General features: G+C 35.7%; 64 protein-coding genes and 2 other annotated features (2 of these 66 cut by a window edge). Of the genes, 48 read left to right on the top strand and 16 right to left on the bottom strand.

Annotated features, from left to right (window positions below):
• The 11 genes from KD050_RS01795 to KD050_RS01745 form a co-directional block, all read left to right on the top strand.
• Positions 1-63, top strand: partial view of a dihydrolipoamide acetyltransferase family protein gene (locus KD050_RS01795; protein WP_211894572.1) — the end only. Its footprint begins 1,242 nt before the window's first position; 63 of the gene's 1,305 nt are visible here — the last part of the coding sequence; its start codon lies beyond the left edge, outside the window; its stop codon occupies positions 61-63.
• A gap of 505 nt (positions 64-568) precedes the next feature.
• Positions 569-1,561: an LLM class flavin-dependent oxidoreductase gene (locus KD050_RS01790; RefSeq protein ID WP_211894571.1), complete on the top strand. Its 993-nt coding sequence runs from the start codon at positions 569-571 to the stop codon at positions 1,559-1,561.
• Positions 1,562-1,673: 112 nt separating this feature from the next.
• A complete protein-coding gene (locus tag KD050_RS01785) occupies positions 1,674-2,045 on the top strand; it encodes a YolD-like family protein (RefSeq protein ID WP_211894570.1) in 372 nt (123 codons plus the stop codon).
• A 128-nt stretch (positions 2,046-2,173) separates the two neighbouring features.
• The gene (locus KD050_RS01780) at positions 2,174-2,872 is read left to right on the top strand and encodes an HAD family hydrolase (protein WP_211894569.1); all 699 of its coding nucleotides are present in this window, start codon (positions 2,174-2,176) and stop codon (positions 2,870-2,872) included.
• Complete coding sequence (locus tag KD050_RS01775) at positions 2,854-3,285, top strand: hypothetical protein (protein WP_211894568.1); 432 nt, start codon at positions 2,854-2,856, stop codon at positions 3,283-3,285. Before KD050_RS01780 ends, KD050_RS01775 begins: the two co-directional genes overlap by 19 nt.
• A 182-nt stretch (positions 3,286-3,467) precedes the next feature.
• Positions 3,468-4,091, top strand: coding sequence for a hypothetical protein (locus KD050_RS01770; RefSeq protein ID WP_211894567.1), 624 nt, complete (start codon positions 3,468-3,470; stop codon positions 4,089-4,091).
• Between the two features lie 59 nt (positions 4,092-4,150).
• A complete protein-coding gene (locus tag KD050_RS01765; protein ID WP_211894566.1) occupies positions 4,151-4,588 on the top strand; it encodes an SMI1/KNR4 family protein in 438 nt (145 codons plus the stop codon).
• A 76-nt stretch (positions 4,589-4,664) separates the two neighbouring features.
• Positions 4,665-5,228 (top strand): AAA family ATPase, encoded by a 564-nt coding sequence (locus KD050_RS01760; RefSeq protein WP_211894565.1) that lies wholly within the window; start codon positions 4,665-4,667, stop codon positions 5,226-5,228.
• A gap of 25 nt (positions 5,229-5,253) precedes the next feature.
• Positions 5,254-6,315, top strand: coding sequence for a hypothetical protein (locus KD050_RS01755; RefSeq protein WP_211894564.1), 1,062 nt, complete (start codon positions 5,254-5,256; stop codon positions 6,313-6,315).
• 33 nt (positions 6,316-6,348) lie between these two features.
• On the top strand, positions 6,349-6,903 hold the full coding sequence (locus KD050_RS01750; RefSeq protein ID WP_211894563.1) for a GNAT family N-acetyltransferase: 555 nt from the start codon (positions 6,349-6,351) through the stop codon (positions 6,901-6,903).
• A gap of 47 nt (positions 6,904-6,950) precedes the next feature.
• Positions 6,951-7,448 (top strand): SRPBCC family protein, encoded by a 498-nt coding sequence (locus KD050_RS01745; RefSeq protein ID WP_211894562.1) that lies wholly within the window; start codon positions 6,951-6,953, stop codon positions 7,446-7,448.
• 46 nt (positions 7,449-7,494) lie between these two features.
• Here KD050_RS01745 and KD050_RS01740 read toward each other — a convergent pair whose 3' ends face one another.
• Positions 7,495-8,376, bottom strand: a complete 882-nt coding sequence (locus tag KD050_RS01740) for a LysR family transcriptional regulator (protein WP_211894561.1) — start codon at positions 8,374-8,376, stop codon at positions 7,495-7,497.
• A 103-nt stretch (positions 8,377-8,479) separates the two neighbouring features.
• Here KD050_RS01740 and KD050_RS01735 point away from each other — a divergent pair, with 103 nt between their 5' ends.
• The 5 genes from KD050_RS01735 to KD050_RS01715 all read left to right on the top strand — a co-directional run bounded on the left by KD050_RS01735 (position 8,480) and on the right by KD050_RS01715 (position 13,046).
• Positions 8,480-9,550, top strand: coding sequence for a citrate/2-methylcitrate synthase (locus tag KD050_RS01735; protein ID WP_211894560.1), 1,071 nt, complete (start codon positions 8,480-8,482; stop codon positions 9,548-9,550).
• Between the two features lie 115 nt (positions 9,551-9,665).
• A complete protein-coding gene (locus KD050_RS01730) occupies positions 9,666-9,893 on the top strand; it encodes a hypothetical protein (RefSeq protein WP_211894559.1) in 228 nt (75 codons plus the stop codon).
• A gap of 174 nt (positions 9,894-10,067) precedes the next feature.
• Positions 10,068-11,417 carry an amidohydrolase family protein gene (locus KD050_RS01725; RefSeq protein ID WP_211894558.1) on the top strand — a complete coding sequence of 450 codons (1,350 nt, stop codon included), beginning with the start codon at positions 10,068-10,070 and terminating at the stop codon, positions 11,415-11,417.
• A 14-nt stretch (positions 11,418-11,431) separates the two neighbouring features.
• Positions 11,432-12,292 (top strand): hypothetical protein, encoded by an 861-nt coding sequence (locus tag KD050_RS01720; protein WP_211894557.1) that lies wholly within the window; start codon positions 11,432-11,434, stop codon positions 12,290-12,292.
• The gene (locus tag KD050_RS01715; protein WP_211894556.1) at positions 12,279-13,046 is read left to right on the top strand and encodes a class I SAM-dependent methyltransferase; all 768 of its coding nucleotides are present in this window, start codon (positions 12,279-12,281) and stop codon (positions 13,044-13,046) included. Before KD050_RS01720 ends, KD050_RS01715 begins: the two co-directional genes overlap by 14 nt.
• A gap of 27 nt (positions 13,047-13,073) precedes the next feature.
• Here KD050_RS01715 and KD050_RS21365 read toward each other — a convergent pair whose 3' ends face one another.
• Positions 13,074-13,199, bottom strand: coding sequence for a hypothetical protein (locus tag KD050_RS21365; RefSeq protein ID WP_255553359.1), 126 nt, complete (start codon positions 13,197-13,199; stop codon positions 13,074-13,076).
• Between the two features lie 100 nt (positions 13,200-13,299).
• Positions 13,300-13,559 (top strand) — a binding site (T-box leader).
• Between the two features lie 56 nt (positions 13,560-13,615).
• Here KD050_RS21365 and metG point away from each other — a divergent pair.
• Positions 13,616-15,253: a methionine--tRNA ligase gene (gene metG, locus KD050_RS01710; RefSeq protein WP_211894555.1), complete on the top strand. Its 1,638-nt coding sequence runs from the start codon at positions 13,616-13,618 to the stop codon at positions 15,251-15,253.
• A gap of 273 nt (positions 15,254-15,526) precedes the next feature.
• Here the strand turns inward: metG and KD050_RS01705 are convergent, their stop codons facing one another.
• The 4 genes from KD050_RS01705 to KD050_RS01690 all read right to left on the bottom strand — a co-directional run bounded on the left by KD050_RS01705 (position 15,527) and on the right by KD050_RS01690 (position 19,191).
• Positions 15,527-17,110: a YndJ family protein gene (locus tag KD050_RS01705; RefSeq protein WP_211894554.1), complete on the bottom strand. Its 1,584-nt coding sequence runs from the start codon at positions 17,108-17,110 to the stop codon at positions 15,527-15,529.
• Entirely contained in the window at positions 17,100-17,711 is a 612-nt protein-coding gene (locus KD050_RS01700) for a DUF4166 domain-containing protein (protein WP_211894553.1), read from the bottom strand. The genes KD050_RS01705 and KD050_RS01700 overlap by 11 nt, the downstream gene beginning before the upstream one ends.
• 11 nt (positions 17,712-17,722) lie before the next feature.
• The gene (locus KD050_RS01695; RefSeq protein ID WP_211894552.1) at positions 17,723-18,625 is read right to left on the bottom strand and encodes a DoxX-like family protein; all 903 of its coding nucleotides are present in this window, start codon (positions 18,623-18,625) and stop codon (positions 17,723-17,725) included.
• A gap of 65 nt (positions 18,626-18,690) precedes the next feature.
• Positions 18,691-19,191, bottom strand: coding sequence for a GNAT family N-acetyltransferase (locus tag KD050_RS01690; RefSeq protein WP_211894551.1), 501 nt, complete (start codon positions 19,189-19,191; stop codon positions 18,691-18,693).
• Between the two features lie 75 nt (positions 19,192-19,266).
• Between KD050_RS01690 and KD050_RS01685 the strand changes: the two genes are divergently transcribed.
• The 5 genes from KD050_RS01685 to arsC are packed head-to-tail and all read left to right on the top strand — an operon-like array spanning position 19,267 to position 23,076.
• On the top strand, positions 19,267-19,713 hold the full coding sequence (locus tag KD050_RS01685; protein WP_211894550.1) for a MarR family winged helix-turn-helix transcriptional regulator: 447 nt from the start codon (positions 19,267-19,269) through the stop codon (positions 19,711-19,713).
• A gap of 52 nt (positions 19,714-19,765) precedes the next feature.
• Positions 19,766-21,100, top strand: a complete 1,335-nt coding sequence (locus KD050_RS01680) for an NAD(P)-binding domain-containing protein (protein ID WP_211894549.1) — start codon at positions 19,766-19,768, stop codon at positions 21,098-21,100.
• Between the two features lie 14 nt (positions 21,101-21,114).
• On the top strand, positions 21,115-21,303 hold the full coding sequence (locus tag KD050_RS01675; protein ID WP_211894548.1) for a hypothetical protein: 189 nt from the start codon (positions 21,115-21,117) through the stop codon (positions 21,301-21,303).
• A 38-nt stretch (positions 21,304-21,341) separates the two neighbouring features.
• Positions 21,342-22,637, top strand: a complete 1,296-nt coding sequence (locus KD050_RS01670; protein WP_211894547.1) for an arsenic transporter — start codon at positions 21,342-21,344, stop codon at positions 22,635-22,637.
• Between the two features lie 10 nt (positions 22,638-22,647).
• Entirely contained in the window at positions 22,648-23,076 is a 429-nt protein-coding gene (gene arsC / locus KD050_RS01665) for an arsenate reductase (thioredoxin) (protein ID WP_211894546.1), read from the top strand.
• Positions 23,077-23,122: 46 nt separating this feature from the next.
• Here the strand turns inward: arsC and KD050_RS01660 are convergent, their stop codons facing one another.
• Together KD050_RS01660 and KD050_RS01655 are read right to left on the bottom strand one after the other, a co-directional pair.
• Positions 23,123-23,347 (bottom strand): hypothetical protein, encoded by a 225-nt coding sequence (locus tag KD050_RS01660; protein WP_211894545.1) that lies wholly within the window; start codon positions 23,345-23,347, stop codon positions 23,123-23,125.
• A gap of 206 nt (positions 23,348-23,553) precedes the next feature.
• Positions 23,554-24,381 (bottom strand): SDR family oxidoreductase, encoded by an 828-nt coding sequence (locus tag KD050_RS01655; protein WP_211894544.1) that lies wholly within the window; start codon positions 24,379-24,381, stop codon positions 23,554-23,556.
• Positions 24,382-24,480: 99 nt separating this feature from the next.
• Between KD050_RS01655 and KD050_RS01650 the strand changes: the two genes are divergently transcribed.
• The 5 genes from KD050_RS01650 to KD050_RS01630 all read left to right on the top strand — a co-directional run bounded on the left by KD050_RS01650 (position 24,481) and on the right by KD050_RS01630 (position 28,592).
• Positions 24,481-24,990: a TetR/AcrR family transcriptional regulator gene (locus KD050_RS01650; RefSeq protein WP_211894543.1), complete on the top strand. Its 510-nt coding sequence runs from the start codon at positions 24,481-24,483 to the stop codon at positions 24,988-24,990.
• A gap of 111 nt (positions 24,991-25,101) precedes the next feature.
• Entirely contained in the window at positions 25,102-25,608 is a 507-nt protein-coding gene (locus KD050_RS01645; protein WP_211894542.1) for a GNAT family N-acetyltransferase, read from the top strand.
• A 60-nt stretch (positions 25,609-25,668) separates the two neighbouring features.
• Positions 25,669-25,896, top strand: a complete 228-nt coding sequence (locus tag KD050_RS01640) for a hypothetical protein (protein WP_235753899.1) — start codon at positions 25,669-25,671, stop codon at positions 25,894-25,896.
• Between the two features lie 250 nt (positions 25,897-26,146).
• A complete protein-coding gene (locus KD050_RS01635) occupies positions 26,147-26,392 on the top strand; it encodes a hypothetical protein (RefSeq protein ID WP_211894541.1) in 246 nt (81 codons plus the stop codon).
• A gap of 199 nt (positions 26,393-26,591) precedes the next feature.
• The gene (locus KD050_RS01630) at positions 26,592-28,592 is read left to right on the top strand and encodes an ABC1 kinase family protein (protein ID WP_211894540.1); all 2,001 of its coding nucleotides are present in this window, start codon (positions 26,592-26,594) and stop codon (positions 28,590-28,592) included.
• Positions 28,593-28,660: 68 nt separating this feature from the next.
• Here KD050_RS01630 and KD050_RS01625 read toward each other — a convergent pair whose 3' ends face one another.
• Positions 28,661-29,263 (bottom strand): hypothetical protein, encoded by a 603-nt coding sequence (locus tag KD050_RS01625; protein ID WP_211894539.1) that lies wholly within the window; start codon positions 29,261-29,263, stop codon positions 28,661-28,663.
• A gap of 163 nt (positions 29,264-29,426) precedes the next feature.
• Here KD050_RS01625 and KD050_RS01620 point away from each other — a divergent pair, with 163 nt between their 5' ends.
• Both KD050_RS01620 and KD050_RS01615 read left to right on the top strand, forming a co-directional pair.
• Positions 29,427-29,906: a DinB family protein gene (locus KD050_RS01620; RefSeq protein WP_211894538.1), complete on the top strand. Its 480-nt coding sequence runs from the start codon at positions 29,427-29,429 to the stop codon at positions 29,904-29,906.
• Between the two features lie 184 nt (positions 29,907-30,090).
• Positions 30,091-30,600 (top strand): GNAT family N-acetyltransferase, encoded by a 510-nt coding sequence (locus tag KD050_RS01615; RefSeq protein ID WP_370627157.1) that lies wholly within the window; start codon positions 30,091-30,093, stop codon positions 30,598-30,600.
• 162 nt (positions 30,601-30,762) lie between these two features.
• Here KD050_RS01615 and KD050_RS01610 read toward each other — a convergent pair whose 3' ends face one another.
• Positions 30,763-32,550: a S9 family peptidase gene (locus tag KD050_RS01610; RefSeq protein WP_211894537.1), complete on the bottom strand. Its 1,788-nt coding sequence runs from the start codon at positions 32,548-32,550 to the stop codon at positions 30,763-30,765.
• A gap of 328 nt (positions 32,551-32,878) precedes the next feature.
• Here KD050_RS01610 and KD050_RS21360 point away from each other — a divergent pair, with 328 nt between their 5' ends.
• Positions 32,879-33,001, top strand: coding sequence for a hypothetical protein (locus KD050_RS21360; protein WP_255553358.1), 123 nt, complete (start codon positions 32,879-32,881; stop codon positions 32,999-33,001).
• A gap of 159 nt (positions 33,002-33,160) precedes the next feature.
• Here the strand turns inward: KD050_RS21360 and KD050_RS01605 are convergent, their stop codons facing one another.
• A complete protein-coding gene (locus KD050_RS01605; protein WP_211894536.1) occupies positions 33,161-33,853 on the bottom strand; it encodes a ZIP family metal transporter in 693 nt (230 codons plus the stop codon).
• A gap of 162 nt (positions 33,854-34,015) precedes the next feature.
• On the opposite strand from KD050_RS01605, the gene KD050_RS01600 reads away from it, so the two are divergent.
• The 7 genes from KD050_RS01600 (at position 34,016) to KD050_RS01570 (ending at position 43,107) form a co-directional block, all read left to right on the top strand.
• Positions 34,016-35,380 (top strand): spore germination protein, encoded by a 1,365-nt coding sequence (locus KD050_RS01600; protein ID WP_235753898.1) that lies wholly within the window; start codon positions 34,016-34,018, stop codon positions 35,378-35,380.
• Entirely contained in the window at positions 35,377-36,471 is a 1,095-nt protein-coding gene (locus KD050_RS01595) for a GerAB/ArcD/ProY family transporter (protein WP_211894535.1), read from the top strand. The genes KD050_RS01600 and KD050_RS01595 overlap by 4 nt, the downstream gene beginning before the upstream one ends.
• Positions 36,468-37,589 carry a Ger(x)C family spore germination protein gene (locus tag KD050_RS01590; RefSeq protein ID WP_211894534.1) on the top strand — a complete coding sequence of 374 codons (1,122 nt, stop codon included), beginning with the start codon at positions 36,468-36,470 and terminating at the stop codon, positions 37,587-37,589. Before KD050_RS01595 ends, KD050_RS01590 begins: the two co-directional genes overlap by 4 nt.
• 146 nt (positions 37,590-37,735) lie before the next feature.
• A complete protein-coding gene (locus tag KD050_RS01585; RefSeq protein WP_211894533.1) occupies positions 37,736-39,385 on the top strand; it encodes a methylmalonyl-CoA mutase family protein in 1,650 nt (549 codons plus the stop codon).
• Positions 39,372-41,531 carry a methylmalonyl-CoA mutase gene (gene scpA / locus KD050_RS01580; RefSeq protein WP_211894532.1) on the top strand — a complete coding sequence of 720 codons (2,160 nt, stop codon included), beginning with the start codon at positions 39,372-39,374 and terminating at the stop codon, positions 41,529-41,531. Before KD050_RS01585 ends, scpA begins: the two co-directional genes overlap by 14 nt.
• A complete protein-coding gene (meaB, locus tag KD050_RS01575) occupies positions 41,531-42,625 on the top strand; it encodes a methylmalonyl Co-A mutase-associated GTPase MeaB (protein WP_211894531.1) in 1,095 nt (364 codons plus the stop codon). The genes scpA and meaB overlap by 1 nt, the downstream gene beginning before the upstream one ends.
• 41 nt (positions 42,626-42,666) lie before the next feature.
• Positions 42,667-43,107 carry a BrxA/BrxB family bacilliredoxin gene (locus tag KD050_RS01570; RefSeq protein ID WP_211894530.1) on the top strand — a complete coding sequence of 147 codons (441 nt, stop codon included), beginning with the start codon at positions 42,667-42,669 and terminating at the stop codon, positions 43,105-43,107.
• A gap of 612 nt (positions 43,108-43,719) precedes the next feature.
• Here KD050_RS01570 and prli42 read toward each other — a convergent pair.
• Complete coding sequence (gene prli42, locus KD050_RS01565) at positions 43,720-43,815, bottom strand: stressosome-associated protein Prli42 (protein ID WP_151109618.1); 96 nt, start codon at positions 43,813-43,815, stop codon at positions 43,720-43,722.
• Positions 43,816-44,172: 357 nt separating this feature from the next.
• Here prli42 and mce point away from each other — a divergent pair, with 357 nt between their 5' ends.
• The 5 genes from mce (at position 44,173) to KD050_RS01540 (ending at position 49,383) form a co-directional block, all read left to right on the top strand.
• Entirely contained in the window at positions 44,173-44,583 is a 411-nt protein-coding gene (mce, locus tag KD050_RS01560; protein WP_211894529.1) for a methylmalonyl-CoA epimerase, read from the top strand.
• 4 nt (positions 44,584-44,587) lie between these two features.
• A complete protein-coding gene (locus tag KD050_RS01555) occupies positions 44,588-46,135 on the top strand; it encodes an acyl-CoA carboxylase subunit beta (protein ID WP_211894528.1) in 1,548 nt (515 codons plus the stop codon).
• A 14-nt stretch (positions 46,136-46,149) separates the two neighbouring features.
• Entirely contained in the window at positions 46,150-47,262 is a 1,113-nt protein-coding gene (locus tag KD050_RS01550; protein ID WP_211894527.1) for a M20/M25/M40 family metallo-hydrolase, read from the top strand.
• Between the two features lie 17 nt (positions 47,263-47,279).
• Positions 47,280-47,762, top strand: a complete 483-nt coding sequence (locus KD050_RS01545; protein ID WP_211894526.1) for a chemotaxis protein CheW — start codon at positions 47,280-47,282, stop codon at positions 47,760-47,762.
• Positions 47,763-48,117: 355 nt separating this feature from the next.
• Positions 48,118-49,383 (top strand): DNA polymerase IV, encoded by a 1,266-nt coding sequence (locus tag KD050_RS01540; protein WP_211894525.1) that lies wholly within the window; start codon positions 48,118-48,120, stop codon positions 49,381-49,383.
• Here KD050_RS01540 and KD050_RS01535 read toward each other — a convergent pair.
• On the bottom strand, positions 49,349-50,821 hold the full coding sequence (locus tag KD050_RS01535) for a UDP-N-acetylmuramoyl-L-alanyl-D-glutamate--2,6-diaminopimelate ligase (RefSeq protein ID WP_211894524.1): 1,473 nt from the start codon (positions 50,819-50,821) through the stop codon (positions 49,349-49,351). The two genes, KD050_RS01540 and KD050_RS01535, sit on opposite strands and share 35 nt — an antisense overlap.
• A 461-nt stretch (positions 50,822-51,282) precedes the next feature.
• Between KD050_RS01535 and rnz the strand changes: the two genes are divergently transcribed.
• Positions 51,283-52,227 (top strand): ribonuclease Z, encoded by a 945-nt coding sequence (gene rnz / locus KD050_RS01530; RefSeq protein WP_211894523.1) that lies wholly within the window; start codon positions 51,283-51,285, stop codon positions 52,225-52,227.
• Positions 52,228-52,251: 24 nt separating this feature from the next.
• On the opposite strand, the gene KD050_RS01525 is transcribed toward rnz, so the two are convergent.
• Positions 52,252-52,419: a hypothetical protein gene (locus tag KD050_RS01525; protein ID WP_211894522.1), complete on the bottom strand. Its 168-nt coding sequence runs from the start codon at positions 52,417-52,419 to the stop codon at positions 52,252-52,254.
• Between the two features lie 79 nt (positions 52,420-52,498).
• The gene (gene proC / locus KD050_RS01520; protein ID WP_211894521.1) at positions 52,499-53,311 is read right to left on the bottom strand and encodes a pyrroline-5-carboxylate reductase; all 813 of its coding nucleotides are present in this window, start codon (positions 53,309-53,311) and stop codon (positions 52,499-52,501) included.
• 98 nt (positions 53,312-53,409) lie between these two features.
• Positions 53,410-53,622: a binding site (T-box leader), on the bottom strand.
• Between the two features lie 120 nt (positions 53,623-53,742).
• Between proC and KD050_RS01515 the strand changes: the two genes are divergently transcribed.
• Together KD050_RS01515 and KD050_RS01510 are read left to right on the top strand one after the other, a co-directional pair.
• Positions 53,743-54,687: an MBL fold metallo-hydrolase gene (locus tag KD050_RS01515; RefSeq protein WP_211894520.1), complete on the top strand. Its 945-nt coding sequence runs from the start codon at positions 53,743-53,745 to the stop codon at positions 54,685-54,687.
• Positions 54,674-55,426, top strand: coding sequence for an SDR family NAD(P)-dependent oxidoreductase (locus KD050_RS01510; RefSeq protein WP_211894519.1), 753 nt, complete (start codon positions 54,674-54,676; stop codon positions 55,424-55,426). The genes KD050_RS01515 and KD050_RS01510 overlap by 14 nt, the downstream gene beginning before the upstream one ends.
• A 133-nt stretch (positions 55,427-55,559) precedes the next feature.
• Here KD050_RS01510 and KD050_RS01505 read toward each other — a convergent pair whose 3' ends face one another.
• The gene (locus tag KD050_RS01505; RefSeq protein WP_235753897.1) at positions 55,560-55,724 is read right to left on the bottom strand and encodes an aspartyl-phosphate phosphatase Spo0E family protein; all 165 of its coding nucleotides are present in this window, start codon (positions 55,722-55,724) and stop codon (positions 55,560-55,562) included.
• A gap of 431 nt (positions 55,725-56,155) precedes the next feature.
• Between KD050_RS01505 and KD050_RS01500 the strand changes: the two genes are divergently transcribed.
• The 3 genes from KD050_RS01500 to KD050_RS01490 form a co-directional block, all read left to right on the top strand.
• Positions 56,156-56,812, top strand: coding sequence for an HAD family hydrolase (locus KD050_RS01500; RefSeq protein WP_211896169.1), 657 nt, complete (start codon positions 56,156-56,158; stop codon positions 56,810-56,812).
• A 35-nt stretch (positions 56,813-56,847) separates the two neighbouring features.
• Positions 56,848-57,144 (top strand): antibiotic biosynthesis monooxygenase family protein, encoded by a 297-nt coding sequence (locus KD050_RS01495; protein WP_211894517.1) that lies wholly within the window; start codon positions 56,848-56,850, stop codon positions 57,142-57,144.
• A gap of 197 nt (positions 57,145-57,341) precedes the next feature.
• Positions 57,342-57,671, top strand: the start of a protein-coding gene (locus KD050_RS01490) for an argininosuccinate synthase (RefSeq protein ID WP_211894516.1). Its footprint extends 879 nt past the window's final position; only the first 330 of its 1,209 coding nucleotides appear in the window; it begins with the start codon at positions 57,342-57,344; its stop codon lies off the right edge, out of view.

Raw genomic sequence — 57,671 nt, 5'->3', positions numbered from 1 at the left:
TTCTTAGCGCGTGTGAAAGAAATTCTTGAGAACATAACGAAAGAAAATACATCTGTTTATTAATAAAACACGAAAGAAGGTAGGGCATTCTTGCTCTACCTTCTTTCGTGTTTACTGGTAATACTAAATACATATGTAATAGAGATAAACCTAATTTTTGTCTAAAAGAAGAAGTAGATAACTTCCTGCACAAAGAAAAATTGTCACTTCAGTTAACAAAAACATTGAAAATTCAAGTGAAGTTAGTTTTCCTTCTCTCTTAGTTTTTTTAAAATGTCTATAATAATAGATTGAACATAACAGTAGTAATAGTGCTGATATTTGGAATATATTTTCTAACAGACTAACCAAAAAATCATCTCCTCATGGTGAGAATGAGCTGTTAAGATTTTATGTCCCTACTAAAATAAAAAGAAGTGGAATACTAAAAGTCGCCTTGACAATTCCTATATATACTTAATCTTTTTTTACTATTATCAAGTCCCTTTCGTTTACTTTTTATTTTTTATTAGATAGCATTTGAAAAGAGAAGTATTTAACGAACATTTGTAGAAGGGAAGATATATAGATGAAATTAAGTGTATTAGATCAAGCGCCAATCACAACTGGCAATACAGCAGCAGGAGCATTAAAAAAAGCAGAAGAATTGGCTATTTTAGCAGATGAACTAGGATTTCACCGTATGTGGATGGCCGAGCATCATGGAACCGATGCATTCGCAAGCTCTGCACCAGAAGTAATTGCAGCTCACTTAGCAGCAAAAACGAAAAATTTACGTATCGGCACTGGTGGCGTGATGATGATGCACTATTCACCGCTAAAGCTCGCAGAAGTATTTAAAACACTAAGTGCGTTTTCTCCAGGGCGTATCGACTTCGGTGTAGGACGCGCTCCAGGTGGGGATAATCACGCGATGTACGCCCTTTCAGAAGGTCGACCTCCTATGGTCAATAATATGTATGAAAAATTAGCGATTGCTTTACAACTAATAAACGACGAAATTCCAGAAGAAAGCCTATACAACAGAACGATTGCCACACCTTCCAAAATTGTTTTGCCAGAAGCCTGGTTACTTGGTTCTACTGGTAATAGTGCTGTGCAAGCAGGAAGAATGGGGCTCGGATATTCCTTCGCGCAATTTTTCCAGGGTGGTATGACTCCTGCAATTTTAGAGACGTATCGCAAAAACTTTACACCTTCACCTTTAATGGAGAAGCCGGAGATTAATGTTACTTACTTAGTAACAGTGGCAGAAACAAATGAAGAAGCTGAGTTTGAAGCATTACCGCAGGACATCTCTCGTTTGTCTCTTATGAAAGGGCAAATTCGTCCATTGATGACACCAGAGGAAGCACAAAATTACCCACTGACGGAAATGGACCGAATGATGATTGAAGAAAATCGTAAAATTCATCTAGTCGGTTCTGCTAAAGAAGTGGCTGAGACTTTACAGGAAGAGCAAGATAATTATGGTTTCGATGAAGTAATGATTTGTAGTATTCCGCATTCGCAAGAAAAACGGTTAAACGTCTATCGTTTACTCGCAAAAGAATTGATGTAATTTGTTATTGGGCGCACTTGTCATGGGTGCGCCTTTATTGTAGCCATTTATTCCCTCTTGAAAAAAGAACAAATGTTCGATATGATAAGTGAAAAAGAAAGAACGTGATAACATGGCTAACTTTGAAGAAGATTGGAACCAATTGGATTTATCTCAATTACAGGATCGTGGTTCAAAAAAGTGGGTAGCAATGATGTTGCCTGAACATGTGAAAATGCTTCGTGAGTATAGTGAGGAGATAAAAAAAGAGCCTCGCCCAGATTTAAATGAGTTTGACTATGAAGCTATTCAGGATCAAATTGCACTCGCAATGAAACGAAACGTCGAAATCAAAATAAAACGGTGGAAAGAGGGAGAGTTTATCTATAACCGCGGTACGATACAATGGATTGATTTGAGGAAGCGAACAATCGAACTAGAAGACCCTTTTCGCTCATTCGAACTATATATTGATGAAATAGTAGACGTCACCATATTGGAATAGCAATTACCAACAGCATCATCCCTTCAAAGTGGATGATGTTTTTATGTATGAATTAAAAAAGAAGGATTTTAACAGGAAGATGTGGAAGATTATTCGGAAGACTTAAAGTAAGAGTAGGGTGAATAATAATGATAAAAGCAGTTTTGTTTGATTTGGATGGTACGTTACTGAACAGAGATGAGTCGTTAAAGATTTTCGTTGATAAACAATATGAGAGACTGTTTGATCTTATAGGTCATATTCCAAAAGATGCGTATATAGCAAGGTTCATACAACTAGATAGTCGAGGATACGTTTGGAAGGACAAAGTATATCAGCAATTAGTGGAGGAGTTTGGGTTTACGAAAATTACTTGGGAAAAACTGCTTGAAAATTATTTGAATGAATTTAAGCATTGTTGTGTCCCCTTCGATAATCTCTTAGTAATGCTAGAGGAATTGAAGAACAGAAATATGCTAATCGGAATGATTACAAATGGATACGGCCAATTTCAACTGGATAATATACAGGCTTTAGGGATAGAAGGTTATTTTCAGACCATTTTAATTTCTGAATGGGAGGATGTTAAAAAGCCTGATCCCCAAATATTTTTACGTGCTGCCGACAAACTTGGAGTGCTACCGAGCGAATGCGTTTTTATAGGCGACCATCCAGCGAATGATGTACAAGGTGCTGCAAATGTTGGAATGATAGGCATGTGGAAGAAAGATATTCAATGGACGGATGTTCAGGGTGAATATGTGGTAGATGATTTAATGGAAATTCCAGCTATTATTGATCAGTTAGTGAGAGGAGATATAGAAAATCATTGCATCCAACTGAAATAATCGAATTGATGATTGTGGGAGGAGTTTTACTCGTTATATTATTTGTTTCTTCCCTTTTGAAAGGAAAATGGAGAAAAATAATTCAAGGATTAGCTGTTACCTCTCTAATTGCTTTTGGAATCATTTATGCAGTGCGTCCATCCTGGATTGATTTGCAAATTGAAAACAAAATTGGTTACTTAGATATATATTTGAAAGAACAATATCCAGAGGAGACGTGGGAATTCAGTACAGTGCATCACCGAGTGGATGGTTATAAACATATGAACCCATATTATATTGGCGTAAAATTTGGAACTGAACCAGAAGTGGAATACAAATATTTTGTTCGTAAAAAAGATGATATTATCCAAGCTGGTTATTCAGTCATAAATGAATTGCAAAGTGAGCTATCTCATTTAGAAGAAGAATAATACCATGGATTTTGTTGAAGTCTCACCATTACGTTCAATATATAAATGGAATAATATCTTTAATCATTACTGCTCTTTATATTTTTCGATATTACAGGGGAGAGAACGCTAAACGTGGTTGATTTGAAGGAGAATACTTGTTATTCAAAGCAATAGGTATTTTCAACAAAGGAGATTATAGAGTGCATCAAAGTAAGCATATCAAGTATTTTGAATATGGGTGGGATATGAATGATTATAGAGAGATTTTCAATTTCGCGAGCAAACAACGGAAGCGGGTGAAAATGTTAAGCTATGGTTGTGACTTAGACTATAAATTAATTCATAATCTAATAAAAAAACATTTAGTGTCAAAAGTTGAAACGGAAAATGAAACATCTATGGAAATAAGTTTTGACTCTTATGATGCAAATATTGAGAATCAGGCACTAAGTGATTATTTTTTTAAAGTTTTCTATGTAGATGAAAATAGACTTTTAGAATTTGAAAAGGATCTACACCAACTTACGGGTAAGCATATTCAATGTAACTACAATATACGTGGGCATTTCGAAGTGCAGTTAAATGGTAAACAGTTTTCTACACTTGTTTATAAAACATTGGACTGTTCAGCTATTTATCGTGAGGCAATAGAAGGTCAATACTTATTTTTCATCGATACAGAATCAGAAGATAATATAGAAATTAGACATAAAATGCATTTGTTACCCTCAAATTTACAATCGCTCAATCTACCAGTAAATTTCTCGGAAATACAGAAAGAAGTGTATGTGAAAGATTGGATTCGCAGCATAATAGCTTATTGATATTGGATAATACCTTAGTTGGCAATTTAATAAACGAAGGAAAGAGGATAAATAATAATATGAAGTGGAGAAATTACATAGAGTCGATATCGAAAGAATATCATTTTAAAGCACCAGCAACGAATGCTAAAATAATGCTTATTAAAGAAGAGTTAAACGTTGAACTACCTGGAAAGTTACTAGAATTATTACATGAAACAAATGGAATATTTGATAAGTATGAATGTCCCCTAATCTGGTCTACTGAACAGATAGTGAAAGATAACTTATTTTTTAGAAATTATGATGACTACAAAGATATTTATATGTCATTCGATCATTTACTATTTTTTTCAGATGCAGGTAATGGAGATTTATTCGGTTACAGAGTATTGAATGGGAGAATTCAAGACGATGAAATTTATGCATGGAATCATGAAGATGATAGTAGAACATGGATCTCTTCTTCGATAGAAAGCTTTGTGAAAGGCTGGATTACAGGAGAACTTACTGTTTAATAGAATCATAGCTCTACTTGAAGAGAAAGAGAATTTAGTAATACATCCATTTTCATAAAAGAAGGCGGTAAAGCAAATGAAAGTACAAATAATAGGCGGTTCAGGAACGGGCAAAAGTACCTTAGCAAAATTTATAAGCGAAAAAGAAAATATTATGTGGATTGATACAGACAGATATCTTTGGAAAGATGAATCGTTTAATGAAAATCATCCGATTGAAAAACGAATAGAAATGTATGAGAAAGATATGGAATCCAATGAAGAATATGTTGTTTCAGGATCTGTTTTTTCATGGAATCCTAATGGGTTTAGTAATCGCGATCTATTTGTATTCCTCTATTTAGATGAAGAAATTAGAATGGAGCGTTTAAGAAAAAGGGAAATTAGCCGAGATAATCTAAAAAAAACATGGACTGATGAATATGGAAATACTACTAATGAATTCTTAGAATGGTGTAAAACGTATTTAAAGGAAAAAGATAAAACAATGATAGGAACTTATGCCGCACAATCCTATGAAATGGAATTATCTAAAAGTCCTATATTAAAGCTCGATAGCTCGCAATCTGTGGAAGAACTTTACTTAGCAATAAGAGCATGGTTGAAAGATGACTCGACTTTTATAGATGAAATAACATAACGATTCCAAAAAAGGGGGGAAGGCAATGAGAAAGCTAGTAATAATCCTGCTCGTATTAGCTAGTATATATATAAATCCAACCTCCATTTTTGCAAATGGCACGAGTTATTTTGAAGAGCTAACCACTCCATCTGGACATGTGCTTCCTATGGAGGAAAGCGTCATCAGTATAGAGAGTGAAAAATTATATATAGAAATTGAGCAAGAAGATGATATACCGCCGTATCCAATAATGCTTGCAAATGTTCGTGTTATCTATGAAATGGAAAACAAAACAGAAGAAGATCTTCAAGTACCTATAGCATTCCCGCAACCAGGTAATTCACATGAGTGGAGTGTTGACTTAGATGGAACTGATATACCTTTAACAGGAAATATTCCTTTTAATCAGGAAGAATTAGTAGGGGATAAACCTCATATTGAATGGGTTAATCCAAGAACAGGACAAACATATTCTTTTGGCGGGTACGATGTAATAGGTGACTCGAATAAATTAGGAGCAAAAACCTTTGAGGTAACTTTAAATGCAAAGAGCATACATACGCTAACTATTGAATACGAAGCAACTTTAGGTATAGATGAGAGGGCTAGTCTCCATCCTATTTATCGATTAGATTATCTACTTCATCCAGCATCCTACTGGAGTGATTTTAAAGACTTAGACATAGAAGTCAAGGTGCCAAAAAGAGCGAGTGTGTATGTGAATTTACCATTACAAAAGGAAGGCAATACGTGTGTCGGGGCATTTGAAACACTTCCTGAAGAAAATCTCGTATTATTCATCTCGCCGAGTTCTGGTTTACTGATCAACCTTTTTAATTCGCGACGCGGGGCTCTACTTTCACTTGTTATAATGCTACCAATATATTACGTAATAATACGATTATTGAAGAGAACTTCTCTAAAACATAAAATGAGCATATCATTGATTGTTTTGGCTGTATTTGGCTTGGCTGGTTTGGATATCGTCAGCCATAAAATATTAGGATACCCATTAACGATGGTTCAATATGTTCTCTACATCATGATCTTGTTGATAATGTGGTGGATGTGGTATCGAGTATTTAGAAAGAATGATGGGAAGTAAAAAATACTAATAAAAAAGACTGCAGGTGGAGAATTGGAATTTTCAAAGTTATTTATAGAGACCGAAAGATTCATCATACGTCCCTTTAAAAAAGAGGATTATAGCAATTGGTACGAGCAGTTTGATAATAGATTGCCATCGCAATATAAATATGATGATGGTCGTCCAGCAAATATGCCTAGTTCTACGAAAGACTGGTTTACTGACTGGATTGATGGATTCAATGAGTTAGCCAAAAAAGATGAAATGTATATACTTGGGATATTCCGAAAAGAAGACGGAGTAAACGTAGGGAAAGTAGAACTTATAACTATCTTAAGAATGGATTACCAGTGGGCAATGATGGGATACTCTATTCACAATCAGTTTTGGAAAAAAGGTTATGGTTTAGAAAGTGTATTAGCAGCAACTGAAGCTTTCTTTTCAACTTTTAATTTTCATCGAATTGAATTACATATAAATATGGATAATTATCCCTCGATACGACTCGCTGAAAAAGCTGGATTTATCTTTGAATGCGAAAGAAAAGAGTTTTCACTTGAAAATGATAAGTGGACTGATTTTTTGATTTACTATAAAAATCATTAAATAGAGTATAATATAAACAGCAAATTATGTTGAAAAGGATGAATGAAATGGCTAATACTTCCACTATAACACTGACGATGACAAAGAGTTTTGATGTAACTGCTGATAAAGTATTTGACGCTTGGCTTAATACTGAAATGTTGAAAAAGTGGTTCTTCACGATGGAACATACTAATAAGGTAACAATGAACGAACCTCGTGTCGGCGGTGCTTGGGAAATTGTCGATCACCGAGAAGGAAAAGATTACAGGGCTATCGGTGAGTATTTGGAAGTCAATTCGCCAAATAAATTGGTTTTGACATTCGAAATGCCTCAATTCAGTGATACGGTCGATGAGATTACCGTTGAACTTAAGCCAACTGAGAATGGATGCAACATGACTTTCACACAAGTAATAGTTGTTCCTCATGAAGAAGGATGGACGGAGAAAGATATTGAAAAAGCGCGGGATGAATATAAAACTCAAACAGAACAAGGTTGGGGTTATATGTTTGAAGGATTAAAGCAGTTAGTTGAAACTGGTAAGATTAATTATCCATTCTAATATAAAGACACGGGAGATTATTTCGCTCGTGTCTTTATAATGATTTTCAACCAAAGTAAAACTTCGATATTTGGTCAATGAATAACTTTTCCAAATCTCCTTTCTTTTTCACGATTATGAACGTTGAAACAGTAGGTAATTCGAATAAATCAAAATGGGGTTGCATCACTTTTCCTTCTAATAGCTCGCGCCGAACTATTGAGTGTGGTAAAAAGGATACGCCTAGGTCATCTTGTATAAATCGTTTGGCAATATGGGCCTGTGTTACTTTCATTGTTCTAACTCCATTGATATGCTTATGTAATTTCACGAGAAGATCGTCCCAGAAAATGGGGTGGTGATGGGTAAATAAATAGTTTTTCTGTAAAACACCCTTAATATCAATAGGTGGTCCACTTTCCTCATCATAAACATCTACCGGCATGACGAATAAAATTGGATCCTCATAAAAAGAAATGGATTCTACTCCTTTTCTTTGCGCGTCAAGTGCGGAAATGCCAATATTTACTTCTCCAGAATCTACGAGACCTTCGATAAGATGGGATTCCTCCACACGAATATGTATTTCCAAGTCAGGTTGTAACTTCATAAATGAACGTAAAAAATAAGGAAGAATGGTTTCGGCCATAAGAGGTGAAATCGCAATTGTCCAAGTTCGGCGATACCCTTGTTTAAATGCGTGCATTTTATGAATCGTATTTTCAGTATTGTTCACTAACTTTTGTGCTTCGGGTAGAAAGTATTTTCCTGCTTCAGACAGGGTTACTCGATTATTTTGTCTGTCAAAAAGAGAGGATCCCAAATGTTCCTCTAGTAATCGGATATGAACGGTCACACTTGGTTGAGACATCATTAATTTTTCAGAGGCTTTTCGAAAGTTGAGTGTTTCTGCAGCAGTACAAAATGTTTTTAACCATTGGTATTCCATGTAATCACCTTCCTTGATTAAAAATAGTAATTAATATGATTATATATATTTAATTTTTTTTATCAAGTTCCTCTTATATACTAAAGAAAAGGAGGAGTTTTATATGTTTCAAAAGGGATTAAAAGATGTTGTTGCAGTTCATACAAAAATTGCGTCAGTGGATGGTGACATTGGGGAACTAAGATATAGAGGGGTAAAAGTGGATGAGTTAGTTGCTGCTAGTACATTTGAACAATTGGCGGTCTATATATGGGCTGGCGAAAGAGGCTCTGCAAAAGGCTTTGGGTTGAATCAGCATAGAGAATTGCCTGCGCATATAATCGCGATCATAGATGCACTTCCAACTGAAATCTCTATAATGGATGCGATGAGAACGGCAATTTCTGCATACGCATATACAGAATTCAAAGAAAAATCAATAGAAGAGCAGGCAGTTCTATTAACAACTGCCCTTCCAATGATAGTAGCTAGACATTATCGAAACCAACTAGGACTACCTGTAATTGCTGCAAATAAAGATCTTTCCCATACAGCTAATTATTTATGGATGCTGACTGGAGAAACGCCTACTGATGTACAGGTGGAAGCACTGGAAACATACTTGAAACTTACTATGGAGCATGGTTTGAATGCATCGACCTTTGCTGCTCGTGTAACAATTTCAACGGAATCAGATTTGACGGCCGCCATTACTTCAGCACTTGGGACAATGAAAGGTCCGCTACATGGAGGAGCTCCATCAGGAGTCATTTCTATGTTAAATGAATTTAAAGATCCTTCACAAATTCGTACTATTGTAAAAAATAAAATAGAAAATGGCGACAAGATAATGGGCTTCGGACATCGAATATATAAAACAGAGGATCCTCGTTCTATTATATTGCGAGAGAAGTGTTTGGAGCTTCAAGGAAAAGATGCATGGCTAGATATTGCAACAATCGCAGAAAAAGAAATTATCGAGTTACTGGCGGAGTATAAACCGGGTAGGAAGTTATATACGAATGTTGAATATTATGCAGCAGCAATAATGCGATCCATTAATATGCCTTCAGAATTATTTACCCCGACATTTAGTATTGCAAGAATGGTTGGATGGACAGCTCATGCAATTGAACAGTTTGAAGACAATACAATATTCCGCCCACAATCTATATACGTAGGGGAAATAAAATAATTCTTAAAAGATGCCGTTTTAGTAACAGAAAACAGCATCTTTTTTTTGTGGTAAAGGAAATCTCTATATCATGGCGAATATACATATAGTGATGTAAATGAAAGGGGTCTGAATGTTGAAATATATATTTATAGGAGCAACAACAATACTTTCAGGAATCATGTTATTTGGGATGACATGGATTGCAGCAGCTATATATACTACTAGAGAAGGGGGATATGGGAGGTTTGCAGATGCTTTATCTGCAATAGGATATTTCCCTATATTCATAAGTATTGTATTAGTTATAACTGGAATATGTTATTTTGTAATGGCCTTTAACAAACATTTAGAAGAGGAGTAAGCTGTGCTGAATTACTCAACATGGGTGAAGATTACGTACATAGTTGGCAAGAACCTCAAATTCGTTAGAGGTAGGAAATAGAAATATTTATCCGTAAAAATGTCTGAATAATGAAACCTTTCTCTTATTTTATAAGTAAAGTACTGAAGGTTAAAAAAGGGGAGAAAAAGAGAAGTGGAAAACAATATTTTATTTTTAAAAAATGCTAATGTGATTGATGTTGAAAATGGTCATATAGTTCTGACAAATATCACGATAGTAAATGGCTGTATTACAAAAGTGGAAAGTGAAACAAATCAAGAAACTAAGTCAAACTCCAATGTCACAGTGTTGGATCTTAAAGAAAAATGGGTAATTCCTGGACTTATTGATATGCATGTACATATAAAAGAAGGCTTTGCTCCATTGTTCACCGCTTCTGGTGTGACAACTGTTAGAAATACAGGAGGCAATGTCGATGAATTAAAGGATATAATCCATGCCTCAATAGAAGCACCTACGCCAAGAGTTATTTCAGCTGACCGTATTATTGACGGACCACCTGGTTTATGGGGAGAAACAAGTCCTTGGAATATGAATGCAGACAGTCCGCAAGCCGCTCAAGAGGAAGTAAGAAGACAAATTGAAGCAGGCGCAGATTTCATCAAAGTATACGGGTGGTTGCCAAATGCAACTATGAAGGCGGTTGTTGAAGAAGCCGATAAATACAATAAAGAAGTGAGCTGTGATTTAGTCCATTCTAAAGATGTCACAGCAATAGACGCAGCAATGATGGGCGTAAAGTGGAACGAACATGCATCTGGTATAGCACAGGATATATATCCAGAGTGGACGATGCAAGCTGATGATAAAGTGTGGGAATCTATAAATTGGGAACAACCCGATCGAGAGAAAATAGAACAGGTTTGTAAAGTGCTTATCGAACATAATGTGGTAATATGTCCAACCATGGTGTTATTGGATCAGGCAATGCATCTAGAGAACTATTGGTATCCAGTAAATGATGTAACAAAAAAGCTTGAAGATAACGCTGGATTAGTCAATCAATGGAAATACTTTTTAAGTCAGCCAGCATCTCTAGAAAGCCTAGGCAGACAAGCAACGATGAATAAGGCAATTACTAAATCCTACTTTGACTTAGGAGGACAGGTTGTTGCAGGAACAGACACACCCGCAGGAATATTCACTATACCTGGAATGGCACTACATCGCGAGTTAGAGTTGTTTGTACAAGCTGGAATAACCGAAATAGATGCCATTCGTGCTGCTACTTTAAATGCAGCAAAAGCTTTAAAACGTCCAGACTTAGGGGTTATTAAGGAAGGTGCAATAGCGGATATTGTAATATTAAATGAAAATCCGTTAGAAAATATACAGCATACGCAAGAGATTAATTTGGTGATTAAAGGAGGAACAATATACACTCAAAAAGAACTTTTTGAACAAATTCCCGATGAAGAAACTATTATGAAGAACTTAGAAGCTTTTATGGATAAATATGAGGTAACTATAGTCAATAAATGAGGTGGAAGATGAGCATGAAAATAATAGATACAATCCCTTATTTCTTAACAAATTATGAAGCTACTATCCATTCTTTACGTAAATATTTTGCAGAGTTCCCTGAAATTTTTGAGGAGTATTTCAATAGACATTGTAAGAATACTGAAGAAAGACATCTACAATCAATTGAAAAATATCCTCAGTACTTCGATACAATTAAAAACGTTCACGAAAATATCCAAACAATTATTCCAGAAATTGCAGTAGCATATAAGAACAAATATAATATAGCCTTTCCAGTCGATATAAATTTGATAGTTGGCGGGTTTGGATCCAATGCATATACCTATCGGCAAATCATTCCAAATATTACTTTTGCATTAGAAAAGCTATCACCGAACTCTGATCATCTACGAGTAATAGTTGCTCATGAATTTGGACATCTGTCTCAAAATATTCTATCGGATGATGCAGAGATGGATTGGTCAAAGGCACAATGGACAAATCCTCTCATATCGCTTTACAGAGAAGGAATTGCAACGTACTTATCTCGTCAAATAGCTGTTAATCTTCATCCATCTGTCTATTTTTCTTATAATGATGAAGGTGCTGAATGGCTGGATTTTGCTCAAGCAAATATAATAATGCTCAAACAAGCATTTATGGAGGATTTTAAAGCTTTAACTACAGATGAGTTATATCGAGAGTGGTTTTCCATTAATGGTGGAAATAGATTTGGATATTGTAGATTAGCCTACTTTTTAGGTGATCTTTTTGTTCAAGAAAATAAGGAGAAGCACGGAGAATTGGCTACAATTATTGCATGGAAGGACCAAAATTTTGAAATGGAAATTGCTAAATGGCTTTTCATAAAAGGAGCAGATGAAGATGAATAATAATTTAGAAGAATACAGTGATCCGATTTCATATGATATAGAAAATGATTCTTATACTGGAGAACTGAATTTACTTTCAGAATGGGCTGTCAAGCAAGGAGGACCAATCATAGATTTGGCATGTGGAACTGGAAGAATGACGATTCCTTTAGCACAAAAGGGATTCCATTTAATCGGAGTAGACATACATGCTGGTATGCTTGAACGTGCGAGGAAAAAAGCAAATGATTTAAATGTACAAATTGAATGGTTAGAACAAGATTGCACAGCGCTTCAATTAGAACAAAAAAGTCCGTTTATATTTATGGTTGGGAACTCTTTTCAACATTTTCATACAAATGACCAACAAAATCTTGTTTTAAGGTCCATACATAATCAATTAGAGAAAGATGGAATTTTTATATTTGGGACAAGATTTCCAAATGCGGATGAGTTACTGCAGCCAAGTACAGAAGAATATTGGAAAACATATACGGATACGATGGAAAATAAAAAAGTGGATGTTTATACAATTAGTAATTATGATCCTATAGAACAAGTACAGCATTATACTACAATCAGAAAATACTTGGATGACGGTAATGTAGTAGAGGAAAGAAAAACGAATATTAGCTTAAGATACACATATCCTAAGGAAATGGAGCGGCTACTGTCCGAAAACGGATTAGACATTATGCATGTCTATGAGAATTGGAAAGGATCACAGCTAAGTAAGGATAGTGATGAAATGATTTATGTATGTAGAAAAGGATAAAATGAGCTAAAAAAAGTTTTGAGAAATCTAACCAAATAAAATCGCTATCAAATAAAGTGGAACACCAACAATGAGCAGTCCAGCAATAAAATACGATACATAATACAAAATATCATGAATAGCACCTGCAAGATCATCGATAAAGCTCTTCATATATATGCACCACCTTCGCTTTTTACTATTTTAACATAAAAATCACATTAATTCTTGTATTGTTTAGAATAGTATGTATAATCATATTAACAAATATAAATTAATAGCGATGAAGAGGAAAAGTAAAATGATAATGTTATAAAGAGAGCTTCTGTTGGTGGAAATGAAGTAAACTAGTCATTTGAACATGATCTCTGAGCTTCGTACTGAACGTTTGTAACTAGTAGGATACGACAAGATTTGACACTTGTTATCCATGTCAAAGTATAAAGGCTTTTTGCCATGTACTTTTAGAGTCAGACGATGTGAGTCGTTTGAAAATTAAGGTGGTATCACGAGAATAATAACCTCGTCCTTATCGGGATTTTCCGGTAAGGGCGAGGTTTTTTTATTTATAAAATTAGGAGGAATAGTGGATGAGTATTTTTATTGGAGGAGCATGGCCGTATGCAAACGGTTCATTGCATTTAGGTCATATAGCGGCATTATTACCAGGGGATATACTTGCAAGGTATTTTAGACTAAAGGGAGAGGACGTACTATATGTTTCGGGAAGTGACTGTAATGGCACTCCTATTTCTATACGAGCGAATAAGGAAGGTATTAAGGTAAAGGAGGTAGCGGATAGATATCACTTTGAATTTGAAGATTCTTTTCGGCGTTTGGGGTTTTCTTATGACCTCTATACGCGAACAGACAGTGAGAATCATCACCAAGTTGTAAAGGGACTATTTTTAAAGCTATTAGATAATGGGTTTATTTATAAAAAAGAAATAGAACAGACATATTGTGAGGAAGACAAGCAATTTTTACCCGATAGATATGTAGAAGGAAAATGCCCAAATTGTGGTAGCGGTGCTCGAGGAGATCAATGTGATAATTGTTCCAAAATACTAGATCCTTTAGATTTAATCGACCGAACGTGTAAGCTTTGTGGAAACGAACCGACAATTCGTAAAACGGAGCATTTCTATTTTAAGCTAAGTGCTTTTCAAGAGCAGTTAGAAGATTTTGTGCAAAAGGCGAAGTTGGATAAATTATGGCGAGACAATGCGATTCAATTTTCTGAGCGTTATTTAAAGGAAGGGCTGTTAGATCGAGCTGCCTCTAGAGATCTTCTGAATGGCGTAAGTATTCCTGTAAAAGGATATGAGGAAAAGAAAGTTTATGTTTGGATAGAAGCAGTAGCAGGATATTATTCTGCAAGTAAAGAGTGGGCAAAGAAATCTATGAAAGAAGATAAATCTTATTGGTCCAATAAAACAATCGCATACTATATACACGGAAAAGATAATATTCCATTTCATACGCTGATTTGGCCGGCAATATTATTAGGGATAAATAGCCAAGCATTACCCACACATATTATCTCAAACGAGTACTTAACACTCGAGAAAAGAAAGCTTTCTACTAGTCAAAATTGGGCAGTTTGGATACCGGATATTTTAGAAAGATATCATCCAGATTCCATTCGTTACTTTTTAACGATAAATGCTCCAGAAAATCGTGATACTGATTTCTCCTGGCGAGAATTCATATATAGTCATAACTCGGAACTGCTTGGTGCATACGGAAATCTTGTGAATCGAACATTTAAATTCATAGAAAAATTCTATGAAGGAAATATACCTGTGAGCAATATAGATGAACCAATTATTAACCAAACGGAAATATTGTATAAAGAAGTCGGAAAGCTACTAGAAAAAGGAAATTTCAAATTAGCATTAGAAACAATATTTCTTTATATCCGTAATGGAAATAAATACTTTGACGCTCAAAAACCGTGGATTCAACTAAAAGAAGAGGGGCTAGCGTGTAAAAAAACGATTGCTACCTGTGTTTATATTATTGGGAATGCAGCGCAAATATTATCACCATTTCTACCCTTTTCAAGTGAGGAAGTTAAAGACTATCTTCATATTGCTGAGTTCTCTTGGCAGCCAATTAATCCAACACCAATCAAGTTACAAATGACTAGACCTCTATTTGAAAGAATCGATATTAGAGTGATACAAGAGGAACTAGAGAAGTTAAAAGAAAATGCAAAAGCTTAGATAAGAAAAACTGAGCAAAAAGATACCCGTTCCTTTTAAGTAAAGTAAACTTAGAAAAACCGTTGATTTTCGCTCAGCATGGTTTCAGTCTTCTGTGGCCAACAGGATGTTGGCCACAGAGGTGTTTCCACACGTGGTGGTGTTCTTAGCCTTCGTTCCTTTGTAATCTCTCTTTTGGGCCTCGATTTTTACACTTTTTAGGTGATGGCTCATCGCTCACCCCGCGGAAAGCGTCCGCCTGAAATGAAAATCAGTGGACATGGGTGATTCTCATTAAGATCCTATAGTTTTACCTATCTTTTTTACAATCGTATAGTCAATGCTCAAAAAAGGAATGGAGAAGATTTTCATCCGATGTTTAGCATAAAGTTCTCCGCCTGGTAATTCTTCTATTAAAAAATGCTCCTGAAGTGGAAGCTTAAATACAAATTTGCGAAACGACAGATAAATTCCTGCATCAGAATTGCTATTAGCACGACTAGTTAATTGTAGGTCTCCATTGTTTTTCTCTTGTAGTTCAAGTATACCAATCATGGATGAGCTAGGGAGCGGCAATGCAATATTCATATAGGTTTTCTTATCTTTTTGATGTAATGAATACAAGGCTACAAAAATAACGTCAGATTCTATTTTTCGAAGCCATGCCCTAGTCTTTAAACGACCATCTTTAACCGCGATAATGTCACCAGTCATCTCCACTTTTTTAGAAGAATAGGGCAAATTCAACTGTTGCATTCTTTGACTAATCATTCTATAGACAGCGGCTAATGGTTTAAACCATGTATACCATTGAACCTCAGAAAACAATTGGTACTGTTTCGTGTTTTCATAGAAGTCGACAATTGCAGGCTTTACATTTTTCTTATTAACATATACCTCCATATTATCTACAAGTCCATTGTAGGTTTCTTTCCCTTTGTTAGGCTCTAGTATTTGTTCGCCAATAACAAATTTCCCTCGAATAAGGCTAATCGGAAAATTCCACTTCCTATAAGTAGAGACAGGAGTCAAAATAGACCATCCGATTACACCACATAAACCAAATAACAAACAATTTAAAAAACCATGAAACTTCAACATAAACTCAATACTCACCTGAAATACACCAAAAGCATTTCCGACTGCGTAGAGTAAAGAGAAAATAATTGTAATTCCTAATGCACTAAACGAGATTAACACTAGGCTTTTTTGTAGAAGTCCTTTAAATGGAACTTTAAACGAAATAACGATAAATCCATAAATACCAATAATATATAATAGGACAGAAACTAATTCAAGCCAAGGAGAGAACGTAATACCCGCTGCAACTACTAATGGTGAAACCAATATTATTGAAGCAAAAACTGGGTAACTCTTAGGTTTGTATAGTCTACCGACAAATCCTATAAAAATAGGTAATAGAAAAGAAGAATAATGGAAATGGATTGCTGTAAGCCAAGTTAACATAGGGGAGAAACCAGTATCAATACCTGTTTCGAAAGCAAAAAACCAAATTCCTCCCATGAATAAATACATGAGGCCGGCATCTATCGAAAACTCCTCTAAATGAGCAAATCCTCTTTGAGCAAAACGAGCAAATCCATAAATCGCAACAGCTAATGTGAACAGTAGATAAATAAAAGCTAGTACAATGTCAAAACTAGTTTTTTCTGTAATTTGCAATGCAATAACAGAAAATACAGCGGGAAGGACAAAATAATACATTCGAAGCTCTACTTTAAGAATGAGCTGTAAAGTTAGTGGGACGAATAAAATATGTGCTATTGACAGCATTAAAAAGTACCACGGGTTCACAGTAAAAAATGCAGTTATAGCAAACAAAACAATATGTATTATAGTAAGCCATTTATAGGTCATCAGATAGGAATTCCCCCTTATATTCAAATAAAGTACCAAGCAGCGGGTTCGTAATCAACACATGTATAAAAAAAGCTTCATTTTCCTTCATGTAACTTTCGGTGACTAAAACATTCCCTTTGAATAATTTTGGAATGGGAAATTCATATTTTCCTAACACAATTCGTTGCTTTTGAGATTCGATCCTTAAATACCCTTGATCTGTAACTTCAAAAGTTAGCTCAGAGTAAAATAGACTAGGCTCACCTAGGTAATCCTTTACTAATTGCTTATCTTTATCCAAGGACATAAGAGCATTAAAATCACGGTTAATATTTTGGAAATAAAATCTTCTTTCCCAATGAACCTGTTGCTCACCATTAGTTCCAATTTGTTGTTTATTGATAATATGAAAAGGTATATCATTACCATGTTCTGGAAACAAAAACTTTCTGCGTGTAGCAAATAATTTAAATAGGTACAACCATTTAGGACCACTGGTGATTTTATGCATTACTCCAGTTGCCTTAAAGGTTTTATCATCTTCAAACCCATATCTTTTTTGAAGCATTGGGTGCATTCTATAAAATTGTTCACCAAGAATTTCTTTATAAATGGACATGTATAAGCTCCTTACCTAACGCGTTTACAGCTTTTCGCTGTTGGGACATCTTTACCGGATAACAAGCCAATAATCGTTAAAACGATTAGAGATAAGTTGAATGTTACAGGATTGAAGGGATGTGACAGTACCGAAGAGTCGGCAACTATAGCAGAAACGGTTAGCAACGGAAGTAATACTAACTGCAATCTTAGTAATCTTCTTTTATTTTGATAAAGAATCCAAATTAAGCCGAAGATAATCTCTATGATACCAATGGCTGCGACCATATTATGAGCCTCGCTTGGCTTGAGAGGAAGTAATGCGAAAGTCAAAGCAACTTCCTCTGGATGCATCATGATTAATTTGGGAACTAATCCTTGATAAATCCAAACGAAAAAGAATAAAAAAGTTATTATCCAATGTGTAAAAAATCGTATATATTGCGCTGATGGGGCATCTCCTTTTTCGAGCCATCTTTTTAACACATCAAAACTTAGTGCTGTGGCCCACCCCATTAAAGGTCTGAAAAAGATTTTATCCACCAGCTTACCTAAAGCACCCAATGGAACATCATAATCGTACTGAGTGAAAAACTTAGTAGCATTATGTTCAGGAACATACTTCCAATAACCTTTTCCTTCTTTAATGGGAGATAGAAGATGATCAGTTCCAAAATGTAGGGAGGATGTTCTAGAATCATCCTTAGCATGAAAAGTACCGACGCTTTTTCCCCAACCTGCTATGGCTAGGCAGAAACCTAAATTCGTTTTATATTCAAATAGTTGGGCTTCATTTTCTTCTTTTGGTAAGTAAGTAATAGAAGAAAAACGTAAATCCCATTGCTCGTGCAAGATGGGATTCTGTGAAGCCTCCCATACATTTTCTATATCTTCCTCGATACAAATCTCTACATATATTGGTTTGTTTTTCATTATTGCACCCCCCTTGAGAATACCATAATGGAATAGTTTTGTGCTTATACGACTAGCATTAAAAATCACTTTATTCCGTTTAATTTACTTCTTCTCTCAAATAGCAAATTATCTCTCCATATTCCATTGACTTTCCCAATTTGTTCGCGAAATCCCACTTCTCTAAAACCTTGTTTTAAATGTAACTGTATACTTGCAGTATTTTCCGGAAATATAGATGATTGCAATGTCCAAAAGCCATTTTCTTCAGATGTTTTTATTAAATGATTCAGAAGTAATTGACCCACGCCTTTTCCTTTTGCTTTTGGATGAACATAAATACTAACTTCACCGACCCCAGCATAAACCGTTCTGTTAGAAACAGGAGAAAGTTTATACCAACCTAATAATAGATCACCATCTTTTATAACATAGCTACATTCTTCGAAACCGTTAGATATCCACTTGTCATAGGTAGTAGGGGATTGCGTTTCGAAAGTGGCATTATTTGTTTCAATACCAGTTTCATAAATATATTTAATTTGATCCCAATCTTTACCTGTTACCTTCTCGAATTTTAAAGGCATATTGTTTGCTCCTTATGGTTTTATACTTGCATTATACAAGTAATTATATTATAAATAAAGAAGGGAGTGAATTCGATGGAAAACAAACGAGAATTATTTCAGCTTTTAACAAGAAGATTTGGGCTTTTAAATAAAAACTGCTGTGCCATTGGTGCAATAGAAATCTCAGCTGTTCAAAGTCACATTTTATATGAAATCGATAAGCAACCTGAATCCTCTATGCAGCAGGTGGCAGAATTATTGGCGATGGATATTACTACCTTTAGTAGACAAATTCAAAACCTCATTAAAATGGAGCTTGTCACAAAAACACCCTCTGCCCTAGATAGAAGGGTTTCCTTATTAGGTCTTACCGTACAGGGGAAATTTGTTGCAACTTCTATTGATGAATCTATGAATACTTATTTGGAAGAAGTATTCTCCCACATGAATGAATTTGAACGTGAAACAGTTATACGCTCATTAGAACTATTGAATAAAGCCATGTCCAAATCGAATGTATGTTGTGATACGGTGTGTTAACTTTAAAAATTATTTGCAAAACGCAAGCATTTAAAGAAAGGAATCCTTTATTATGATTAATTTTAATATTATTGATAAGTCTTCTTGTTGTATACCTAATAATGGAAGTAATGACATAGATCATCTGCCTGTCGCTATTATTGGTGCGGGGCCAATAGGACTTGCTGCTGCAGCACATTTAGCTGATCGAGGGGAACCTTTTATTCTAGTGGAATCGGGTGAAAAAGTTGGTTCGAACATTCGTCAATGGGGTCACGTTCGATTGTTTTCTCCTTGGAAATATAATATTGATAAAATTGCAAGAAAGCTTCTAGAAAATAATAATTGGATTGCACCACCAGCAGATGAATTACCTCTTGGTAAAGAATTAGTTGAACTATACCTAGAACCACTTTCAGAATTACCTCAAATACATCCACATATTTTATTTAATTCTATTGTTACTGCTGTTAGTAAAAAGGGATTAGATAAGATGAAGACCGCTGGCAGGGAAAATGCATCGTTTGTTATATATTTGAAACAGGATGGAACTACAACCCGTGTAGAAGCAAAAGCAGTAATTGACGCCTCTGGTACTTGGTCGCATCCTAATCCTGTTAACACGGATAATGTTTGGACAATAGAAGAAAAAGTTCTACTTGAGCACATTTATTATGGCATTCCTAATATTGCTACTATGAGAGATAAATACAATGATAAACGAGTTGCAGTTATTGGTGGAGGACATTCAGCTATAAACACTATTCTTGAACTTACAGAGTCAGGTAGTCAAGAACTTTTTTGGATTATGAGGAAGAAAAAAGTAGAAGATGCTTATGGTGGAGAGGAAAAGGATGCACTAGAAGCAAGAGGTGAGCTAGGCAGTAGAATCCATCATTTAGTGGATAGTGGAAAAGTAAAACCAATTACTCCATTATATATACAGCAACTAAAAGAGACGGCAACAGGGGTTCGGATAATAGGTCAATTTAATGGTAAACATTTTGAACAAGAAGTAGATGAGATTATTGCAAATACAGGAAGTCGACCAGACTTTTCTTTCTTGAGAGAGGTTAGATTAAGTGTGGATGCTGGCACAGAAAGTGTAGAAGCTCTTTCCACTTTAATTGATCCCAACTTGCATAGCTGTGGGACAGTACGTCCTCATGGTGAAGAAATTTTACGTCAGCCGGAAAAGAACTTTTATATTGTCGGAATGAAAAGCTATGGGCGTGCTCCAACATTCTTAATGGCAACTGGTTATGAACAGGTTAGATCGGTAGTTGCTTATTTATCTGGTGATATAGAAGCATCGAAGGCAATTGAATTGGATTTACCAGAAACAGGAGTGTGCAGCACGAATATTAAAGTATCTCAAGCAGATTCATCATGTTGTGGAGCCTGCTAAAGGAGTAAATAATTATGACTGTCAATAATGGTGGTAAATTATCCAAAGAGTATTTTAAATCCTATTTAAACCTAATTATGGTTGCTAATATGTGTACAATGGAAGAAGCAAAAGAGTATATGTTCGAACAATTTTTTAAGGGTAACAAGGATACATTTGGAGAGTATAGTTACTATCAATTTTTAAAGGCAACAGAAGGATAAAATTCATTCATAGTTTATGCAGCAAGGGAGAATTTAAATTGACAGAAGCAATATTAGCATCACTGATATTCTTAATCACGCTTACATTCGTTATTTGGCAGCCGAAGAATTTATCCATTGGTTGGACAGCATGTGGCGGGGCATTAGTAGCTTTATTGGTGGGTGTAGTAGGTTTTCAGGATGTACAGGAAGTAATTGGAATTACATGGAATGCAACGTTATCATTTATTGCAATAATACTTATTTCATTAATATTAGATGAAATTGGATTGTTTGAATGGGCGGCACTCCATATGGCGAAAGCAGCAAAAGGTAATGGGGTAAAGATGTTTGTCTATGTAAGTATATTAGGGGCGATTGTAGCTGCGTTTTTTGCAAATGATGGAGCAGCATTAATATTAACACCGATTGTCTTGGCAATGGTACGTCATTTGAATTTTAAAGAAGCAATGATTTTTCCTTTTATAATGGCAAGTGGGTTCATTGCAGATACAACCTCACTTCCATTTGTAGTAAGTAATTTAGTAAACATCGTTTCGGCAGATTTCTTCCAAATTGGTTTTGTGGAATATGCTTCAAGAATGATTATTCCGAACTTATTTTCGTTAATTGCAACGATTAGTGTCTTATTTATTTATTTTAGAAAAAGCATTCCAAAAACTTATGAATTAACTAAGTTAAAGGAACCAAAAGAAGCGATTAAAGATATAAAAATGTTCCATTTATCTTGGTACGTATTATTAGTACTGCTAGTTGGCTATTTTACTAGTGAATTTACAAGCCTACCAGTTTCTTTTGTTGCAGGGGTTGTTGCTATATTTTTCATATTAATGGCGAGAAGCAGTCATGCAGTGAATACTACTAGTGTTATAAAAAATGCGCCTTGGAATATTGTGTTTTTCTCCATTGGAATGTATGTGGTTGTATATGGTTTAGGAAATGCTTGGCTTACGCATTCGTTAGCAGGTGTTATTCAATTTGTTTCAGAACAAGGATTATTTGTAGCAACAATGTCCATGGGATTCATTGCAGCATTTCTATCCTCCATTATGAATAATATGCCTACTGTTATGATTGATGCACTTGCAATAGCAGAGACGAATACTTCAGGTGTTATTCGAGAAGCACTTATTTATGCAAATGTTATTGGTTCCGACTTAGGACCAAAAATTACGCCAATTGGTTCACTTGCGACATTAGTATGGCTGCATGTCCTATCTCAAAAAGGTGTGAAAGTATCCTGGGGCGTATATTTTAAAACTGGCATTATTTTGACGGTTCCCATTTTGTTTATCACCTTGTTTGGACTTTACTTAACTTTATTAATTTTTTAGGGAGATTTTTATGACAAAACAAACGATTTACTTTCTATGCACAGGCAATTCCTGCCGTAGCCAAATGGCAGAGGGTTGGGCAAAAAAATATTTAGGTGATAATTGGAATGTGTTTAGTGCTGGGATTGAAGCACATGGACTTAATCCGAATGCTATAAAAGCTATGAATGAAGTTGGAATAGATATTTCTGAGCAAACGTCGGATATCATCGACTTAGAAATTTTAAATCATGCAGATCTAGTCGTAACACTTTGTGGAGATGCTGCAGATAAATGTCCAATAACACCACAGCAAGTTAAAAGAGAGCATTGGGGCTTCGATGACCCTGCGAAAGCTACTGGAACTGAAGAGGAAAAGTGGGCTGTATTCCAACAAGTTCGTGATGAAATTGGAAATAGAATTAACCAATTTGCACAGGAAAGTACTAAACAAGGCTAATATTAAAAGCACCTTTCACTAATATAAAAGTGAAAAGTGCTTTTATTTATTCGTTCGAATCATCCGATGAATCGTCAGTGGCATCATCTTCCTGCATTTCTTCATCCTCATCGTTTGCTTCGTTTTCAATACCTGCGTCATTTTCTCCATCATCTTCTATCATTGGATCATTTACTTCAATATCATCCACATCTGTATCCTCATCGCCACATGCTCCGAGAATAAGTAAAGACGATAATGCTAATGGTAAAGCAACCATTTTTCTTTTCATAATTTTTACCTCCAGTATTCTATTCAATATTTTATGGACTCTCTTTATATGTACCTCATTTTTAAATACCTAAACTTATAAATTTTGTTTCTATTAAGGATAGATGATTTTCTATGGTTTGTTGAAACTGTTCAACAGTTATATTATCAACTAAAATAAGCAGCCGGAGATAATTTTCTCTAGCTGCTTTTAAGTATTTTACGTTATTATTCTTTGTTTTTTAATGACTGTACCCGATTTAAATTAGCGATAGTACCCCCATCAACACGTAAGTCAATACCTGTAATATATGAAGCGGCATCGCTAAGTAGGAATTCAACAGCTGAAGCAATTTCTGATGCTTCTCCTTCACGTCGTAAAGGTGTGATCTCAAGCATCATTTTCATCTGCTCTTGTTGAGAGGCTTCTTGACGACCCATAGGTGTGTTAATAGTACCTGGTGAAATCGATGTGATACGAGCACCTTTTTCACCCCATGCCCATGCTTGATCTTCAACAATTAGAATTACGCCTAATTTTGATAGGCTATATGATGCACCTGAGTTACCTTGTGAAAATTGTTCCATTGTTTCGATTAAATCATCAGCTAAGGGTTGTTTTAAAAATTCCGTATAAGGTCCTTGTCGGGGAGCCATGTGACCACTCATAGATGAGATACAAACTACAGAAGTACCCATAGTTGCAAGTGGAAGGAAAGCATCCAAGATAATTCCTGTACCTACTAAATTGACTTCGGTAATTCGTTTAGAATCCGCCATTGTAGGTGATAGTCCAGCTGTGTGAACGAGCCCTTTCAATTTACCTAGTTGGGATGCTTTTTCCGCTAAGCCAGCAACATTTTCTTTTGAAGTAATATCAACTGTTTGGTAGTGTACATCTGTAATCCCTTTAGTAGCTAGTTCTTCTTTAGTTTGAACTAAACGCTCTTCAGATACATCTGCTAATAATATCGTTCCCTTTTTACCAACAAGTTCAGCAGTTGCTTTACCCATACCACCAGAACCACCTGTAATTACATAAACCTGCTTTGTCATATTTACTTCCTCCTAACCATGTTATACCATTATTGTAAACGCATTAGTAATCGAAATAACGAGACATTTTCACCCGGAATGTCCAGAGGGGTGTCACAATTGAAAATAGGAAAAGAAACGATTATTGAAGCTTTTTTACAGTTATTACACGAGAAAAGCTTTGAAGAATTGTCGGTAAAAGAAATAATTCAAAAGGCAGGGTTTTCTCGCTCTACATTTTATCTACATTTTGCAGATAAATATGAGTTAATGGATGATGTAAGGAGGACGTTAAATGGCCGATTTTTATCATTTTATGAATTGGACTTTAACCAATGGGGTAAGCCAATGACACTACACTTATGTGAACATATTTTTAAATTTCGTTCGTTTTATGAATTAGAGTTTGCAGATACGAATGCTATTCGAAAACTATCAAATAAACTAGCAGCGCACTTACTACATATATTTGATGACCAGGATTATGCGATATTTGCAAGCTATGGTACAACTGGATATTTAACCTTTTGGGTAAAAAATGGTTTTACAATGAGTCCTGCAGAAGCAGCTGAAAAGCTATTAAAAATTGGCTTAACGAATTGGACAAAAAGAATAGCATACGAAATGTAACTAAACAGAAAGTGCATAATTTAAAGACCATAATAATCTTCACTTAAGATGAAAGATCAATAAGCAAGGTAATCTTCGTTTTATACGCCTAGTTTAAGAGGAGTGGCTGAAATGAGAGTAAGAGAAGCAATAGTGTCTGACGCAGCAGGAATAGCTTTAGTGCACGTGGAAAGTTGGAGGACTACTTATAAAAATATTCTTCCTAATAAGTTCTTATTGAACCTATCCTATAAAAGACGAGAACTATTCTGGGAAACAAGTATTCCAGAAGGTAATGTATTTGTTGCAGAGAATGATGAAGGAAAAATTGTTGGTTTTGCTTCAGGTGGAAAAGAAAGAAGTGGCCATTACGAAGGATTTAAGGGAGAACTAACTTCTATCTATATATTAAAAGAGTATCAAGGTATAGGAATAGGAAAGCAGCTATTAAAATCAGTTGTTAGGGGCATTGAAAAACTTGGAATTAACACAATGCTCGTCCTCGTAATAGAAGATAACAATTCAAAGTCGTTTTATGAGGCTATGGGCAGTAAGAAAATTGGTGTAGTTGAAGTAGAGATTGCCGGGAAAAAATTAAATGAACTAATATATGGCTGGGATAATATTAACGATATATAAGATAAGGACTTTTAAGACAATAAATAACAGAATTTATTGATGAAATGATAGGTGATAGGCATGAGAACGTTATTGGAGTTAATCCGAATTATTATTATATTTGCTATTGTGGGAAGTGCATTAGGTTATTTATTGAAAAATATTTATTTAGAAATGGGTGTTGATATAGAAAAATATGGATCGATTGGATTATCGCTATTTTTATTTTATTTTTTGTTCTATATAGAAACAAGTTGCAATTCAATGGTTGGTACAAGGGAAAAGGCAGAGAAAAACTTCCTAGAATAGTGTCACAAATACTTATTTTAAGTTCCATTGCCTTACTATTATTACCACCAGTTTTAAACCTGTTTTTACGGTAACGGCAGCGTTGGTCTAAGAAGGGATGACAATTACAATCGGGATCCCCCATTAGTGAACAAGGTCCTTGCAAATTTGCTCTACTTACTTTTACTTTAATTATTGTCATTATAACTTATCTGCATAATATCTATATACAAATGGATACTAAGTGGGAATGTAAAAAGGAGAGATACTTATGGCAATGTGTCCTTTATGTAACTCGTTAAAAGTATTAAATATAAATTGTCCAAACTGTAATTATCAGTTGGAGGACTCTGGAAAAGTATCTGATTTTCTAGACCCATACGGTCATTATAATGATGAAGAAACTGTGAAAATGGGGGATGGTTATCCAAACACAGCGAAAGATCAGATATGCCCACATTTAATGGTTTGTAATAATTGTCAGTACGATGTGGTAAAGTTTATACAAGAGGAGTAGCGTGAGTTCTATCATTTAGAAGTCTACAACAAAAAACTCAAGAAAAAATTCTACATGAGTTTATATTGCTTATTAAAATTGCTTATCATTCATCCCAGAGTTATGTCCATTTGGGGTTTTCATTTGTGAAAGGAACTGAAGATTATTAAAATGAAAGAAAGGGAATAGTCTTAGGGTGAATGAAAGGGGCGTGCCATTTTTGATTTATTTAAAGATATTAGTACAAATTTTAGTTATCTCAAGCTTCATCTTTTTTGTGAGTGGCCGTTTGATGGGGTCGCAGATCAACTTTGTAAAACGTATTATGGCAGTTGTAATTAGTGTATTTTTTACTTCCTTTGTCTATTGGTACGCCTATTTACGTGGAACGAATTTCTTATCGGAAAGCTTTGTATATACGTATATGGATGTCAGTACTATAATATGGGTCGGAAGTATGCTGTTAATATCAATGTTGCTTTACCTTTTCTTTGAATTATTTGATCCAATGGCCATTGGAGAAAAGGGGCAAAGAGTATCTGGCAATAAATCATTATTGATACGCTTACGAAATCAATGGCGTGGTCAGAGACGATTACGGCAGGTTGTCCAAATTGCGATGAAAAATGGTATTTCTCGGACGATTAAATATTCGAAATTCAAGGAAAGTGAGCGTGAACTAGCAAAAGCGTTCAAAGATACATTGGAGCAATCTGGTGGTATTTTTGTGAAGTTCGGTCAAGTTCTTTCTACAAGAGGGGATATATTGCCTGCTGCTTTCGTAAAGGAATTAGAATCCCTTCAGCAGCATGTAAAGCCTTTAACTAATGAACAAGTAAATTCTATTTTGGAGTCATTCTTGCCCTATAAAATGGAGGATATGTTCGTTGAATTCGATCTAACACCTATTGCCTCGGCATCGATAGGTCAAGTACATAAAGCAATTCTTCGCTCAAACAAAAAAGAAGTGGTAGTAAAAATTTTACGACCTGATATAAAAGATATGATGCGAGATGATTTAAATATATTAGTAGACTTCGCAACATGGTTCTCTGATAAATCTACATGGGCTGAAAAGTTAGGGTTTCGTGAGCTTGCACTTGGCTTTGCGGAAAATCTTAGAGAAGAAGTTGATTTTGAGATTGAAATGCGAAATGCACTCCAAGTGACAACTGCCTTAAAAGATAGTTCATATACAGTGAAAATACCTCATATATATTCAGAACTCAGCAATGATCATCTGATCGTTTTCGAATATGTTCATGGACAAAGTGTGGCAAATGGGGATACACTTTTCAGTTCACTTGGAGTGGATAGAAAACAGTTTGCAAGGACTGTTCTATATTCTTTTTTTGATCAGTTACTGTATTCTGGAATATTCCATGCAGATCCACATCCAGGCAATATCTTTATAGACGATGTTGATGGAACTCCTATTTTCTTAGACTTCGGAGCTGTTGGCCGCTTAGCGCAACCTCAGCAGGAGGGGATGAAGTTATTTTTATTGGGAATTCAACATAATGATTCGGATATTTTATATGATGCACTATCCCTATTAGTAGAGAATGTAGATCATATTGAACGTGAGAAATTGGAACATGCAATGGCGCAATTATTATTAAGAACTTCTTATATTGCGCATATTCCAACAGAGGAACTGATTCAAGCGTTTTTTGAAGTGGTTAATAAGTTTGGTTTATCTTTCTATCCATCCGTAGGAATTGCGCTAAGAGCTATCGTTACACTCGACGGCACATTACACATGATAAAAAGAGACTTTGATATTTTTAATGAAGCAAAAGAGTATTCAACAGAGTATATGGCATCATTATGGAAAAAACCATTTAAAGAACCGAAGCAGACCTTTGAACGTTTAGAAGAGGAATTTGCATTACTGCTGCCAACGCTCCGTAAAATACCAAGACGAGTGGATCATCTCATCCAGCGTGTGGAAAGTGGCAAAATAACATTACACCATGATATATTTTCGGATAAGAGTAATTCTATGTTTGTCACACAATTATTTTCTCGTTTCATCTTACTTATGGTCGGTATTACATTTGGAATTATATCGGTAGCATTATTAGCGATTGGTCAATTTATAGAGGCAGAATTTGCTATCTACTTGAACACAGCTGCATATGTTGGATTATTTTTATGTGCGGTACTACTAGTCCGATTATCTATACAGGCTATACGATTGATGAAAAGTGATAGATAACTTAAGATAGAAAGGCATAAACCCCCATTTCATTTTGAAGTGGGGGTTTATACCAAGGAAATGTCGAATTACTCAGCTGATAAAGCAGGATGCTCCCAGTAGCTATCTGCCACGGCTGAGATATTTTCTGCATTAAAGTTGTTAAAGTTTATTTTATTTAACGTTTCCTTGCTCATTAGTACTACCATAACATCTCCATTTTCCACATTTCCGTAATGATCTGTGAGTGGGGCTTGTACTATCAAGGTAGCTTGAATAACCTCATCTTGAGAATTCATAGCCTTCATAAAGTCTACTGTACTGTACCATATAGATCGTTTTAATGATTCTGCAGACTTAAAATTTTCTTCCAGTGCAATTGTTTCGACTACACCACCTTCAAATCTAGACGATAGAACAGCATTTTCCTTCTCTAGGTTCGTTGTTCCGAAATCCTTCATAATTATTTCCGCTGCAACCACTTCGGGAGTTTTATGGCTCTGTGCCATTTTTTCTTTTAGCTCTTCTTTTGCCATTTTGTTATAAAATGGTAAGGTGGAAATGTCCACTTTAACAGTTTCTACTTCTTCTGTATTATCAATTATATTTTCAATGATTATTATTCCAAAAAATAAGATTAACAAAATAAACCACCATCGTTGATAAGTGTTTTTCTGCGTATCATCCTCCAAAGTAAATCTCCTTTCGTAATTGGAACATATCTACTAATCTATGCATACTTGAAAGTAAAATATGTCTTATATATTCTTATAGTGTGGGAATACTAAAGTTGAATATTACAGGGATAATAATTACAATGATAAAGATAATATTAACGAAATGGAGTCGGTATAAATGTATAGAACGGTAAATGATTTTATAGCAGATTGGTCTGTTGCATCAGAAGGGACACTTAGAGTTCTCCATTCACTATCAGATGATAAGTTAGATCAAGCTATTGTAGAAGGGCATAGTACTCTTGGCTGGCTTGGATGGCATATTGCAACAAGTCCAGCTTTTTTCGCAGGTTTAGTAGGATTAAATGTTAAATCAGCAATTGAGGGAAATAAAGAACAAATTAAAGTTATTGATATTGTGGAAACCTATAAAAAAATTGTTGAAGCTGTAAAGAGCGAAGCAGAAAGCAATCTTACAGATGAGAAATTGGTTGAGAAGATTGAAAGCTTTGCAGGAGAAACAACTCGAGGAGCTTTGCTTCGTGGACTTATCGACCATCAAACACACCACCGCGGTCAAATGACTGTACTTCTACGCCAAGCAGGACTGCCTGTGCCTGGTGTAATGGGACCAACAAAAGAAGAGAGACAAGGCTAATTATTTTATGCTGTGTGAGAAAACATTTTGATTTGATTCAGACTCATACGATGAAGGATTGGGTACATGAACATGGCCCAGTAGTAAGTACTATAAAAAAAGGATGTGCATTATACCTGGTGCACATCTTTTTATATTCATGATGGAAATAGGTCTTGTAAAATACATGGAGGAGGGGTTAAAGATGAAAAACAGTCAAAAAGAATATAATGTGAACGGGATTTGCTACTCTATAAGACCAGCTATGAATAAAGATGCAAAAGAATTGTCTGAAGTAAGGTTACAGATTGATGGGGAAACTCAAAATCTGGATAGGGAAAAAGGCGAAGCATACATAGATACAGCTGGTTTTGAGGAGATAATAAAAACAGATACTGCCAAAATGAACAATCTTTTTCTAGTAGCTGTTAATAACGATCGTATTGTAGGGTTTTCAAGATGTGAAGGAAATGACCTTAAAAGATTTGCCCATAAGGTAGAGTTCGGAGTCTGTGTCCTAAAAGATTATTGGGGTTTAAGTATTGGAACAAACCTATTAAAAGAATCTATTGATTGGGCGGATTCGAATGGAATTAATAAAGTAACGTTGAATGTTTTAGAGACTAATGAAAAAGCGGTAAATCTCTATAAAAAATATGGTTTTAAAATGGAAGGCATTTTAGAAAATGACAAAATCCTTTCAGATGGTCAATAACCGTGGTTATGGGAAGATTTAATCTGGAATGAGATGAAACTTTAGAATATTTAAGGGAAGAGAAGCAGTTAGAAAACAATGCCTGATACCTCGCCGCCAGTGGTATCAAGCATTGTTTCTTACTGTAATTTATTTATTCTTTTGTTCAGTAATATATTCTTTCTAGATGAATCGATCTAAGAATTCGAGCATTTTACCATATACGTATATTTCATTTTGCTTTTTCGAAAAGCCATGACCTTCATCTGGTAGAACAATATATTCAACATCTCTTCCTTTTTCCTTTAATGCCGCGACAATTTGGTCAGATTCTTTTTGCACAACACGAGGATCATTAGCCCCTTGAATAACTAGCATAGGTTTTGTCATCCCGTCTAAATAAGTGATTGGAGAATCTTCTATAAATTTATCTTTATCTTTTACTGGATCACCTACCCATTGAATCATGAAAGGTTTCCAAAACTCTGGCACAGATTCTACAAAGGAAAATAGATTACTAGGACCAAATATATCTACAACTGCCTTAAAGTATTCGGCATTACGTCCATGTAGTAAAAGTGACATATAGCCACCATAGCTGCCCCCTAGGAGTAGAATTTTATCTCTGTCTGCATACCCCTCTTTGATCAGCCATTCCAAACCTTCCAAATTATCTAGTCGCGGCCCATGCCCCCAGTCTCCTTCTACTAATTTCATAAACTCCAAGCCATAGTTAGAAGATCCCCGGAAGTTTGGAGCGAAAATGGAATACCCTCTATTGAGCAAGAATTGGAACATAGAGCGAAACCATTTTCTCTCCAAGGATTGAGGACCACCATGTGGCCAAAGAATGACATGACCATTGGAATATTCCTCTTTTGCTTTGAAAAGTAGTGCTTCAATTTCTAAACCATCAAAAGAAGGGTAATTTAAAATAGTAGGTTCTACCAGCATTTCATCTGGAACCCCTGGTACACGGAATTGAGTTAACTCTTCCCATGATTCACCATTATCTTTTGATACAAAGACATTATTTGGTCTAGTAGATGTTCGGCCTTGGACATAGAGATTACCCGTAGGCATGACGATTACTTTTTCTACGACACTTGTTGGTGTTTTGATTTCGTTAAGTTCTTCACTTTTTAAATGGTATTCATAAAGGCGATCTTCTACTCCGTACGATCCAACTAAATAGAGGGAATTACCTTTCTTAGAAAAATGTATACTAGAAAAATCCTCTTTATTGATTTCTAAAACTTTTTTAAATTCCTTCGCTTCTATGTCGAACTTAGCTAAATAGGTCAAATCTGAATCATAGTTAGTTAAAAAGTAGATTTCTGATTCTGATATATAAAGCCCGTCTGAAACTGTATGCTGTTCTTTCGTTTCTGGAGTCATTAAAAGTGTCTCATCACCTATATGGACATAGGCTAAAGAGTAAGTATTTCCAAATTGTTTACCTGAGACAAAAGATTTTTCTTCTGGAGAGACAGCTTCTATAGAGGTAGGAGCAATACTGCCTTCTAGTAAAAGTTTATCCTCGCCAGTTTCTATATCATATATATAACTATTAAGATAGGTTGCGTTTCCTGTGGTAGTCGAATAGTAAAGACGTTTTCCATCTTTTGTTAAGTGATTGAAGAAATGGCGCTCTCCTTCATTTTTTCTGAGCGGGACTAGTTTTCCACCCTGAGGAGAAAGAGCATAAATTTGTGTATTCTCATCCCCGTCTTGATCAAATCCTGCAACCATAAACTCGCCAGTTTTTGCGTATGTTAAAAAATCTACACTCTGATTATTAAACGTAAGAGGATATGGAAACTGATTAGGCAAATCCATCCCCCAAATATTAAAGTGACCGTTCAGGTTTGAACTAATTACAAGCTGTTTTTCATCAGGACTTACAGTGAAATTATTTACAGTTAATGTTTGAAAAAATTGTTCCACATCAGGCTTATCAAATTTGACCATTTAAACTCCCCAATTCTATTAAGATACGTTTATTTTATCATAAAAATAAGCTAGTTTTGAGTGTTTGACGAAATATTAAATATAATCAGATAAGTGGCGAAATAATTGTATTTATTCAATCTCAAATAAATACTCTTTTTCCCAGTATCCATCCAGGGTAAATATTATTAGGTGAAATAAACACTACAGGGTAATGCGTTGCGATTTTATGACAATACAAAATATGAAACAAAACGGATTTATAGAAGCGACACTTGTAAGTGAAAGCATGTTGCCATTAATTCCATAAAGGAAAATTTTTGCGACCAAGACATTAGAGGGAATTATATTGAATCCGCTTTATTCGTTGGCTGATATGGAAGAAATCATGGTTCATCAAACAAATATTATACTAGGTGCTAAAAAAGCATCTGAATGGCCCTATATGTTACGAAAATGTCGACCTATATAGCACGTACGCTCCTAAATATTACGCATTTCATGAATAACAAAAAAGCAGTAGAAAAGTCATCCTTTTCTTCTGCCTTTTTTTATGGTTTGGTTGCACATTCTTACGATTTGTTCTCTTTTAGGCATTTACTAGTAAGAAAACAGAGGATTCCTTGTTTAATTAGGACATCAAATGAAAAGCTACACTGAGTAGATACCCTGTTAGGACAAACGTTACTGATGTCCTGATCGATACCAATCGGATATTATGTAAAATAAATTCTTTTACACTTGTTAGAGCAATCAAACCAATGGAGACACCTAAAAGCACACTTTGTGCCTTCATGTTTAGATGTAAATGATTGCCAATCCATATGAAAAAACTAAAGCAGATAGATAAACCAATAAAACAAAGGAGTAAACCTATCATCTTTTGTCCTTGTGCGATAAATATTGATGTGATGGCAAACCCTTCGGGGATATGGTGCAAAATGGTGGAGGTTGTTATGGAGACTGTGAAAGAAGGATCTCCAAGCATGTTTCCAATAGTTAAACTTAATGGAATGGTATGTATGAAAAGGGCGATAGTTAGCAAGTAGACAGATGGTCTATATTGATTTGAGGAATGTAGTGATTTGTTCACTAGTAGGATAAACATATATCCCATAAGGATACCAAGAGCGATACCTGCTGAATTGTATAAATGGAATGCCGCTGGAATTATATCAAGTGTTAGTAGACCTACCAAGAATCCTCCGCATAAAAGAGCTAAACCTTCGTCGGAATGATGAAATATTTTAGCTACTAACCAAGCAATCCCTGCCCCTAAATTTACACTAAAAAATAGTAATCCCCCAAGAATTAATACACTCAAAATTTATCATTCCCTTGCCTAAAATAAATTGTAACTTTGAACGCAGAATATATATGTAAACCATAGCAATTTTTTCATTAAAGTTTCCTGCCAGTAGGATTGAATAGTGTTCATTCGGTTAACCTATGCATACCGAAGATTCTCTTTACTGGAGGTTTGTATATGACGAATATAAAAGAGAAATCGGATCCTCCTAGATTAATGGATGAACTTAAGGGCCAGATGAATCCTTCTTTTGATGTTATGCTGATACCTTTACAAATAGAAGAAGAAGCAGCTTTTCTCCTTTATTTAAAAACGACAGTAGATGGAGATAAATTACAAAATGTTATTATCAAGCCATTTTTCGAAATGCAATCAGCACAACATTATGGAGCTTATATACAATCATCGCCCGATATTATAGAGATTAAATCGAATGAAAAAATTCTACTCGAACTTACAAAGGGAAGTGTATTAATAGCAGTTCAACATCAATTTTTTCTGGTAGATGTGAAAAAAGTAAACAGTAGTTCAGTGCAACAAACCCTTATGGAACCTACTGTATATGGACCCCAACAAGCTTTAAGTGAAGACATTCTTACCAATTTGAATATCATTCGGCATCGTTATAAGGAGCCTTCCCTAAAAATTGAGATCGTAGAGTTAAAAGATAAAACACATAACGACTTGGCAATTATTTATGATGAGAAAACAGTAAAGCCAGATATATTAAAGTCTATTCGGAAGAGACTAAAAGAATTAGATGCACCACTTATTCAATCGGCAGGTGAGCTCCAACTTTACTTAAATGGAAAGAGATTTACGCTATTTCCGACTTTAATGTTGACAGAACGACCCGACCGTATTTGTTATAACTTGGATGCAGGTAAAGTTATATTGATGATTGACGGAAGTCCTCATGCATTAATTGCACCGGTCGTCTTTTTTGATTTCATGGTGTCCATGGAAGATAACTATCATTTATTTTGGATTACATCGTTTACGCTAGTACTTCGATATTTTGGACTAATAACCTGTTTAGTGTTACCAGCTTTGTACGTTGCCATCACTTCCTATAATCCAGACATTTTTAGAACAGAGTTGGCTTTAACTGTTGCTGGCAGTAGAATTGGAGTGCCTTACCCATCTTTTATAGAGGTAGTATTTATGCTCATATTTATGGAGCTTTTAACGGAAGCGAGTATTAGACTACCTAAAGCAATTAGTGCCACAGCTACTACTGTTGGTGGTTTAATACTAGGAACTGCGGCTACTGAGGCGGCATTGACCTCGAATATAATGATTATTATCGTGTCGGCAGTAGCCATTTCTAGTTTTGTGATCCCTATCAACGAGATGAGTTTTTCAATTAGATTTTGCAGGTATATTCTATTAGCTTTTACGACATTTTTTGGAACGGTTGGATTTATACTGGGCTTTTTAGGAATTCTTATGTTTTTGATCAATAAAGAAAGTTTTGGAGAACCCTATTTAAAAATGTATTGGAAAAGCAGAAGGAGTGAAAAAGGGGTGAAGAGTGAATGAGTCGCTTTCTTTATTATTTTATTTTTCTCACGATGTTTTCCAATATCATTGCCTCCGTTCCCAAAATTCTTTTATTTGAAAGCAAAAGTGGGGCAATTCCTTCTATGATTGCTGCAGTTATTATTGGAACTATACTCGTATATATAATCGTCAAATTATTTAATTCTTTTCCTGGTAAAAACTTGCCGGAAATGTTGAAAGCACATACTCCAAAATGGTTTGCCTATCCGGTGCTGTTTTACCTTTTTTTATGTTGGTTTTGTGCCGGGCTCATTACCCTAATTACGTATGTATTTTTAATTATTACTTTTTTCGCTCCTGAAACGTCGATCGTTATTACGACATTTGCGTTCGTACTCGTTATTTCATTTGGAGTATTGATGAAATCTAGAAGTATGTTATATATGGCAGAAATTGTACTTGTTTTATTTGTGCCCTTAATTTTTTTCTTATTAATAAAATTTTATGTTAACCCCAAATTGGATTGGGACTATATAAAAATTTCCATGATGCACGTGAATCACGTTCCTTCTTATTGGGCATTTGGTGCATCACTTTATATTTTTGTAGGGATTAGCGATTTAGTCATTTTTAATAAGCTTTTTACCAAAAAGCATAAAATGGGATGGAAACAAATCCTAATTATCGGGGCAACAGGCGCAGTAGTTTTGTTTACTACTTTCTTTGTACCAATTGGGTATAACGGGGTTGAACAGATTGCCAATCTTACTTTTCCATGGTTATCCACTAGCGATTCGATACGCATGAAATATGGTCCAATAGAGAGGGTTATATTTATTTTTATCCTATCTTTCTTAGGGATAGCATTTGTAAGTTTATTATTACATTGGCATGTTGCTCTAAAATTATTAGAGAGTATTTTCGAATTTAAGCGGTTGCAATGGAAAGGTAAAATGTTGGCTCCTTATATTTTCGTTATTATATTTGGCGTAATATCTTTAGTTTTAACGAGAAATTTGACACAGTACCAGCTGTTTTCCTTATCCAACTATTTTTATGGGTCTTTGCCGATTTTTTTTACTGTATTAATATTCTCCTTAGTTTTAGTGAAAAGGAGAGCAAAATTATGAAGCTTCGATTTAAACGTTATAAAGTAATCTTTGTTGCTATTTCCTTCTCATTTATTTCTATATTAGCTGGATGTGGATTTAAAGATATTGATAAGCGAGTTTTCGTTACAGGTATTGGTGTAGATCCTGCCGAAAAGGAAGACGGGGGATATAAAGTAACATTAAAATTATCATTACCTGTCGCTTCTATTAAATCATCCACCGGTCCTAATTATGAATATTTAGTTCACGAAGGAGAAACATTGGCAGAGGCAATTCGTATTTTGGAAACACATACCGATAAAGTACTAGAATTTGGGCATGCCAAAATGATTGTTATTAATGAAGATTTACTACAAGACAATGTAAAGGATTTTATGGATTACTTTATTAGACGGAGTGATATTCAGATGATTGCCTGGGTAGCAGCTGCTAAAACATCTGCTGAATCTATTTTGCGGATAGAACCAGCTGCTGAATCTGCAGTATCATCTACACTCATAAACTTTTTTGGTAGTAGCGGCACGGACAGTCCTTTTATCACTTCGACATTCCTTTATGAATTTAGAAGAAATATGCTATCGGATGGTATTGATGCAGTATTACCGCTTATAGAAGCTTCTGAAGATAATAAGGAGTTAATCGTCAATAAATCTTTAGTCGTTAAAGAAAAATCTAAACCGTTCGAGTTATCCTCGGAACAATCAAAGTATTATAATACTCTTCTAAATGGAATGAGTGGATTTAGTTATAAAGCAGAATCAGAGGATTTAACCTTCGTCATTAATATGGAAAAAACAAATGTACATTATAAAATTTTAATGAACAATGGACAGCCCACTGCCATCAAGATGAACGTAAAAATGATTGGTGTGATTGGTCAGTCCAATAAAAATCTATCTTTAAAAGACCTAAATAAGTATGACAAGATAGCTTCCGAGGCACTGAAAAAAAAGATTGAAGAATTTCTTACTGCAGTTCAAGAAAAAGATCTAGATCCTATGGGTTTCGGATTAAGGTATAGAACTATGATGCTATATGATAAAAACACGATTTCCGAATGGCAAAAAGCATATACGACTTTACCGTTGGACGTGAGTGTTAAAGTATCACTTAAAGGCACAGGAGCAATTGAATAAAGGAACGAAGAAACCTCTTTCGATTTGTAAAGAGGTTTTTCGTTTCAACAGACTTCTAAAGAAGTTTCCCTTTCTAATGTAATCATTGTCCGTTAAAATATAGTTAGCATAATTTTCTTTACATAGGGGGAAGCGAAAGCGTTCATATGACATTAGATAAAATGAGACAAACGAAGTTTAATAATGCAACACTTGAAGAATGGGAGCAAGTAGCCCTCAAATCATTAAAGGGGAAAACATTGGACTCGCTATCTACAAAAACATTAGAGAACATTATTTTGAAACCGCTTTATTCATTAGCAGATACGGCAAATATTCCAGCATCCCAAACGGCTATTGTTCGCCAAGCGAAAAAGTCTTCTGAATGGTCAATCGCTCAATTTGCAGAAGGTTCAACAAGTGAAGCGACACTCAAAGAAATCATAGAATCGCTTGGAAAAGGGAATGATGTAGTTCATTTTAAAATAGAAAAGGAACATTTTTGGAATGCAGATCAAATAGAGGAGTTAGCAGCTCTATTGACGAAGCATACTGCTATTCTAGATGTAACAGATAATCCGGGGTTTTTAAATCATTTTACTGATCTAAAAGGATTAGTAATAGGAGCTGAGGAAGCGGAACTTCCGTATGCTAGAACGTATTTCTTAAATGGATCATCTATCCATCAAGCGGGTGGTGATGTGGTTAGCGAGCTAGCAAGCGTGCTGGTGCAAGCAGATGCAATTGCAGGGAAAACAAGTATCGAGAAACTTGCAGAAAAAGCATTCGTACAATTTTCAGTGGAAAATCATTTCTTTATGGAAATAGCGAAAATTCGGGCTTTCCGCGTACTTTGGCAAGCTTTCGGCCAAGCATATGGAAAAACGGACATAGCGGCAATCCCTGTACATACAGAAACTTCGTTGAGATCTTACTCAGCATTAGACTCGAATGTTAATATTCTACGTGCAGGTAACAGTGCCCTAGCAGCTATTCTTGGTGGAACGGATAGTTTGACGACGTATCCACATGATTATTTAACCGGGGCTACACCAACATCCAATCGAATTGCGCGTAATATCCAGCTAGTACTAAAAGAAGAGACACATATCCAGCGGGTTGTTGATGCAGCAGGTGGTTCTTACTATGTGGACACATTAACGAATGAGCTTGTTGAAAAAACGTGGACATACTTTTTAACATTAATGAAAGAAACAACTATAGAGGATAGAGAAACAAAACTTTTAGATCGAGCAAAAATAAAGTGGGAGGAGCAACTGTTTGCGCTCTCTACTCGTAAAAAATCGTTAATTGGAACGAATACTTATGCAAATCCTGACGACATAATTAGTTCCTCTATTAAACAAACTGATTATAAACGATTTGCTGAACCTTTTGAGCAATTACGAAAATCATTTCAAGAAAGTCCATTGAAAACTGCTATTATTCCTTATGGCATTTTAAAAGACTATAAAACTCGTATGGACTTTGTGAGTGGCTATTTAAAAGCATTAGGAATTTCACCAATTGTAGCACCGGAAAACTTAAAGCCAGTGGACCTGCAACAATGGATAGATGACCAGAATATTGGCTATGTAGTATTCGTTGGTAATGAGGAACAAACTGCCGGTTTAGTTCCCGCAATATTAAATGAAACATTGTCTGTACCAATGGATGTAGCAGGGAAATTTGAGGAGTATGAAGACTGGTTAGATGCCGGGCTGTCTGGATGTATCTTTGCTGGGCAATCGCTTCTGGAAAAAGGGCAGCAACTACTAGCCCTTGCTAAAAAGGAGGATTCAAATGACAACGCCTAATTACGATAAAGTATCGATTAAGCAAGTGCTACTTAAAGAAGATTATGCAAAAATATCAGCAGCAGATTCCTTTTTAACGAATGAAGGAATTCATTTAAAACAAATGTATAGCAAGGAAGATACGTCTCAACTTTCTCATCTAAATGATCTGCCGGGTATTGCACCGAACACGAGGGGCCCATATCCAACGATGTATGTTGCAAAGCCATGGACAGTTCGTCAATATGCTGGATTTTCAACAGCGGAAGAAAGTAATGCTTTTTATAGAAGAAACTTGGCTATGGGTCAAAAAGGACTGTCAGTTGCATTTGACTTAGCAACACACCGTGGCTATGATTCGGATCATGAACGAGTTACTGGAGATGTTGGAAAAGCAGGGGTTGCTATAGATTCTGTAGAGGATATGAAGATTTTATTTGATGGGATTCCTTTGGATCAAATGTCTGTTTCGATGACGATGAATGGAGCAGTTTTACCGATTTTGGCTTTCTATATTGTAACTGCAGAAGAGCAAGGAGTAACTCTTGAGAAGCTAGCAGGTACTATACAAAATGATATATTAAAGGAGTATATGGTTCGTAACACCTATATCTATACGCCTGAAATGTCTATGAAAATTATTGCGGATATATTTGCTTTTACAGCACAAAAAATGCCGAAATTTAATTCTATTTCTATATCTGGATATCATATGCAGGAAGCCGGAGCTACTGCGGATATAGAGTTAGCTTACACTTTAGCAGATGGATTAGAATATGTTCGAACAGGGCTGGAAGCTGGAATAGATATTGATGCTTTTGCACCAAGACTTTCATTTTTTTGGGCTATCGGGATGAATTATTTTATGGAAATAGCGAAAATGCGAGCTGCACGTAGAATATGGGCCCAAATGATGCAAAGCTTCGATCCGAAGAATTCTAAATCACTTGCGCTTCGTACACATTCTCAAACGTCTGGATGGAGTTTAACGGAGCAGGACCCATTTAATAATGTTACGAGAACGTTAGTAGAGGCAAATGCAGCTGCAATGGGTCATACACAGTCTCTTCATACGAATGCTTTAGATGAAGCAATTGCTTTGCCGACAGATTTCTCTGCTCGAATCGCTCGAAACACTCAACTATTCCTGCAGGAAGAAACGAATATGACGAAAGTAATCGATCCATGGGGCGGGTCATATTACGTCGAAACACTAACAAATGAATTAATGGAAAAGGCATGGGCTTTGATTGAAGAAATTGAAGAGCTTGGCGGTATGGCAAAAGCGATTGAAACTGGCCTACCTAAAATGAAAATTGAAGAGGCAGCTGCTAAAAAACAAGCACAAATTGACTCTTCAAAAGAGGTAATTATTGGGGTCAACAAATATCGTTTAGAACAAGAAGATGCTATTGATATTTTAAATATCGACAATACAGTCGTTCGTCAAAAACAAATGGAACGTCTAGCAGAAGTAAAAGCTAACCGCGATGAGAAAGCAGTACAAAAAGCGTTAACTGATTTGACAGAGGCGGCAAAAACTGGTGAAACAAATCTTTTAGAGGCTGCTGTTATAGCAGCTAGAGAACGTGCGACTATTGGTGAAATTTCAGATGCAATCGAATTAGTGGCAGGTAGACATAAGGCGGTGATTCGTTCTGTGAGTGGTATATATAGTGCGAACTTTAATGATGCAGAAGAGATTAATGCGGTAAAACAAATGGCAGAGGACTTCCGTGAAAATGAAGGACGTCGTCCGCGTATATTAATCGCCAAAATGGGACAGGACGGGCATGATCGCGGAGCAAAGGTTATTGCTACTGCATTTGCTGATCTTGGATTCGACGTAGATATTAGCCCGTTATTCCAAACACCTGCAGAAACAGCACTTCAAGCAGTAGAAAATGATGTTCATGTTGTCGGAGTAAGTTCTTTAGCGGCAGGGCATATGACGTTGGTTCCATCATTGAAAGAGGAGTTAGCTAAGCTTGGTAGAGAAGACATACTAATTGTGGTTGGTGGTGTTATCCCAGCACAGGATTATGCATTCCTACGTGAAAATGGGGCTTCTGCGATTTTCGGACCTGGAACGGTTATACCTGTTGCGGCACAAAAAGTAATTGAGGAGATTTATAACCGTCTTGGCTACGAGGAAGTGGAAGGCTAATGTCAAATACGGAGAAAAAAAACGAATCTTCTATGCATGTGATGGGTGGTATAAGGTCGCAACATGATGGAATGGGAAAGGCTTCTATTAAAAAGTTCTCAAAAAGAAAGCCTCTTGAGATCAATGAAGAAGAATATATCCGGCTTATTCAAAATGGATCCAGATTACATTTAGCAAAAGCGATAACATTTGTTGAAAGTACTGTGAGTGATCAACAGCTTATCGGTCAGCAACTGTTAAAAAGTTTACTTCCCTTTACGGGTAATAGCATTCGTATAGGGATAACCGGGGTTCCAGGAGTAGGGAAAAGTACCTTTATTGAATCATTCGGGAAAATGCTATGTGATCAGGGTTATAGAGTTGCAGTACTAGCTATAGATCCTAGTTCCTCTTTGACAGGTGGTAGCATACTTGGTGATAAAACAAGAATGGAGGAGCTTGCAAAGCATCCGAATGCTTTTATACGACCTTCGCCGACTGCTGGGACGCTTGGGGGTGTGCATAAAAAGTCTCGTGAGACGATGCTTCTATGTGAGGCTGCCGGATATGATGTGATTTTAGTCGAAACTGTTGGTGTAGGTCAAAGCGAAACAATTGTCCGTGGAATGGTGGATTTCTTTTTGTTATTAGCGCTTACAGGTGCTGGTGATGAACTACAAGGGATGAAAAAAGGAATAATGGAGCTTGCAGATGCTATTATTGTCCATAAAGCAGATGGGGCTAATGAGAAGCTAGCGAAGAAAACAGTGGCAGAGTATAAGCAAATTCTCCACTTTTTGGCACCTTCCTCTGCATATTGGAAGACTCCAGCATTAGCAGTTTCTTCGTTGTATAAAATAGGATTAGATAATGTTTGGGAGAATGTACTTAATTTCCAGCAACTGATGAAAGAAAGATCTGTATGGCAGCAAAGAAGAAAAGAACAAACAGTAGAATGGTTTAAAACAATGATAGTGGATCGTTTATATGATGAGTTTTTTTCTTCAATGGAAAAAAAACATTCAATGGCAACTTTAGAACAATTAGTGCGAGATGAAAAAATTACGGTTTCACAAGCGGTCGATGGTTTATTTTCCTCGAATCCTAACCAATAATCTGATAAGATGAAACTAGTTTAAAAAAGGAGAGTGGCAAAATGAATATGGATTTCAATTTATATATGAATGATATACTTGTACAAGCTCGTGGAGAAATGGAAGCTGCAGGATATGAGCAGCTTAATACACCTGAAGAGGTAGACGCTGCATTTGCTCGTCAAGGAACAACATTAGTGATGGTAAACTCAGTTTGTGGATGTGCTGGAGGAATTGCTCGCCCTGCTGCTGCAAACTCAGTACATTATGATAAACGTCCGGACCATTTAGTTACTGTTTTTGCAGGTCAAGATAAATTAGCAACTCAACAAGCTCGTAATCTATTCGGAGATGATCACCTACCTTCTTCTCCATCATTTGTACTATTAAAAGATGGACAACCGGTAGCAGAAATTGGACGTCATGAAATCGAAGGTCATGCACCAACTTCAGTAATCACTCATTTACAAGGATTATTTGAAGAATATTGTGAAGAAGTATAATTTTAAAAGCACAATTGACCTTTAAGTTAAAACCTGTTTCTATTAGATTTCGGCAGGCTTTGGACAGTCTTAAAGCTATGTTATTACCTATTGATTTTTACAGAGGCTGGTCGTGACTGACGTCACGATCAGCCTTTGTTTTTCGGTAATCTTATGGCGTTTGTCCCGCATTAACTGTCAGTAGATAACTGCCCGTAAAAGCCCGAATGGTTCGGGCCAACAGGATGTTGGTCACTCAGGCATTGCCGCACGACGCGGCGTTATTTGCCTGAGTTCAATTTAGAGAATAGCATCCCTAATTTAGCAGATGCTTTTATCACTTTATTAACTTTGAATACTCTTATCATCTAAGCGATAAGCTATGCTGTATCTTCTTGTTGGGTAATACTCACTTCATTGATTGAATTGAAGGGGGCGACTCTCCGGCAGGTTGAGTGAGACAGATGAGTCATCACATCGACACGGAGCGACGGTGATGGCTCATCGCTTATCCCGCGGAAAGCGTCCACCTGAAACGGAAATCAGCAGTATTATTGGATAGACATCATTCTTTATAAAGAATATAAAAACCAGCGGAAGCATACAAATGCATTCGCTGGTTTTTATCATTTCTTAAAGGACAAAGCTTAGACCGAAAAGTAATGTTGACATTACCATTACAAAAATCATTAAATAAACGATTATTTTACGAAATGTTTGGTTGCGCATAATTTCTCTCCTTTAGCTTGTACCTTTATTTTAACAAAAACATAAAAATGCACAAGAGGTAGAGATTTTTTTTTGAAATAGGTACAATAGAACAAGGTACAATTCAAATTATTCGTCATTTTTAGATGAAACATATTGTAGATGTATACTCACAAGTTGTAATCTGAGGATAGGTCGATAAGCTTTTGCATAATGATTTTTAGATTGTAGTGAAAGTCGGCGATTCCAGTGGGAAAAGCGTTGGGCGAAGACCCCACAGCATAGCGAGGAGACTGAGGCAACGCCCACGGAAAGCGCCCGACTGACCGGAGTCAAGTGTGTTTTTTAATACAGCTTATTCAAAAAAGGGGTGTAAAAATGGAGAAAATTGATCATATTGGTATTGCTGTGAAAAGTATAGAAGACTCTCTTCCTTATTACACAGATACATTGGGGTTAAAATTATTACATATTGAAGATGTTCCATCTGAAAAAGTTCGTGTAGCTTTTATCGATAGTGGCAATGTCCATTTAGAATTACTTCAACCAATCGATGAAACAAGTACGATTCATTCATTTATAGAAAAAAAGGGTGAGGGAATCCATCATATTGCATTTGGTGTTTCCGGTATTCAACAGCGTTTGGACGAGCTAAAAGAAAAGGGCGTCAGACTTATACAAGAAACGGCAAAAGCAGGTGCTCACGGTGCTCAGGTAGCATTTATACATCCGAAGGCATCTCGTGGAGTACTTTACGAATTAGTCGATAAAACCGGGGGAGCGAAGTAATTATATGGATATTTATGAAAAAATCAATGACTTATATGATCGAAAACGTAAAATCGAACTTGGTGGTGGGGATGAACGAATCGAAAAGCAGCATGAAAAAGGTAAGTTGACTGCTCGCGAACGTATTGAATTACTAGTAGACAAAGATTCATTTGTAGAGCTAAACCCATTCATCAAGCATCGTACTGTTGACTTCGGAATGGATAAAGCAGAGGGTCCTGGCGATGGAGTAGTAACAGGTTATGGGAAAGTAAATGGCCGTCCAATATATTTATTCTCACAAGATTTTACTGTTTTTGGTGGAGCTTTGGGAGAAATGCATGCACTTAAAATTGCTAACGTAATGGATTTAGCAGCCAAAAATGGAGCACCGTTTATTGGCTTAAATGACTCCGGTGGTGCACGTATTCAAGAAGGCGTAGTTTCACTTGATGGATACGGTCAAATTTTTTATCGTAATGCTATTTATTCGGGAGTAATACCACAAATCTCTGTCATATTAGGTCCATGTGCTGGTGGAGCTGTATATTCGCCGGCTATAACCGATTTTGTGTTTATGACAGATGAAACAAGCCAAATGTTTATCACAGGTCCAAAAGTGATTGAAACCGTTACAGGAGAAAAGATTTCTGCGGAAGATCTTGGTGGATCGAAGGTACATAATACGATAAGTGGAAATGCACATTTCCGTGGGAAAACCGAAGAGGAAGTATTGGAAAGCGTTCGTTTGCTTCTAAGTTATTTACCGCAAAGCTTTGAAGAGAAGCCTTCTATAACTGATGTAAAGGTTGAGGATGATTATCGTTCTGATTTAGCGGATATTGTTCCTTTTGAAGCAATTCGCCCTTATGATGTTCGAAAGGTTATTGAACAGGTCGTTGATAATGATTCTTTCTTAGAAGTGCAAAAAGAATTTGCTAAAAACATTGTTATTGGTCTAGCTCGTATTAAAGGCGAGGTAGTGGGTTTAGTTTGTAACCAACCAAAAGTAATGGCTGGAGGTCTAGATATTGACTCATCAGATAAAGCAGCGCGTTTTATACGTTTTTGTGATGCATTCAATATTCCAATTATCACGTTTGAAGATGTAACTGGATTCTTCCCTGGTATAAAACAGGAGCACGGTGGAATTATTCGCCATGGTGCTAAAATTTTATTTGCGTATTCAGAAGCAACCGTACCTAAAATAACGGTTATTTTACGAAAAGCATATGGAGGCGCTTATGTTGCCTTGAATTCCAAGTCTATTGGGGCAGATGTTGTTTTCGCATGGCCGAATGCAGAAATAGCAGTTATGGGGCCAAACGGAGCTGCCAATATTATTTTTGCCCGTGAAATTGCACAAAGTGATGATCCTGAAGCTGTGCGTGCAGAAAAAATTGAGGAATACCGTGAGAAATTTGCCAATCCATACGTGGCAGCTTCTATGGGAATGGTCGATGATGTTATTGACCCAAGAGAAACTCGCATTAAGCTAATTCAATCACTAGAAATGATGCGCAATAAAAAAGAGACTAGACCAAAGAAAAAACATGGTAATATTCCATTATAAAGGGAGACTATTAAATGAGTAGATTAATAGATGAGTTTTTAGAGCTTGTTCAAATAGATTCTGAAACAAAGCACGAGGAAATAATTGCACCTATTTTAAAAAGTAAATTAGAACAGCTTGGATTTTCAGTAATTGAAGACGATTCAGCTTCTAAAACAGGTCACGGAGCAGGAAATTTAATCGCAACATTAAAGGGTTCTAATGGAGATGTAGATCCAATATACTTCACTGTTCATATGGATACAGTAGTACCAGGTAAAGGTATTAAACCAGTAATTAAAGAAGACGGTTATATATATTCGGATGGGACAACAATTTTAGGTGCTGACGACAAAGCTGGAATAGCCGCTCTATTTGAAGCTATTCGTCGTTTGAAAGAGCAATCTATCGAACACGGCGATATTCAAGTTGTTATTACTGCTGGAGAAGAAAGTGGTCTAGTAGGAGCAAAGGAATTGGATTCTTCTTTGCTTACTGCAAAATATGGCTATGCAATTGATAGTGATGGGACTGTTGGTGGTATTGTAACAGCTGCTCCTTTCCAATCAAAACTATGGACAACTATTACTGGAAAAACTGCCCATGCTGGAGTGGCTCCTGAAAGAGGAGTTTCTGCTATAACTTTAGCTGCTAAAGCCATTTCTGCTATGAAGTTAGGTAGACTAGATGCAGAAACTACCGCTAATATCGGTCGTTTTGAAGGTGGACAAGCTACAAATATCGTATGCGATGAGGTGCATATTCTTTCTGAAGCACGCTCAATAAATAAAGATAAACTTAATGCGCAAGTCTCACATATGGTTGCAACATTCGCAGAAACTGCTGAAAAATTTGGTGGTAAAGCAGTGACTGAAACACAATTAATGTACCCAGGCTTCCATTTTGAAGAAGACCATTCTGTCGTACAGGTAGCCAAACGTGCAGTAGAACGTATTGGAAGAACGGCGGAGATAAAAACTAGTGGCGGTGGTAGTGATGCAAATGTAATTGCTGGATTTGGAATCCCTACTGTCATCTTGTCCGTTGGTTATGAAGAAATTCATACAACAAATGAACGCATGCCTATTGAAGAGCTAGAGAAACTAGCCGATTTAATAGTAGAGATCGTTTTAGTAGCGGCAGAATAACATAGGAGGTGGCTTTGTTGAGCAACGAGAAAGTTGTAGTATTTCAATGTGGAAATGAAGATTACGCAGTTTCAATTGAACATGTGGTCTCAATTGAGAAGTTAGAGCATGTAAACCCAATCCCACACTTACCAAATTATTTAATTGGTCTGATGAAAATCCGTGGAGAGCTAGTGCCAATTATCGATTTCGAACAAATTTTGTATAATCGTAGTGGTGTTGATCAGGAATTAGCAAGAGTAGTTACTATGCATACGGAAGATATGACGGTTGGTCTTCTTGTGAAGGAAGCGAAAGAGATATTAGATATTGATCAAGAAAATCTAAAGCAAATTGGTTTAGTAAATTATACGAAAACACGTTATTTTACAGCAGTTGCAAACCTAGAAAATCGAATGATTACAATCGTGGATGCTTCAATTTTGGTAAGTTCTTTGGAAGGCTTTAATGATATTCAATCTTATGTAGAAGAAGTAAAGAAAGAGACGATTAATAATTAGTCACCTGCATAATTTAGCAAGGAAGGTAGCTTATATAGCTACCTTTTTTGAAATAATAAGTGTAAAATTTTCAGTTTCCTATATCCGATGTTCTAAGGATTTTGAAGAATACAGCTATTCATCGATACTACAAATTATGTTTCAGACGGACGCTTTCCAAAGGGGGAGCGATGAACCATCACCGCCGCTTCACGTTCGTTGTGATGTTTCATCTGCTTAATTAAAGTGGAATTCGTTGATTGGAGCGAAAAGTGTCCGCCTGGAGCAGAAATCAACATTATTTCACTATTTAATATGCTTCTATGAAATTTATTCAAAATAAATTGAATTATATAGAACATACTATCTATTATGCATGAGGGGAAAGGAGGGGAATAATTTGTCGGGAAAACATAGAATTATCTTTCACCTAGATATGAATAGCTTTTATGCTTCGGTTGAACAGGCACATGACCCCTCTTTAAAAGGGAAAGCTATTGCCATCGCGGGTAATCCTAAGGAAAGACGGGGGATACTAGTTACATGCTCTTATGAGGCAAGGGCTAGAGGTGTGTATACAACAATGTCCGTGTGGGAGGCTAAACGAAAATGTCCAGAACTGATTTTATTGCCCCCAAATTTTGAACGTTACCGAATTGCTTCTAAAGCAATGTTCGAAATTTTAAGATCCTATACTAATCTTGTAGAGCCAGTTTCGATAGACGAAGGGTATATGGATGTATCTGAAGTTGATATGGAGAACGATGCAGTAAGTTTTGCCAAATCTATTCAGGAGCGGATTATCCGTGAACTTGACTTGCCTAGTTCTATTGGAATTGCTCCTAACAAATTTCTAGCTAAAACTGCATCCAACATAAAGAAACCTATGGGTATAACTGTTTTACGGAAAAGACAGGTAAAAGAAATTCTATGGCCTCTCCCAGTAATAGATATGCATGGAATAGGGGAAAGTACTGCAAGAAAGTTGGAATCCATTGGTATTAAATCTATAGGAGATTTAGCCAACGCAAATCCTAATTTACTAAAAGAAAAACTTGGGAAAAATGGAGTTCGACTTCTAAATCGTGCAAATGGTACTGATAATAGAGCGGTAGATCCCGAATCTATTTATGATACGAAAAGTGTTGGAAATTCTACCACATTGCCTTATGATGAGTCGAATATAGAGGAACTGGAAAAGGTATTTATTCGATTATCGAAAAAAGTGGCTACCAGACTTGATGCTAAAAATCTAGCTGGACGTTCCATTACGATACATATACGAGACGCTAATTGGAAAAACAAAACGAGAAGTAAAACAGTAACTAACCGCCTCTATAAGGAACAAGAAATAAATCAATTGGCATTGGATCTATTCCATGCCTCTTGGAATGGAGATCCTATTCGATTGCTAGGTGTGACTGTAAACAATGTGTACGATAAGGGAGAATCAGTAGAGCAGCTGTCTATCTTTAACTTTGAAGAACATGCAAAAGATGAGCCAATCCTAAAGCTAGTGGAGCAATTGCAAGGCAAGTTTGGAGAAGATAGTATAAAGCGTGGAATGAAAATAAAAAAGAAGCCTTCATTGGAATCTAAAACAAGTTTTAGTAAAGACTTCTTGGATGATCATATTGATTAAGAGTCTCATTCTGAAATACAAATGAGTCGTTCAAATAATTTAACGTGTGAATGTCAGAAGCGGTAGGCAAGCTAAAACTTTGTTGATAATTTTCAATACCTTTACCTGTTATTACGATAAAGTCATTATTTTTGGCCTTTTCCCATGCATATTGAATTGCTAAAGTTCGGTCGGGGATAATAATGCATCTATTCAATGGATCCAGTGCATATAGATCTTGAATCATTTGTTCTGATGGTACACCATTTAAATCATCAAAAGTTAAAATACATAGGTGACACTTCTCCAGAGAAATTTGTACCATGTTTTTTCTTTTTTGTACGTCTCTATTTCCCCTAAATCCAAAAATATGTATGATTCTTTGGGGATTATATAAGCTAGCTGTTTCTAAAATGTGAGAAAACGCATTGCCTGTGTGCGCATAATCTACAATGCAAGTTGCCCCAGCAGGATGCTGGAATAACTCAAATCTACCTGGTACTCCACTGAAATTTTCTAATGAACGCTCAATATTTAAAGGATCTATGTTTAAGGAAATTGCTGTAGAAAATGCAAGCGATGCATTTTCTAAGTTATGCTTACCTTTCATACGACTGTTTAGCGAATATGATTGTATTGGATCTTTGAGTGATATTAGTTCCTCATCATTTACAGTATAAGAGGGTTTTTTACCATTGATTTTAATAACTTCTTTGTTTAACGAAGTTACATACGTACATAGTCGCTCTCCACATGAAGAATCTGAATTGATCACAGCAATACCATGAGGTTTTAAATAATTGAATAGGGATTGTTTAGCTAAGTAGTAAGATTCCATATTTTCATGGTAATCCAAATGCTCATGCTCTAAATTAGTAAAAATACAATAATCAAATCGCAGACCTTCGACGCGAGACTGAACTAAACCATGAGAGGAAACTTCCATTATGACAACATGGTCGTTACACCTTGCCAGAAGCTGATTTAATGTTACTGCATCAGCAGTTGTGTGAGTGGACTCATTTTCAATTCCATTTATTATTGTAGAAACACTACCAAATAATGAACATGAAATTCCTACAGATTCTAAAATGTGTTTGAGCATATAAGAGGTAGTCGTTTTACCATTCGTGCCAGTAATTCCAATCATTATTTTATTTTGAGTAGGATTTTCATAAAATATATTTGCTAATAATCCTAATGCTTTGCGTGAATTGGCTACACGTATATAGGGAACACCAATAGATATAAGGTTTTCTTCTCCAATGACTACACAAGCTCCATTTAATATTGCATCTTCTATAAATGTGTGACCATCTGTAAGGGTCCCTCGTATTGCAACAAATATAAAATTTTGCTCTACTTTAGAAGAGTTAAAAGCCAGGCCTTTTATTTCAATGGACTTGTCTTCTTGACTTATGTGAATGCCTAATGGCGCTATCAATGTCTCTAATTTCATAAGTTTTGGACGCCCCTTTAAGTTGTTTCGTTATTGTTTGCAGTTTTGCTTTTTACATACATGAAATTTAGAGTTAGACTAACTATATAGGCTAAGAAATGGTCAGTTAACTGAATTAATTTCATAATATGGATTTTAGTTGTGAAATCCACACAAAATTGATTTTCGCTCTAGTCGGACGTTTTCCGCAGGAGTCGCCACCTATAGCTCAAAATCTAATTTGTAAGAACAGATAACTGAAAGCAAAATCAAGTTAATGTTCGGGTTATTAATTAAAACAAGTAATTAAGAAATTGACTCAATTAAAACCTGATAATTTATAGTAAACATAAAATAGTGAATAATGTTGTTTAAGTTGATAATTGATGAATAACGTCGAATTTTATAACAATATTTACAAGTTGATTATTATGGTTTCTATAATTAAAATATGTCCAATTTATTTAAGGAAGTGAGCAAATATGCAATTATTGTTTTTAGGAACGGGAGCAGGAATGCCGTCAAAACAGCGTAATACGACATCGACAGTATTGAAACTATTAGAGGAGCGAGGTTCTTTTTGGATGTTTGATTGTGGGGAAGCCACTCAGCATCAAATTTTGCATACGACACTAAAGCCTCGTAAACTGGAAAAACTATTTATTACACATTTACATGGTGATCATATTTATGGGCTTCCTGGTTTGTTAGGATCCCGTTCTTTTTTAGGTGGACTGGAACCTCTTACAATCTATGGACCAACAGGATTGAAAAATTGGATTGAAGTAACTCTTGCTATATCCAAAACTCATGTGAAATATCCACTTTCGATTATAGAGATTGAAGAGGGTATAATATTTGAAGATGAACAATTTATAGTGGAAGCAAAACTATTAGAACATGTAATGCCCTGTTTCGGATATACGGTCAAACAAAAAGCCCTTGCCCCTGAACTTTTTATAGAAAAAACAGATGCTTTAGGAGTTCCAAGAGGTCCTTTATTAAAACAATTAAAAGAAGGACAAGATGTGGTGCTACCTGATGGAATAGTAGTAAAGAGTGAGGAGGTAACTGGGGAACCAAGAGAGGGTTTTAAAGTAACGATACTAGGAGACACAAAATACTGTGAAAACTCTATTTGGTTAAGTAAAGATGCAGATGTCGTCGTCCATGAAGGAACGTTTGACATAGATACAGCAGAGCTTGCGCGCCTTTATGGGCATTCTACTATAGTTGATGCAGCCGAAGTCTGTCAAAAAGCGAATGCTAAGCATTTGATCGTTAATCATATTAGTGCACGATTCCTGTCATCTGACCTAAACAAAATGCTTACCCAAGTCGAAAAATATAGTTTTCCCATTTATATCGCGGAAGATTTTACAGAATATAATTGGGTAAATGATTCATTAATCAAATACAAATTATAAAAGAGATTCCGAACGAGTTGTATTTCACTCGGAATCTCTTTTTTTCTCTAGTATAACTAAACTCACAGTTGCAATTGGTCCTATAACTAATGATAGGAGGAACCAGTTGAGACCACTTCTATTTTTCCCTTGTGCAATGCCGGCATTAATAAAAGCAAGTGTGCCCCAGCCGACAAAATAAGAATTATCCATTCTTTCCAAAACACCTTTCTAGATTATTATCACGGTTTAACATGCTGTAAAAACCACACGGATGGAAGCTCTCACTTATTCATTCATAAAGTTTTCCAAGTTCTCGTGATCTGTTTTGTGCAGCTTGGATGCAAGCAAAGATAGCTTCACTCACTTTATGCTCCATTAATTGTTCTAAGCCTGCTTCTGTTGTTCCTCCAGGGCTCGTGACTCTTCTACGCAGTTCCTCAGGTTCCACATCACCTTTTTTTAGCATTTGTGCGGCACCTTCCATCGTCTGTATAAATAATTGACGAGCATCGGTCTTCTCTAAACCATGCTTAATAGCTGCGGATTCAAACTGTTCCGCGAAATAATAGAAGTAAGCTGGACCACTTCCAGAAAGTGCAGTAACAACATGTAAATCCTCTTCTGCTACGACTTTTACAGAGCCAATCGATTCTAAAAGATCGATGATGAGTATTTTAGAAGCGTCTGAAATAAGTTCATTCCAGCATATAGCAGATGCACTCATTCCAACAGCTGCAGAAGTATTTGGCATAACACGTGCAATTGGTCTGTTGCCCAGAGAATTTGTAATGGTCTGGATATTGATACCGGCAATAACGGAAACTATCGTTGCCTCATTGTTTATATATGGTGCCAAATTAGTTAACGCATCATTTGCGTCTTTTGGTTTCATGGCTAAAAAAATAATATTAGCTTCCGTTAACGCTTTTTTCTGTTCACATACGAGTTGAACATTGTACGTTTCTTTCAAATAGTTAAGCTGCTTTTCATCCGATTTATTCATGACATAAATAGATGCAGGTGAAATTTTTTGTTCTTTCGTTAAGCCATTTATAATAGCTTCTGCCATTGCACCTGCGCCTACAAATACAATCTTCGTCATATAAATTCCTCCTTTTAGTAACCCGGATTTCCATTAAACTTCATGCATGTGGAGCGGTATCAAAGAACAAAATAAAAAAGCGCTCTCATCCCATATATAATAAGGACGAAAACACTTGATTTCCGCGGTACCACCTAAATTTGCTGAAAATTTTCAGCACAACTTAATCCTTCGTATCGAGAAGGTACGACCATGTTTACATAGTAGCTCCGAAGTAGGTTCTATACATGAGCGGGAGGTGAAACTTGCAGCGGATCATTTCACTCTCTTAACTCCATCATATATGTACTATTCTTCATCTTAGCTTTTATATTCTGAATTAATGAAATTATATGCATCTTATTATAAAAAGTCAACCATATTTTAGTGACTGCTAACATAAATAAGAGTACAATGTAATGAATGACTATTCATTAATGAGGAGAATTCAAATGATACATAAAATTATAATTCCTACTCCATTTGCAGTAGGGGATGTAAACGCATATTTAATAAAAGGCGATACTTTGACACTAATCGATGCCGGACCAAAAACAGAAGTAGCGTTAACTGCATTAACACAAGGTATTAAAGAAGCGGGCTATGAGCTGACCGATATTGAGCAGGTTGTTTTAACGCATCATCACCCTGACCATGCTGGATGGACAGATGCTTTTGAACAAGCTAATATTCTAGGTCATGAATACAATCAAGTATGGATGGCTCGTGACGAAGAGTTTTTGCAGTATCATGATCGTTTTTATTTACAATGTTTAAGAGAAGAAGGGGTACCAGAGGAATATTTTAAATGGGTAGAGAAGATGAGAAGACCTTTAAGCTTACTTGGAAGTCGGTCGTTAGATACTTATTTATATGATGAAGATAGATTGCCAGGTCATCCGGATATTCAGGTGCTTGAAACATTAGGACATGCCCAAAGCCATTTGGCATTTTGGTCTGAAAGTTCAAAAGTTCTTATCGGTGGAGATCTTATACTTGAAAAGATTTCTTCGAATCCTTTAATTGAGCCGCCATTAAATGTAAATGATGAACGCCCAAAATCGATGTTACAATACAATGCCTCATTGAAAAAAATCCAACAGTTACCTATTGAAAAGGTTTACAGTGGGCATGGCAATGAAGTGTATAATATTCAGGAGCTTGTCTCAACTAGACTGGAAAAACAAAAAGAGCGGGCATTTAAAGTACTGGATATGATGAATGATGGTGAAAAATCAATTTTTGAATTAACCAAACAACTATTTCCGCAAGTTTATGAAAAAGAACTTGGATTAACACTTTCTGAAACAATTGGACAAATAGATTATTTAATCGATGAAAAACTTATAATGGCAAAACGAAATGAAAAAGGAATTCTATTATATGAGCAAAGCTAAAAAAATTCTAATAACTGGTGCTACTAGCGGAGTCGGGCTTATGCTTGCTAAAACATTACATGAAGCAGGTTATGAAATTTGGGCTACTGGTAGAAATACCACTGTACTAAATAGTTTATCCGCAGATGGAATCCATACAATTGAAGCGGACTTAACATCCGTCCAATCCTTCGATTCACTTTTTATAGACATGAAAACACCTGATTCTGTTATCCACTGTGCTGGTGTTGGAACATTTTCATATTTATTGGACATGGATGAAGGAGATATGGAGAAAATGTTACAGGTAAACGTATTAGCACCGATGAAACTTACGAAGTATTTTGCTCAAAAGATGAAAACTCGAGGGAGTGGGCACTTTATATTTGTTGCATCTCAAGCAGGTAAAGTAGCTACTCCTAAAGCATCTGTGTATGCAGCATCTAAGCATGCCATACTAGGATTTGCAAATGCTATCCGGATGGAACTGAAGGAATTTGGTGTTAATGTTACTACTATTAATCCAGGTCCAATAGATACTCCCTTCCTCGACTTAGCTGATGAGACTGGTAATTATAGAAGTAGTATGAAAGAACATCTGTTGACTCCGGAAAAAGTGGTAGCATCAATCGAACAAGTAATTGAAAAACCAGTAAGAGAGGTTGATCTTCCTTCTTATATGGGTATTACAAGTAAACTATATGCCATAGCCCCATCAATTGTCGAAACTGTTGGGAAAAAGTATTTTACAAAAAAATAAACATTTTAAAAACCGACTTTTCCTCAAAAAACAAAGGAAAAATCGGTTTTTTTAGTAGAGTCAGGCAGTACTTTTTACTCTGTATCTTTTCAGCATTAGCGGAAGATAAGAAAGGTACCGGTAAATTTCAAATTCATGAAACTTTTCGTTGGTATCTATTTAGCAGTTCATCAAGCTCTTGACTGCAAGTAACGACAATTGGATGAGTAAAACCAAGAATTTTTGCCTTTCTATACATATCTTGTTTCTTTAGATCAATTCGTAGCAATAATGCCTTTTGGTGCAAATGACTTTTCACAATATTTCCTCCGTAGTGTGTATTTAGCTTCATTTCTTGGAGTGTATATCTAAGTAGGTTATGTAGCATCTGGATTATTGTATAATAAGTAAATCGCAAAGATTGTCGGATTGTGAAAAATATAAACTTTTCACAAAAATGTCACATTTATATAATCTTCTACACATTTTCTGCCCTAATATGTCGTATCTTCTATTCTAAACAAAATCTTAGGATTTAAAAGGATTTAAGGAAATGGATGAAGAATATTAATTATGAAAGCTGAAATTGTGAATATGAGGTTCAAACGTTGAAAAATTCTAAAAATCAAGCCTTTTTATGAAGGTTATATGTTACAACCGATTTCAAAAGAAGAGTTTGATTACTTTGATAGGGGGCACTTTACAAATTTTTTTGAAAACATTATCTAAGACTGTGGGGTTTTACTATTGATAAAAGGAGTTATATTTGATTTTGATGGCTTAATCGTAGATACAGAAACTACCTGGTATGAAGCATTCAAAAAGGTTTTTTGGGAAAGCCATCAAATTGATCTAGATTTAAAAGGATATTCTCAATGTATTGGAACTGGAAATGACGTTTTATATCGTTACTTCCGAGAACTTGCAGGTGAATCAGTCAATTGTGAATTGCTAGAAGAGCATGCTGCATTGAGATATGAAAACATGATGAAAGCACCTGTACTACGGGAAGGTGTAAAAGAATATTTAGATGAGGCTAAACAACATAATTTGAAAATAGCTCTAGCTTCGAGTTCATCAAAGAAGTGGGTGCGTACATACTTAGTGCAACTTAATATAATGGATTACTTTGAAGTCATCAATACAAAAGATGATGTGAGCAATATTAAACCGCATCCAGAACTATACAATAAAACACTTATGGACTTAGATTTGTCACCTCAAGAAACGATTGTATTTGAAGATTCTTTGAATGGATTGAGTGCTGCAAAACAGGCGGGTATACGTTGTGTCATAGTCCCAAATAGTGTTACAAGAAATCTAAAATTTGAGAACTTTGATGATCGAATAGACTCGATGACGGAAATCTCTTTAAGTGAATTATTAAAGAAGATAGAACGTATGTAGCTTGAAAATGATTGAAGTAAAAAAGGAGTGTTCCCATGATATTAGAGGCAGTTATGTTACAAGTTAAACTGGGTATAGAGGAACAGTATGAGGATGATTTTCGTCAAGCATCTAAAATTATTTCTTCTATGCAAGGTTATATATCTCACGAGTTACAGCGTTGTATGGAAGTTAAGGGAAAGTATTTACTGTTAGTTAGATGGGAATCATTAGAAGATCATACAATTGGTTTTAGAGAATCGAGCGAATATCAAGAATGGAAGAAACTTCTTCATCCTTACTATGATCCTTTCCCAGTTGTCGAACACTTTGAGAAAGTGCATATTTTCTAGAATATAACATAGACTTAGTTCTCTTATTTATATAGAGTGCTAAGTCTATTTTTATTTGCAGCCTTCTACAAAGCATCATTTAAAGATAAAAAATTAGGTATAATTATAAAAAATAAGTTGTATTTATACATTGGTCATGTTACATTATGTATATTAATACTAAGATATTGTATATAAATTCATTGGAGGGATATAAAATGAACAAAAAAGTAGTTTTAGCATATTCGGGCGGGTTAGATACATCAGTTGCAATTACATGGTTAAAAGATGAGGGGTATGATGTTGTAGCAGTTTGTCTGGATGTTGGAGAAGGTAAAGATCTAGCATTCGTGAAAAACAAAGCACTTGAGGTTGGCGCGATTGAAAGTTATATGATCGATGCAAGAGAAGAATTTGCTAATGAATATGCTTTGATCTCACTTCAAGCACATACATGGTATGAAAATAAATATCCATTAGTTTCTGCTTTATCTCGTCCACTGATCTCTAAAAAATTAGTAGAAATTGCAGAACAAACTGGAGCAACT

It is taken from the genome of Psychrobacillus sp. INOP01, from assembly GCF_018140925.1.
In the GTDB taxonomy this organism is placed as follows: Bacteria; Bacillota; Bacilli; order Bacillales_A; family Planococcaceae; genus Psychrobacillus.
Note: the sequence above shows the minus strand (reverse complement) of the source record. Positions and strands in the feature narration are given on the sequence as shown.

Coding starts and splice junctions, on each gene's coding strand:
- meaB (WP_211894531.1), top strand. CDS start 41,531: ATGTCAAATACGGAGAAAAAAAACGAATCTTCTATGCATGTGATGGGT.
- KD050_RS01515 (WP_211894520.1), top strand. CDS start 53,743: ATGATACATAAAATTATAATTCCTACTCCATTTGCAGTAGGGGATGTA.
- KD050_RS01675 (WP_211894548.1), top strand. CDS start 21,115: ATGACTGTCAATAATGGTGGTAAATTATCCAAAGAGTATTTTAAATCC.
- arsC (WP_211894546.1), top strand. CDS start 22,648: ATGACAAAACAAACGATTTACTTTCTATGCACAGGCAATTCCTGCCGT.
- KD050_RS01590 (WP_211894534.1), top strand. CDS start 36,468: ATGAAGCTTCGATTTAAACGTTATAAAGTAATCTTTGTTGCTATTTCC.
- prli42 (WP_151109618.1), bottom strand. CDS start 43,815: ATGCGCAACCAAACATTTCGTAAAATAATCGTTTATTTAATGATTTTT.
- KD050_RS21365 (WP_255553359.1), bottom strand. CDS start 13,199: ATGAAGAGCTTTATCGATGATCTTGCAGGTGCTATTCATGATATTTTG.
- KD050_RS01695 (WP_211894552.1), bottom strand. CDS start 18,625: ATGAAAAACAAACCAATATATGTAGAGATTTGTATCGAGGAAGATATA.
- KD050_RS01765 (WP_211894566.1), top strand. CDS start 4,151: ATGAAGTGGAGAAATTACATAGAGTCGATATCGAAAGAATATCATTTT.
- KD050_RS01535 (WP_211894524.1), bottom strand. CDS start 50,821: ATGAAATTAGAGACATTGATAGCGCCATTAGGCATTCACATAAGTCAA.
- KD050_RS01615 (WP_370627157.1), top strand. CDS start 30,091: ATGAAAAACAGTCAAAAAGAATATAATGTGAACGGGATTTGCTACTCT.
- KD050_RS01510 (WP_211894519.1), top strand. CDS start 54,674: ATGAGCAAAGCTAAAAAAATTCTAATAACTGGTGCTACTAGCGGAGTC.
- KD050_RS01570 (WP_211894530.1), top strand. CDS start 42,667: ATGAATATGGATTTCAATTTATATATGAATGATATACTTGTACAAGCT.
- metG (WP_211894555.1), top strand. CDS start 13,616: ATGAGTATTTTTATTGGAGGAGCATGGCCGTATGCAAACGGTTCATTG.
- proC (WP_211894521.1), bottom strand. CDS start 53,311: ATGACGAAGATTGTATTTGTAGGCGCAGGTGCAATGGCAGAAGCTATT.
- KD050_RS01690 (WP_211894551.1), bottom strand. CDS start 19,191: ATGCCTTTAAAATTCGAGAAGGTAACAGGTAAAGATTGGGATCAAATT.
- KD050_RS01715 (WP_211894556.1), top strand. CDS start 12,279: ATGAAGATGAATAATAATTTAGAAGAATACAGTGATCCGATTTCATAT.
- KD050_RS01735 (WP_211894560.1), top strand. CDS start 8,480: ATGTTTCAAAAGGGATTAAAAGATGTTGTTGCAGTTCATACAAAAATT.
- KD050_RS01525 (WP_211894522.1), bottom strand. CDS start 52,419: ATGGATAATTCTTATTTTGTCGGCTGGGGCACACTTGCTTTTATTAAT.
- KD050_RS01585 (WP_211894533.1), top strand. CDS start 37,736: ATGACATTAGATAAAATGAGACAAACGAAGTTTAATAATGCAACACTT.
- mce (WP_211894529.1), top strand. CDS start 44,173: ATGGAGAAAATTGATCATATTGGTATTGCTGTGAAAAGTATAGAAGAC.
- KD050_RS01550 (WP_211894527.1), top strand. CDS start 46,150: ATGAGTAGATTAATAGATGAGTTTTTAGAGCTTGTTCAAATAGATTCT.
- KD050_RS01600 (WP_235753898.1), top strand. CDS start 34,016: ATGACGAATATAAAAGAGAAATCGGATCCTCCTAGATTAATGGATGAA.
- KD050_RS01755 (WP_211894564.1), top strand. CDS start 5,254: ATGAGAAAGCTAGTAATAATCCTGCTCGTATTAGCTAGTATATATATA.
- KD050_RS01780 (WP_211894569.1), top strand. CDS start 2,174: ATGATAAAAGCAGTTTTGTTTGATTTGGATGGTACGTTACTGAACAGA.
- KD050_RS01540 (WP_211894525.1), top strand. CDS start 48,118: ATGAGGGGAAAGGAGGGGAATAATTTGTCGGGAAAACATAGAATTATC.
- KD050_RS01785 (WP_211894570.1), top strand. CDS start 1,674: ATGGCTAACTTTGAAGAAGATTGGAACCAATTGGATTTATCTCAATTA.
- KD050_RS01700 (WP_211894553.1), bottom strand. CDS start 17,711: ATGTCCATTTATAAAGAAATTCTTGGTGAACAATTTTATAGAATGCAC.
- KD050_RS01640 (WP_235753899.1), top strand. CDS start 25,669: ATGAGAACGTTATTGGAGTTAATCCGAATTATTATTATATTTGCTATT.
- KD050_RS01705 (WP_211894554.1), bottom strand. CDS start 17,110: ATGACCTATAAATGGCTTACTATAATACATATTGTTTTGTTTGCTATA.
- KD050_RS01680 (WP_211894549.1), top strand. CDS start 19,766: ATGATTAATTTTAATATTATTGATAAGTCTTCTTGTTGTATACCTAAT.
- KD050_RS01740 (WP_211894561.1), bottom strand. CDS start 8,376: ATGGAATACCAATGGTTAAAAACATTTTGTACTGCTGCAGAAACACTC.
- scpA (WP_211894532.1), top strand. CDS start 39,372: ATGACAACGCCTAATTACGATAAAGTATCGATTAAGCAAGTGCTACTT.
- KD050_RS01660 (WP_211894545.1), bottom strand. CDS start 23,347: ATGAAAAGAAAAATGGTTGCTTTACCATTAGCATTATCGTCTTTACTT.
- KD050_RS01555 (WP_211894528.1), top strand. CDS start 44,588: ATGGATATTTATGAAAAAATCAATGACTTATATGATCGAAAACGTAAA.
- KD050_RS01635 (WP_211894541.1), top strand. CDS start 26,147: ATGGCAATGTGTCCTTTATGTAACTCGTTAAAAGTATTAAATATAAAT.
- KD050_RS01720 (WP_211894557.1), top strand. CDS start 11,432: ATGAAAATAATAGATACAATCCCTTATTTCTTAACAAATTATGAAGCT.
- KD050_RS01620 (WP_211894538.1), top strand. CDS start 29,427: ATGTATAGAACGGTAAATGATTTTATAGCAGATTGGTCTGTTGCATCA.
- KD050_RS01645 (WP_211894542.1), top strand. CDS start 25,102: ATGAGAGTAAGAGAAGCAATAGTGTCTGACGCAGCAGGAATAGCTTTA.
- KD050_RS01760 (WP_211894565.1), top strand. CDS start 4,665: ATGAAAGTACAAATAATAGGCGGTTCAGGAACGGGCAAAAGTACCTTA.
- rnz (WP_211894523.1), top strand. CDS start 51,283: ATGCAATTATTGTTTTTAGGAACGGGAGCAGGAATGCCGTCAAAACAG.
- KD050_RS01685 (WP_211894550.1), top strand. CDS start 19,267: ATGGAAAACAAACGAGAATTATTTCAGCTTTTAACAAGAAGATTTGGG.
- KD050_RS01595 (WP_211894535.1), top strand. CDS start 35,377: ATGAGTCGCTTTCTTTATTATTTTATTTTTCTCACGATGTTTTCCAAT.
- KD050_RS01610 (WP_211894537.1), bottom strand. CDS start 32,550: ATGGTCAAATTTGATAAGCCTGATGTGGAACAATTTTTTCAAACATTA.
- KD050_RS01495 (WP_211894517.1), top strand. CDS start 56,848: ATGATATTAGAGGCAGTTATGTTACAAGTTAAACTGGGTATAGAGGAA.
- KD050_RS01655 (WP_211894544.1), bottom strand. CDS start 24,381: ATGACAAAGCAGGTTTATGTAATTACAGGTGGTTCTGGTGGTATGGGT.
- KD050_RS01790 (WP_211894571.1), top strand. CDS start 569: ATGAAATTAAGTGTATTAGATCAAGCGCCAATCACAACTGGCAATACA.
- KD050_RS01745 (WP_211894562.1), top strand. CDS start 6,951: ATGGCTAATACTTCCACTATAACACTGACGATGACAAAGAGTTTTGAT.